At 72.1% G+C, this 56,783-nt stretch carries 50 protein-coding genes (1 of these 50 running past the window's edge); 23 read left to right on the top strand and 27 right to left on the bottom strand.

From position 1 onward, the window contains the following. Window positions 1–40: 40 nt before the first annotated feature. The 3 genes from ABT001_RS11840 to ABT001_RS11850 all read right to left on the bottom strand — a co-directional run bounded on the left by ABT001_RS11840 (window position 41) and on the right by ABT001_RS11850 (window position 4,917). Window positions 41–2,455, bottom strand: coding sequence for a GTPase-associated protein 1-related protein (locus tag ABT001_RS11840; RefSeq protein WP_351275630.1), 2,415 nt, complete (start codon window positions 2,453–2,455; stop codon window positions 41–43). Window positions 2,456–2,739: 284 nt separating this feature from the next. Beyond that, on the bottom strand, window positions 2,740–4,332 hold the full coding sequence (locus tag ABT001_RS11845) for an MFS transporter (RefSeq protein ID WP_351275632.1): 1,593 nt from the start codon (window positions 4,330–4,332) through the stop codon (window positions 2,740–2,742). Window positions 4,333–4,443: 111 nt separating this feature from the next. Then, complete coding sequence (locus ABT001_RS11850) at window positions 4,444–4,917, bottom strand: MarR family winged helix-turn-helix transcriptional regulator (RefSeq protein ID WP_351275634.1); 474 nt, start codon at window positions 4,915–4,917, stop codon at window positions 4,444–4,446. A 111-nt stretch (window positions 4,918–5,028) separates the two neighbouring features. On the opposite strand from ABT001_RS11850, the gene ABT001_RS11855 reads away from it, so the two are divergent. The 7 genes from ABT001_RS11855 (at window position 5,029) to ABT001_RS11885 (ending at window position 14,164) form a co-directional block, all read left to right on the top strand. Next, window positions 5,029–5,499 (top strand): MarR family winged helix-turn-helix transcriptional regulator, encoded by a 471-nt coding sequence (locus ABT001_RS11855; RefSeq protein ID WP_502967456.1) that lies wholly within the window; start codon window positions 5,029–5,031, stop codon window positions 5,497–5,499. Window positions 5,500–5,686: 187 nt separating this feature from the next. Then, window positions 5,687–6,436 (top strand): hypothetical protein, encoded by a 750-nt coding sequence (locus tag ABT001_RS11860; protein WP_351276012.1) that lies wholly within the window; start codon window positions 5,687–5,689, stop codon window positions 6,434–6,436. A 9-nt stretch (window positions 6,437–6,445) separates the two neighbouring features. Beyond that, window positions 6,446–8,566: a bifunctional serine/threonine-protein kinase/ABC transporter substrate-binding protein gene (locus ABT001_RS11865; RefSeq protein WP_351275636.1), complete on the top strand. Its 2,121-nt coding sequence runs from the start codon at window positions 6,446–6,448 to the stop codon at window positions 8,564–8,566. A gap of 1 nt (window position 8,567) precedes the next feature. Next, window positions 8,568–10,673, top strand: a complete 2,106-nt coding sequence (locus ABT001_RS11870) for a bifunctional serine/threonine-protein kinase/ABC transporter substrate-binding protein (protein ID WP_351275638.1) — start codon at window positions 8,568–8,570, stop codon at window positions 10,671–10,673. A gap of 218 nt (window positions 10,674–10,891) precedes the next feature. After that, window positions 10,892–11,920: an L-threonine 3-dehydrogenase gene (gene tdh, locus ABT001_RS11875; protein ID WP_351275640.1), complete on the top strand. Its 1,029-nt coding sequence runs from the start codon at window positions 10,892–10,894 to the stop codon at window positions 11,918–11,920. A gap of 56 nt (window positions 11,921–11,976) precedes the next feature. Continuing rightward, window positions 11,977–13,209 (top strand): glycine C-acetyltransferase, encoded by a 1,233-nt coding sequence (locus tag ABT001_RS11880; RefSeq protein WP_351275642.1) that lies wholly within the window; start codon window positions 11,977–11,979, stop codon window positions 13,207–13,209. 49 nt (window positions 13,210–13,258) lie between these two features. Next, a complete protein-coding gene (locus ABT001_RS11885; RefSeq protein ID WP_351275644.1) occupies window positions 13,259–14,164 on the top strand; it encodes a LysR family transcriptional regulator in 906 nt (301 codons plus the stop codon). A gap of 16 nt (window positions 14,165–14,180) precedes the next feature. On the opposite strand, the gene ABT001_RS11890 is transcribed toward ABT001_RS11885, so the two are convergent. Beyond that, window positions 14,181–14,567 carry a VOC family protein gene (locus tag ABT001_RS11890; RefSeq protein WP_351275646.1) on the bottom strand — a complete coding sequence of 129 codons (387 nt, stop codon included), beginning with the start codon at window positions 14,565–14,567 and terminating at the stop codon, window positions 14,181–14,183. An 86-nt stretch (window positions 14,568–14,653) separates the two neighbouring features. Between ABT001_RS11890 and ABT001_RS11895 the strand changes: the two genes are divergently transcribed. After that, window positions 14,654–15,280 (top strand): nucleoside/nucleotide kinase family protein, encoded by a 627-nt coding sequence (locus tag ABT001_RS11895; protein WP_351275648.1) that lies wholly within the window; start codon window positions 14,654–14,656, stop codon window positions 15,278–15,280. Between the two features lie 147 nt (window positions 15,281–15,427). Further along, on the top strand, window positions 15,428–16,504 hold the full coding sequence (locus ABT001_RS11900) for a M24 family metallopeptidase (protein WP_351276014.1): 1,077 nt from the start codon (window positions 15,428–15,430) through the stop codon (window positions 16,502–16,504). Between the two features lie 20 nt (window positions 16,505–16,524). Here the strand turns inward: ABT001_RS11900 and treZ are convergent, their stop codons facing one another. Then, window positions 16,525–18,285, bottom strand: a complete 1,761-nt coding sequence (gene treZ / locus ABT001_RS11905) for a malto-oligosyltrehalose trehalohydrolase (protein WP_351275650.1) — start codon at window positions 18,283–18,285, stop codon at window positions 16,525–16,527. A gap of 205 nt (window positions 18,286–18,490) precedes the next feature. Between treZ and ABT001_RS11910 the strand changes: the two genes are divergently transcribed. Then, window positions 18,491–19,888: a GH1 family beta-glucosidase gene (locus ABT001_RS11910; protein WP_351275651.1), complete on the top strand. Its 1,398-nt coding sequence runs from the start codon at window positions 18,491–18,493 to the stop codon at window positions 19,886–19,888. A 67-nt stretch (window positions 19,889–19,955) separates the two neighbouring features. Further along, window positions 19,956–20,522 (top strand): FHA domain-containing protein, encoded by a 567-nt coding sequence (locus ABT001_RS11915; protein WP_351275653.1) that lies wholly within the window; start codon window positions 19,956–19,958, stop codon window positions 20,520–20,522. Window positions 20,523–20,532: 10 nt separating this feature from the next. Here the strand turns inward: ABT001_RS11915 and treY are convergent, their stop codons facing one another. Further along, on the bottom strand, window positions 20,533–22,914 hold the full coding sequence (gene treY, locus ABT001_RS11920; RefSeq protein WP_351275655.1) for a malto-oligosyltrehalose synthase: 2,382 nt from the start codon (window positions 22,912–22,914) through the stop codon (window positions 20,533–20,535). A 97-nt stretch (window positions 22,915–23,011) separates the two neighbouring features. Then, window positions 23,012–25,165 carry a glycogen debranching protein GlgX gene (glgX, locus tag ABT001_RS11925; RefSeq protein WP_351275657.1) on the bottom strand — a complete coding sequence of 718 codons (2,154 nt, stop codon included), beginning with the start codon at window positions 25,163–25,165 and terminating at the stop codon, window positions 23,012–23,014. Between the two features lie 379 nt (window positions 25,166–25,544). Between glgX and ABT001_RS11930 the strand changes: the two genes are divergently transcribed. Together ABT001_RS11930 and ABT001_RS11935 are read left to right on the top strand one after the other, a co-directional pair. Continuing rightward, window positions 25,545–26,777, top strand: a complete 1,233-nt coding sequence (locus tag ABT001_RS11930) for a DUF5919 domain-containing protein (protein ID WP_351275659.1) — start codon at window positions 25,545–25,547, stop codon at window positions 26,775–26,777. Between the two features lie 78 nt (window positions 26,778–26,855). After that, the gene (locus tag ABT001_RS11935) at window positions 26,856–27,617 is read left to right on the top strand and encodes a 3'-5' exonuclease (RefSeq protein ID WP_351275661.1); all 762 of its coding nucleotides are present in this window, start codon (window positions 26,856–26,858) and stop codon (window positions 27,615–27,617) included. Window positions 27,618–27,701: 84 nt separating this feature from the next. Here ABT001_RS11935 and ABT001_RS11940 read toward each other — a convergent pair whose 3' ends face one another. Then, window positions 27,702–28,568, bottom strand: a complete 867-nt coding sequence (locus tag ABT001_RS11940; protein ID WP_351275663.1) for a phosphotransferase — start codon at window positions 28,566–28,568, stop codon at window positions 27,702–27,704. 143 nt (window positions 28,569–28,711) lie between these two features. Between ABT001_RS11940 and ABT001_RS11945 the strand changes: the two genes are divergently transcribed. The 8 genes from ABT001_RS11945 to ABT001_RS11980 all read left to right on the top strand — a co-directional run bounded on the left by ABT001_RS11945 (window position 28,712) and on the right by ABT001_RS11980 (window position 36,998). Further along, window positions 28,712–29,632, top strand: coding sequence for a carbohydrate ABC transporter permease (locus ABT001_RS11945; protein ID WP_502967462.1), 921 nt, complete (start codon window positions 28,712–28,714; stop codon window positions 29,630–29,632). Continuing rightward, window positions 29,629–30,468, top strand: a complete 840-nt coding sequence (locus ABT001_RS11950) for a carbohydrate ABC transporter permease (protein WP_351275667.1) — start codon at window positions 29,629–29,631, stop codon at window positions 30,466–30,468. The genes ABT001_RS11945 and ABT001_RS11950 overlap by 4 nt, the downstream gene beginning before the upstream one ends. Then, window positions 30,468–31,760, top strand: a complete 1,293-nt coding sequence (locus tag ABT001_RS11955; protein WP_351275669.1) for an ABC transporter substrate-binding protein — start codon at window positions 30,468–30,470, stop codon at window positions 31,758–31,760. The genes ABT001_RS11950 and ABT001_RS11955 overlap by 1 nt, the downstream gene beginning before the upstream one ends. A gap of 67 nt (window positions 31,761–31,827) precedes the next feature. Beyond that, window positions 31,828–33,021 (top strand): macrolide-inactivating glycosyltransferase, encoded by a 1,194-nt coding sequence (gene mgt / locus ABT001_RS11960; protein ID WP_351275671.1) that lies wholly within the window; start codon window positions 31,828–31,830, stop codon window positions 33,019–33,021. A 290-nt stretch (window positions 33,022–33,311) separates the two neighbouring features. Continuing rightward, entirely contained in the window at window positions 33,312–34,514 is a 1,203-nt protein-coding gene (locus ABT001_RS11965) for a S8 family peptidase (protein WP_351275673.1), read from the top strand. An 88-nt stretch (window positions 34,515–34,602) separates the two neighbouring features. Continuing rightward, window positions 34,603–35,151 (top strand): DUF1697 domain-containing protein, encoded by a 549-nt coding sequence (locus tag ABT001_RS11970; RefSeq protein ID WP_351275675.1) that lies wholly within the window; start codon window positions 34,603–34,605, stop codon window positions 35,149–35,151. Then, window positions 35,144–35,527, top strand: coding sequence for a nuclear transport factor 2 family protein (locus tag ABT001_RS11975; RefSeq protein WP_351275677.1), 384 nt, complete (start codon window positions 35,144–35,146; stop codon window positions 35,525–35,527). Before ABT001_RS11970 ends, ABT001_RS11975 begins: the two co-directional genes overlap by 8 nt. A 553-nt stretch (window positions 35,528–36,080) precedes the next feature. Then, complete coding sequence (locus tag ABT001_RS11980; protein WP_351275678.1) at window positions 36,081–36,998, top strand: S1 family peptidase; 918 nt, start codon at window positions 36,081–36,083, stop codon at window positions 36,996–36,998. A 77-nt stretch (window positions 36,999–37,075) separates the two neighbouring features. Here the strand turns inward: ABT001_RS11980 and ABT001_RS11985 are convergent, their stop codons facing one another. From ABT001_RS11985 to ABT001_RS12050, 14 genes are all read right to left on the bottom strand, one after another. Further along, window positions 37,076–37,831 carry a sirohydrochlorin chelatase gene (locus ABT001_RS11985; protein ID WP_351275680.1) on the bottom strand — a complete coding sequence of 252 codons (756 nt, stop codon included), beginning with the start codon at window positions 37,829–37,831 and terminating at the stop codon, window positions 37,076–37,078. A gap of 6 nt (window positions 37,832–37,837) precedes the next feature. Then, entirely contained in the window at window positions 37,838–38,716 is an 879-nt protein-coding gene (locus tag ABT001_RS11990; RefSeq protein ID WP_351275682.1) for an ABC transporter permease, read from the bottom strand. Next, window positions 38,703–39,494 (bottom strand): ABC transporter ATP-binding protein, encoded by a 792-nt coding sequence (locus ABT001_RS11995; protein ID WP_351275684.1) that lies wholly within the window; start codon window positions 39,492–39,494, stop codon window positions 38,703–38,705. Before ABT001_RS11995 ends, ABT001_RS11990 begins: the two co-directional genes overlap by 14 nt. Before the next feature lie 47 nt (window positions 39,495–39,541). Then, the gene (locus tag ABT001_RS12000) at window positions 39,542–40,654 is read right to left on the bottom strand and encodes an aliphatic sulfonate ABC transporter substrate-binding protein (RefSeq protein ID WP_351275686.1); all 1,113 of its coding nucleotides are present in this window, start codon (window positions 40,652–40,654) and stop codon (window positions 39,542–39,544) included. A gap of 233 nt (window positions 40,655–40,887) precedes the next feature. Next, a complete protein-coding gene (locus ABT001_RS12005) occupies window positions 40,888–42,234 on the bottom strand; it encodes a sulfate adenylyltransferase subunit 1 (RefSeq protein ID WP_351275688.1) in 1,347 nt (448 codons plus the stop codon). A 2-nt stretch (window positions 42,235–42,236) separates the two neighbouring features. After that, a complete protein-coding gene (gene cysD, locus ABT001_RS12010; RefSeq protein ID WP_351275690.1) occupies window positions 42,237–43,172 on the bottom strand; it encodes a sulfate adenylyltransferase subunit CysD in 936 nt (311 codons plus the stop codon). Then, window positions 43,169–43,738 carry an adenylyl-sulfate kinase gene (gene cysC, locus ABT001_RS12015; RefSeq protein WP_351275692.1) on the bottom strand — a complete coding sequence of 190 codons (570 nt, stop codon included), beginning with the start codon at window positions 43,736–43,738 and terminating at the stop codon, window positions 43,169–43,171. The genes cysD and cysC overlap by 4 nt, the downstream gene beginning before the upstream one ends. Beyond that, window positions 43,738–44,454 (bottom strand): phosphoadenylyl-sulfate reductase, encoded by a 717-nt coding sequence (locus ABT001_RS12020; RefSeq protein ID WP_351275694.1) that lies wholly within the window; start codon window positions 44,452–44,454, stop codon window positions 43,738–43,740. Before ABT001_RS12020 ends, cysC begins: the two co-directional genes overlap by 1 nt. Continuing rightward, the gene (locus ABT001_RS12025; RefSeq protein ID WP_351275696.1) at window positions 44,451–44,630 is read right to left on the bottom strand and encodes a hypothetical protein; all 180 of its coding nucleotides are present in this window, start codon (window positions 44,628–44,630) and stop codon (window positions 44,451–44,453) included. Before ABT001_RS12025 ends, ABT001_RS12020 begins: the two co-directional genes overlap by 4 nt. Then, on the bottom strand, window positions 44,627–46,324 hold the full coding sequence (locus ABT001_RS12030) for a nitrite/sulfite reductase (protein WP_351275698.1): 1,698 nt from the start codon (window positions 46,322–46,324) through the stop codon (window positions 44,627–44,629). Before ABT001_RS12030 ends, ABT001_RS12025 begins: the two co-directional genes overlap by 4 nt. Window positions 46,325–46,441: 117 nt before the next feature. Then, on the bottom strand, window positions 46,442–46,525 hold the full coding sequence (locus ABT001_RS12035; RefSeq protein WP_349817346.1) for a putative leader peptide: 84 nt from the start codon (window positions 46,523–46,525) through the stop codon (window positions 46,442–46,444). A 133-nt stretch (window positions 46,526–46,658) separates the two neighbouring features. Next, window positions 46,659–47,267 (bottom strand): GNAT family N-acetyltransferase, encoded by a 609-nt coding sequence (locus tag ABT001_RS12040; protein ID WP_351275700.1) that lies wholly within the window; start codon window positions 47,265–47,267, stop codon window positions 46,659–46,661. A gap of 43 nt (window positions 47,268–47,310) precedes the next feature. Beyond that, on the bottom strand, window positions 47,311–48,603 hold the full coding sequence (locus ABT001_RS12045) for a GAF domain-containing protein (RefSeq protein WP_351275702.1): 1,293 nt from the start codon (window positions 48,601–48,603) through the stop codon (window positions 47,311–47,313). A gap of 261 nt (window positions 48,604–48,864) precedes the next feature. Next, a complete protein-coding gene (locus ABT001_RS12050) occupies window positions 48,865–50,502 on the bottom strand; it encodes an acyl-CoA dehydrogenase family protein (protein WP_351275704.1) in 1,638 nt (545 codons plus the stop codon). A 17-nt stretch (window positions 50,503–50,519) separates the two neighbouring features. On the opposite strand from ABT001_RS12050, the gene ABT001_RS12055 reads away from it, so the two are divergent. Then, window positions 50,520–51,647, top strand: a complete 1,128-nt coding sequence (locus ABT001_RS12055; RefSeq protein ID WP_351275706.1) for a YihY/virulence factor BrkB family protein — start codon at window positions 50,520–50,522, stop codon at window positions 51,645–51,647. A 26-nt stretch (window positions 51,648–51,673) separates the two neighbouring features. Continuing rightward, window positions 51,674–52,435, top strand: coding sequence for a DUF6597 domain-containing transcriptional factor (locus ABT001_RS12060; RefSeq protein WP_351275708.1), 762 nt, complete (start codon window positions 51,674–51,676; stop codon window positions 52,433–52,435). Here the strand turns inward: ABT001_RS12060 and ABT001_RS12065 are convergent. The 5 genes in view from ABT001_RS12065 to ABT001_RS12085 are tightly spaced (at most 58 nt apart) and all read right to left on the bottom strand, a layout consistent with a single transcriptional unit that may run on beyond the window. Beyond that, on the bottom strand, window positions 52,354–52,767 hold the full coding sequence (locus ABT001_RS12065) for a VOC family protein (RefSeq protein ID WP_351275709.1): 414 nt from the start codon (window positions 52,765–52,767) through the stop codon (window positions 52,354–52,356). The genes ABT001_RS12060 and ABT001_RS12065 overlap by 82 nt on opposite strands. 58 nt (window positions 52,768–52,825) lie before the next feature. Next, complete coding sequence (locus ABT001_RS12070) at window positions 52,826–54,364, bottom strand: 3-hydroxyacyl-CoA dehydrogenase (RefSeq protein WP_351275711.1); 1,539 nt, start codon at window positions 54,362–54,364, stop codon at window positions 52,826–52,828. Window positions 54,365–54,397: 33 nt separating this feature from the next. After that, a complete protein-coding gene (locus tag ABT001_RS12075; RefSeq protein ID WP_351275713.1) occupies window positions 54,398–55,891 on the bottom strand; it encodes a sialate:H+ symport family MFS transporter in 1,494 nt (497 codons plus the stop codon). Between the two features lie 58 nt (window positions 55,892–55,949). Beyond that, complete coding sequence (locus ABT001_RS12080) at window positions 55,950–56,630, bottom strand: N-acetylmannosamine-6-phosphate 2-epimerase (protein WP_351275715.1); 681 nt, start codon at window positions 56,628–56,630, stop codon at window positions 55,950–55,952. Beyond that, window positions 56,627–56,783 carry the 3' portion of an ROK family protein gene (locus tag ABT001_RS12085; RefSeq protein WP_351275717.1) on the bottom strand. It continues 788 nt past the right edge of the window, so the window shows 157 of its 945 coding nt (coding positions 789–945); its start codon lies beyond the right edge, outside the window — the gene reads right to left on this strand; the stop codon is at window positions 56,627–56,629. The genes ABT001_RS12080 and ABT001_RS12085 overlap by 4 nt, the downstream gene beginning before the upstream one ends.

Below are 56,783 nucleotides of genomic sequence, written 5' to 3' on the forward strand. Positions count from 1 at the left end.
CGGCGGTCCCCGCCACGAGGCGGGGACCGCCGCGCCGCGCTCACCCCCGTCGCACCCGCCCCACGATCCGCTTGCCGAGGCGCCCGATCGAGCGCGTCGGCCGGTTCCAGGCGCGGAACGCGTCGAGGGTGCGGCTGCTGTCCCCCCGCTCCACGGCCCGCTCCGCCGCGGCCAGTTCCTCGGGCGACAGGGCGCGCACGGCGGGGCGCAGCACCTCCTCCAACAGGGCTGTCCGGGTCCGGGTCCAGTCGCTGCCCGCGTGCGGATGGGCGTTCCACACGGTGAAGCAGTCCGCCACGTACGCGGGATCCGCCCGCAGCAGGGCCAGGACCGCCTCGCGGCGTGCCGCCCTGCCGTACGCCGCGATCAGGTCCGCGTCCCCGCTCTGCACGAACGCGTACAGCTCGTCCCCGGGCCTGCCGGGCGCGAGCAGCCGTTCGGCCAGGGCGCCGAAGGCGTGTTCCAGCGCCGGGGGTTCAGCCGGTTCGGCGCGGCTGCGCAGGGTCCGGGCGCGGTCCGCCCACCCGGCTTCCGCCGTGCCCGCACGCAGGTCACGCGCGAAGTCCAGCAGCATCAGGCACGCACGGACCCGGGCGCCGAGTTCCTGAGGGAAGCCGCGCAGCAGGTCGTGGGCGAGTTCGGGAGCGTCCTCGTCCCCGGCGGGGGCGGCGAGCGCGGCGTCGACGAGGCGCGACCAGGTGCCGGCCGTGCGGTGGGCGTCGGACGTGGTCTCGCCCAGCAGGGACCGGGCCTCGCCCGCCGTCGGGGTGTCCGCGCCCCACACCAGGCCGACAGCGGTCCGCAGCACCAGGGGCTCGGTGAACGGTGACATGCCCGCCGCGCGCAGCACCGTGTGGAGGGTCTCCACCCGGTCCGCGCCCCGCGCCTTCGCAGCGGGCGCCTCGGCGCACATCCGCAGGTGCGGCAGGGTCTGCGTACCGGTGAACGGCAGGGCGACCCGGAGCAGCAGCTGTTCGGTGCCGGCGGGGTGGTCCGGGGCGAGCCGGTCCAGCTCGCCCAGGAGCGCCGTACGCACGTCGAACTGCTCGTCCAGCAGCTCGGACAGCGCGCGGCACGCGCCCGCCTCCGGGTCGTCGAGCAGTGCGCGGGCCAGGCGTACCACGACGCCGGGAAGCAGGTCCGCGCAGTCGACGCCGAGCAGCCGCGTGATCCGCAGCAGTTGCACGGTCCGCGCGACACCCCGGGGTGCCTCGGCGCCGAGCTCGGACAGCAGCTCGTCGCCCAACTCCTCGACCAGGGCGGCCAGGGCGCGCTCCCCGGCGGGCTCCTCGAACGCCGACCGCGCGGGCGGTTCCAGGGTCACGTCGCCGCCCCGGACCCCCTCCGTCACCAGCAGGGCGGCGAGCGGCGCGGTGACGGCGGCGGGGCAGCGGCCGTCGAGCGCCGTCAGCAGCCGGAGCGCGGCGGCACACTCCGCGGCCGTACGGTCGTCGGCGGGCGCGGTCAGCGCGTCGGTCAGCTGCCTGATGCCCTTCTCGTCCAGCGCGTAGGGCCGCACGGCCGCCCAGTCGGCCGCCGCGGCACGTTCGCCGGACCCGAGCGCGATGCCGGCGCCGAGCGCCGTGACGGCGAGCGGGCCGGCCGCGAAGGGCTCGCCCGGCAGTTCCGCCGCCACCGGGAAGAGCTCCGGCGACCTGCTGCGCCAGATCCGGGCCGCGGTCCCCGCCCAGACGTCGTCCACGGTCCCGGTGGGGCGCGGACCGGAGGCGGTGTGCACGCGGAAGCGGGGATCGCGGACATCGGGGGCGTCCTCGGGAAGCACCCCGACGACCTGGTGCGAGGTGCGCCCGGGGTGCCGGGTGTACGTCGTGAAGGTGAGCCGCTCGGCATGCTCCCGGGGCAGCACGGCGGTGGCCAGCGCGACCCAGCGTGCCACGTCCGCGCTCTGCCGCTCGACGAGCACGACGGCCGGCGCGGACGGGTCCTCGCTCACCCGGCGCAGATCGCTGAGCACGGCGGCGAGCCACGGGCCGCGGGACACCGCGAAGTCGCCGAGGCCCTCCCGCGTCAGCCCTCGCGAGGGGTCGTGCGTGCCGGACATCGAGGTCAGGGGATCGGGCAGCATGCGGTCAGGTGTCGTGGAGAGCCAGCCGGATGCCCCCCACGCGGCGATCGGGAACACCCCGCCGGGTATCGGTGAACCGGGCAGGAGGTGCACGGCGTGCGCGTGGAATCCGCCCGCGCCGGTGGCCACCGTACGGCTCAGCAGATGGCTGCCGTCGGAGAGCGTGACGTGACCGAACGCCGTCGGCAGCGCCCGGAGCCGGGCATCCGTGAGCCGCTCGGGGGTGTCCGCGGGGGCGTCGTACGCCAGGAGCGGCGCCGCCTCCGCGCGCACCGGCCCGGGTATCGCGGGGTCCACGGCGGTGAACCGGCCGACGGGGCCCCCGTCCCCGGACCCCACGGAGGTGTAGTGCAACTGCGGGAGGCTCATGCGTAGGCCCTCATCGTCCCTGCCACGTGCGTCCCCGACCCACGCACCGGCCGCCGCTCGCCGCCCTGTCGGTGCGGCCCGGCCCGGCGGAGCGACGACCCCGGCGGGGAGCTTTCCGCAGTCGTGCGGGCGACGCTATCAAGCCCTGACGCCCCGTTGGACCGCACGCGGCCCTCGAAGCCCCGCGCCGGCGGCAGGACCGCTGTCCTGAACGCGGGACGGCCGGGTGGCGGAGGCGCGGGCACCCCGCCTTCCGCACCCGGCCGTCCCGGTCAGGAGGGTCCTCAGCTCTTCACGGCCTCCGGCCGTGGGCGGCCGCGCATGCCGAAGCCGGCCAGCAGCGCGCCGACGGCGCACAGGACCGCGGTGACGACCACGGCGGAGTGCACACCGTTCATGAACGCGTTTCCGCTGCCTTCGATCACCGCCGCCCTCAGCTGCGCCGGCATGTCGGACGACACGGGTGAGACACCCATGGCCACCGCGTCCTTGGCCTCCTCGAAGCCGGCCGCCGCGTTCGCCGGGACACCGGCGGCGGTCAGCTCACCGGTGAGAGTGGAGCCCACCTTGCCGCTGATCAGGGAGACCAGCACGGACGTGCCGAGCGCACCGCCGATCTGCAGCGAGGTGGCCTGGAGCCCGCCCGCGACGCCGCCGTCCTTCCTCGGCGCGTTGCCGACGATGGCGTCGGAGGACGCCGACATCACCATGCCCACGCCCAGACCGATGGCGAGGAACGGCGGCCACATCGCGGAGAACGCGGAATCGGCGTCCCAGGTCAGCATCCACAGGGAAGCGGCCGCCTGGAGGACCATGCCGAACGGCATGGTGACCCGCGGGCCGAACCGCTGGGTCAGGGCCGCGCCGAGCGGCGCCGCCACCACGGTGGCGAGACTGAACGGCAGGGTACGGACACCGGCCTCGACCGGGGTGAAGCCACGCACGTTCTGCAGGTACAGCATCACGAAGAAGATGACACCGAGCATCACGAAGAAGTTGATGGCGGTGACGATCGCGCCGATGGTCAGCGAGCGGTTACGGAAGAGGCGCATCGGCAGCAGCGGGTGTTCCTGACGCGTCTCGTACCAGCAGAAGACGGCCAGCACGGCCAGGCCCGCGGCGATCGACCCCAGCGTTCCGCCGGAGGTCCAGCCCCAGGTCTCCCCCTTGACCACACCGAAGATCAGGGCGACCAGGCCGACGGAGAGCAGGAGCACGCCGGGTACGTCGAAACGGTGGTTCCCCGTGGAGTCCTTGCTCTTCGGGAGGACGAACAGGCTGAAGAGCAGGGCGAACACGCCGATGGGGGCGTTGATGTAGAAGACCGACTCCCAGTTGACGTGCTCGATGAGCAGACCGCCGACGATCGGGCCGAGGGCGGTGGAGCAGGACGCCACCATGGCCCACAGACCCACGGCCATGCCGAACTTCTGGGGTGGAAAGACCGCGCGCAGGAGGCCGAGGGTGTTGGGTATCAGGAGTGCGCCGAAGAGACCCTGGACAGCACGGAAGGCGATGACACCTTCGATGGAACCGGAGAGGGCGATCGCGACGGAGGCCAGGGTGAAGCCGACGGTGCCGACCATGTAGACCGTGTGCCGCCCGAAGCGGTCACCGAGCTTGCCGCCGAGGATCAGCAGGGCGGCCATCGCGATCAGATAGGCGTTGGTGACCCACTGCAGGTCGGCGGTGGACGCGTCGAGGTCCCGGCCGATCTCCGGGTTGGCGATCGCGACGACCGAACCGTCGAGGTTGACCATGAACAGGCCGATCGCCACGGCGATCAGCGTCAGCCAGGGGTTGGTACGCCTGCTCCTGCGCGCGTCGGGTGGACTGCTCTCGGGCAAGGAGGGGGTGTCCACGGTGGTGGAGGACATGCGGAAGCCTTGTCTGTGAAACGTGGGTGAAGACGTGCCCCGGCCACGACGGCGGCGGCGCGGGCGTGGGCACATGGCGGCATCGGGCCGTCGCCGTGCTCGGCGGCGGAGTCAGCCGATGGGGGAGTGCAGGTGCCGGTTCAACGAGGTCAGTGCCCCCACGGCGGCACCGAGGGCGTCGAGCTCTCCCTCGGTGAGGTGGTGCAGGGAGCCTGTCAGGTGGGCTTCCTTGAGGGCGCGCGCGGCGGCGAGCCGCTCCCGGGCGGTGGCCGTCGGGTACAGATGGGCGATCCGCTTGTCGGCCGCGTCCTGCCTGCGCTCCAGCAGCCCACGGTCGGTGAGCTGGGAGACGAGGGCGCTGACGTTGTTCGGCTTCATCAGCAGTGCTTCGGCCGTCTCCCGGACAGTGATCCCCTCGTGTTCCTCGACGAGGAACAGCAGGGCCAACTGGCCGTCGGGGAGCCGGGGGTGCGGGAACTCCTTCGCGACCTTCCGCTCCAGACCCCGCTGCAGGGCAGGCAGGACCGCCACGAGCGCGGAGGCCACGCGGTCGATGTCCTGGTCGGGGGCGGTGGGGTCGGGCATGACACCACCATAGGTACCACGTAATAGCTATGTCAACATACCTAAAGATGGTGTGAGCTCGACAGTGCGGCCGGGTGGTATATCTGCCGTCAAGAGCCCCGAGATGCCGCGATGGCGGTCGAGAGAAGGACCGTGGACAAGCCGACGCACCAGATCGAGTTCGAGGCGATGCTGCTCGGGCGGCACCTCCACCTGAACGTGCCCCGGAGGGGCGGCGGGCACCTCGATCGCAGCGCGTACACCCTGCTGAGCCGTATCCGCATGGAGGGGCCGATGTCCATCGGCCGCCTCAGCGAGGCCTTCGGCCTCGACGCCTCCACTCTGAACCGGCAGACCGCCGCCATGCTGCGCGCCGGTCTCGTCGAGCGGATCCCCGATCCTGACGGGGGCATCGCGCGCAAGTTCCGCATCACCGATGCGGGTGAACGCAGCCTCGACGCGGAACGCACGGACAACATCAACGGACTGGAGAGGGTCATGGCCGCGTGGTCGCCCGAGGAGGTCGCCGTCTTCGCCGCCTGCCTCAGGCGCTTCAACACCGACATCGAAGCCCTCGACGGACGGCCCTGGCCCCGGCCCTGAACGTGCGGGCACCCGTTCCGTCACACGCGTGTCCCGCTTGTCGCACGGGTGCAACAGTCCGCCGTATACCCGTGCGGGAGGGCCCGCTGCTCCTATCATCGAGCAGCGTCCGGAGACTGGGGGGAACAGACTCGTGAGACACCTGCGGCCGTCGCACAGGTACGGCTTACCGCTGCTCGCCCCGCTGATGCTCCTGGCGGCGTGTTCGGGCGGGGGCGGCGGTGCACCGTCCGCCAGGAACCCGGACGCCTCGGCGGCGGCAGGCCCGAGCGCGGACACCGCGTCCACCGCCCCGGTCCTCGACGCCGACCCCGCCCGGCTCCCCAAGGACCGGAAGGCCGCGCTCGCCCTCATCGGCCGGGTCATCGCCGATCCCGGGAGCTTCGGTCCCGGGGTGGTGAGACGCAGCCCGTACGAGAGCGATCCGGCCACCTGGCCGGTGCTCGGCGCCGACTGCGCCTGGCACCAGGAGAAGCCCGCGAGCAGTGTCCTCGCGACCCTCACCCGCTCCTTCGAGGTCCCCGCCGTGCGGGGGAAGGGCCCCGTGCGGCTCTCCGCCGTCGTCACCGTCCACCGCACCCGTGAGGACGCGCGGTGGGAGATGGCCGAGTCGGTCGAGGAGACGATGCGCTGTCCCACCCAGCAGTTGCGGGAGGGCGAGCGGATCGGCGCGTTGGTCTCGTCCGCGCTGCTGGGCGGGGAGAGCGGGCAGACCACGTCGGAGGACGCACTGAGCGAGTCCGGGGAGTACACCAGCACCGCACTCGGCGGGCCGCACGCGTACGCCTGGCAGCAGGCGCAGACCCTGCAGTTCACCGTGGCCGTCACGGGCAAGGGGGCCGAGGGGCGTACCGAGGGCGAGATCTCCGACCTTCTGGTCCAGGCGGTGGCCACCATGCTGGTGCGGATCGAGTCCGCGGTCGAGAAGCAGAGCTGAGGACACCCGATGGACGAACTCAGGCCCACCGACCCGGCACGCATCGGAGCGCACCGGCTCCTCGGACGCCTCGGCGCCGGCGGCATGGGGGTGGTCTACCTCGGCCGGACGGACGCGGGGGCGACCGCCGCCATCAAGGTGATCCTCCCGGAGTACGCCGGGGACGAGGAGTTCCGTACCCGCTTCCGCCGCGAGGTCGAGGCCGCCCGCACGGTGCGCAGTCCCTGGGCCGTCGCGGTCGTCGGGGCCGAGACCGAGGGCGAACGCCCCTGGCTGGCCACCGCGTTCGTCCCGGGCCCCTCGCTCGCCGAGGCGGTCGCACGTTGCGGCCCGCTGCCCGCCCGCAGCGTGCGGGTGCTCGGGCGGCTGATGTCCCGGGCCCTGACCGCCGTGCACACGGCCGGACTCGTCCACCGGGACGTCAAGCCCGGCAACGTCCTGCTCACCGTCGACGGGCCCCGGCTCATCGACTTCGGCATCGCGCGGGCCGGCGACGCCACCGCGCTCACCGCCACCGGCCTCGTCGTCGGCACCCCGGGCTTCCTGCCGCCCGAGCAGGCGTCCGGGGACGGCACGCCACCGGGCCCCGCGAGCGACGTGTTCTCCCTCGGCTGCCTCCTGGCCTACGCCGCGACCGGCCGGCCGCCCTTCGGGAGCGGGGCCGTGGACGCCCTGCTGTACCGCACCGTGCACGACGAACCCGACCTCGCCGGGATCCACGACACCGAGCTGCGGGCCCTGGTCGCCCGCTGCCTGGCCAAGGACCCCGCGGACCGGCCGACGGCCCGACAGCTCGACGAGGGCATCGTCGAGGACGTCCCGCGCGGCTCGATCGACTGGCTGCCCGAGGACGTCGTACAGCTGATCGCGGACCGTTCCGCCGCGATGCTCGCCCTGCCCGGCATCGAACCCACGATCACCGAAGAGGCCGCTCCGCGGGGCCGGCGCCGGTTCCTCGCGCTGGCGGCCGGTGGCGCGGTCGTCGCGGGCGGCGGTGCCTCCGCCGCGTGGCGGGTGCTGCGCGACGACCCGGCCGGCGGCACCGCGGGGAAGTCCGGCGAACGGGCCTGGACCATCGGGGTGCAGGCCGATCTCTCCGGGCCGCGGAAGGCGGCGGGACGGGCCCAGGAACGCGGGGTGCGCGTCGCGGTGGAGCGCCTCAACTCCCGTGCGGACCGGCCCTTCACGCTTCAGGTCAAGGCGCTCGACGACGGAGGAGACCCCCGGCGGGCGGCGCGGGTGGCCGAGGAGTTCACCCGCGACCGTGACGTGCTCGCCGTCATCGGCCCGACCGGCGACGCGGAGGCCAACGCGGTCCTGAGCGCCTACGACGAGGCGATGCTGCCCCTGATCACCGTGTCGTCCCTGGCGTTCGCCTACGCCCCCCGGTCCAGGAAGTCCTTCTTCCAGGCGGCCCCGTCCTACGCCGTCCTGACCCAGCCGATCATCACCAGGCTCGTGCTCCGGCCCGACGTGGAACGCCTCGGCGTGCTGCTCGACCGCGCCGGGGGCCAGGCCGCCTACATGAGCGGCTACGCGACCAACCTGATGACCCCGTCCCTCACCACCGGGACGACCATTCCCAGGGTCGTACCGGCCGGCGCACGGGACCTGGGCCCGGTCATCGCGGACATGCTCGCGCGGAAGTGCGACGCCCTCTACTACGCAGGCGACGCGGCCGGAGCCGCGCGTGCCGCACGGGCACTCGCGGCCACCCCGTTCACGGGGCCCCGGATGGCCATGCACACGGTCATGGGCCCGGAGTTCATCGAGGCCGCGGGCGACGCCGCCACGGGGTGGGAGTTCACCGCCCCGTTCACCGACGCCTCCGCCCCCGCCGCCGAGGAGTTCACCGCCGCGCACCGCAGGCGCTTCGGATCCGCGCCCGCGCACTGGGCGGCCGAGGGCCACGACGCGGCCGGGCTCGTCATCGCCGCCCTCACCGCCTTCCCGAAGCGCCCCGCGCGTGCCGCGCTCGTGGCACGGATCGCCGGGTCGACGTACAAGGGGATCTCCCGGACGTACGCCTTCGACGAGAAGCAGATCCTGGTCGGCGACGACGCCTGTCTGTACCGGGTCGAGAACGGCCGCTACCGCTTCGTCGGCCCGGCTCCGAAGGCCGGCACCTGAGGTGCGGCCGCTCACTTCCGAGGATCCACGGACCATCGGCGAGCACCGCACGCTGGTACGGCTCGGGGCGGGCGGCATGGGCGTCGTGTACCTGGCGCGTTCGCCCGGCGGCGCCCTGGCCGCGGTGAAGGTGATCCGCGCCGAACACGCCGCCGACCCGCGTTTCCGCGCCCGCTTCCGCCGCGAGGCCCAGGCGGCCCGGCGGGTCACCGGACCGTGGGTGGCCCCCGTGACCGGCGCGGACACCGAGGCCCGCGAACCCTGGCTGGCGACGGCGTTCGTGCCGGGCCCCTCGCTCGCCGAAGCGGTCGGCGAGCGGGGGCCGTTGCCGGCCGGCACCGTGCGGGCACTCGGCGCCCGGCTCGCCGGGGCCCTCGCGGCGGTGCACGACGCCGGGCTCGTCCACCGCGACGTCAAGCCCGGCAACGTGCTCCTGGCGCTCGACGGGCCCCGCCTCATCGACTTCGGCATCGCACGCCACGACGGCGCCACCGCCCTCACCGCGACCGGCGCGGTCATCGGCACCCCCGGCTACCTGGCGCCCGAGCAGGCGTCGGCGGGGGAGTCGAGGCCGCCCGGGGACGTCTTCTCGCTCGGCTGCGTCCTCGTGTACGCGGCGACCGGGCACCGTCCCTTCGGCCAGGGGGCGCCGGCCGGCGTCCTCTTCCGGACCGTTCACGAGGACCCGGACCTCCACGGCCTGCCGGCCGAACTGCTGGACACGGTCACCGCCTGCCTGGCGAAGGACCCGGCCACCCGCCCCACCGCCCGGCAGGCCGCGCAGCGGCTGGCGGCCCCGGGGGACCGGTGGTCGGTGCCCGGACTGTCCGCACTGATCGCCGAACGCTCGTCCGCGGCGCTCACCCTGCCCGACCCCGAACCCCCGCCCACCGTGCTCGGCCCGGCACCCGCCGGTCGGCCCACCCGCCGCCGTGTGCTCGTCGCCGGGGCGGCCGGGGCGGTCCTCCTGACCGGTGGCGGCACCGCCGCGTGGCTGACGGACCGGCGTGAGGACGGCTCCGGAGGCGGACCGTCCGGCCCCCGTCCCACCTACACCATCGGTCTGCACGCCGACATGAGCGGACCCGGCAGAGCCACCGGACTGGCCCATCAGCGGGGCGCGCAACTCGCCGTCGCCGCCCACAACGCCCGTACCGGCGCGGCCTTTCGGCTGGCCCTGCGCACCGAGGACGACACGGGAACCGCCGACGGCGCGCTCAGGGTCGCCGGCCGGCTGTCCGGGAGGCCGGAGGTGCTGGCCGTCATCGGCCCGACCACGGACAGGACGCCCGAGGAGGTCGTCGTCCGCTACGGGGAGAGCCGTCTCGCCGCGGTCGTCGTCGCGGGCCGCTCCTCCGCGGGCGTCGCCACCTCCGCGTCCCTGTGCGTGATCCGGCCGTCCGACGGCGTGCTGCCCGCCGGTCTGATCCACTACCTGGTCCACACCAGACCCGCCGAGCTGATCCATGTCATCGAGGACGGGGCCGATCCGGCGAGCAGTTGGCCGATCACCAACACCTTCCGTGACGCCGCCCCGACCGGGGCCGCACTCACCGTGCACACCGTCGAGGCGGGCGACGGCTTCGGCCCGGCCGCCCGGTCGGCCGTCTCCGCCGGGGCGGACGCCGTCGTCTACGCGGGCGGGTCACCCACCCGGGGCGCCCGCTGTGCCAGGGCGCTGGCCGACGCCGGATTCACCGGGGCGCGGCTGTCCACCGGGCCCGTCCTGGCCCCGGCGTTCCTGCGGGACGCCGGGGGAGCAGCGGAAGGGTGGGTCTTCTCGGAGGCATGGACCGACCCCACCGCAGCCCCCGCCGCCAAGGCGTTCACGGCCGCCCACCGTGCCCGGTTCGACGCCCCGCCCGGCCGCTGGTCCGCCGAGGCGTACGACGCGGTCGGTCTGATCGCCCGGGCCGTCGGAACGACGAGCGCGACGGACGCGGAGCGGGGCGGGGTGACCCAGCGGCTGTTCCTGCTGGACCACCAGGGCATCAGCCGGCGCGTCTCGTTCCACGGCACCCGCCAGGTGCGGAGCGGGACGGGGATGTTCCTGTACCGGATCGAGGGCGGCAGGGCCCGCTGGCTGGGGCCCTACGAGAAGGTCTGAGGCGCAGGTGTGAAGCGGAGCTGCGGCGGCGCTTAAGAAATCCTCGATGGACCTGGGGTCCGGCGTGCGGCAAGGTCTCTGTGACGGCAGCGCGCGGCGAATGACCCGTTCGTCCCGCTCCGCCCGCCGTCACCCCCACGCACCCCGGGCCGCAGGCCGACCTCGGCATGCCCGGGCCCGGGACATCCGCACGTACCAGGTAACAGGGAGCCGCAGCCGTGAAGGCACTCGTGAAGCACAAGGCCGAGCCGGGACTGTGGTTGATGGACGTGCCGGAGCCGGAGACGGGCCCCGGGGACGTACTGATCAAGGTGCTGCGCACCGGGATCTGCGGTACCGACCTGCACATCCGCGACTACGACGGCTGGGCGCGGCAGGCCGTGCGGACCCCGCTCGTCCTGGGCCACGAGTTCGTCGGTGAGGTCGCCGGGATCGGCGCGGACGTCGTCGACATCAAGATCGGCGACCTGGTCAGCGGCGAGGGCCACCTGGTCTGCGGGAAGTGCCGCAACTGCCTGGCCGGACGCCGGCACCTGTGCCGCTCCACCCTGGGGCTCGGGGTCGGCCGGGACGGGGCGTTCGCCGAGTACCTCGCGCTGCCTGCGTCGAACGTCTGGGTGCACCGTGACAAGGTCGACCTCGACATCGCCGCGATCTTCGACCCGTTCGGCAACGCCGTGCACACCGCGCTGTCGTTCCCCCTGGTCGGCGAGGACGTGCTGATCACCGGCGCGGGCCCGATCGGCATCATGGCAGCCGCCGTCGCCCGCCACGCCGGCGCCCGCAACGTCGTCATCACCGACGTCAGCGAGGCCCGGCTCGAACTGGCCAGGAAGGTCGGGGTGAACCTCGCCCTGAACGTCGGCGAAGCGACCATCGCCGACGGCCAGCGCCTGCTCGGACTGCGCGAGGGCTTCGACATCGGCCTGGAGATGTCCGGACGCCCCGAGGCCATGCGGGACATGATCGCGAACATGACCCACGGCGGCCGGATCGCGATGCTGGGGCTGCCGTCCGCCGAATTCCCCGTCGACTGGTCCCGGATCGTCACCTCGATGCTCACCGTCAAGGGCATCTACGGCCGTGAGATGTACGAGACCTGGTACGCCATGTCCGTACTCCTGGAGGGCGGGCTCGACCTCGCCCCGGTCATCACCGGCCGGTACGACTACCGCGACTTCGAAGCCGCCTTCGACGACGCCGCGAGCGGTCTCGGCGGCAAGGTCCTGCTCGACTGGGCCGCCTGAGACCGGCCGGTCCGAAGCTCCTCGCACGCACCCGTACCCCCTGGGAGAGACCCGACATGTTCGATTCCGTACGCGACGACCTGCGCACCACACTCGACGAGATCCGTGACGCCGGCCTCCAGAAGCCCGAGCGGGTCATCGGCACCCCGCAGTCCGCCACCGTCGCCGTCACCTCGATGGGGTCTCCCCTGCTCGAGCGAAGCCGAGAGCTTGGGGAAGGCCGCGCGGGCGAGGTGCTCAACTTCTGCGCCAACAACTACCTGGGCCTCGCCGACCACCCCGAGGTCGTCACCGCCGCCCACGAGGCGCTGGACCGCTGGGGCTACGGGCTCGCGTCCGTCCGCTTCATCTGCGGCACCCAGGAGGTCCACAAGGAGCTGGAGCAGCGGCTCTCCTCCTTCCTCGGCCAGGAGGACACGATCCTCTACTCCTCCTGCTTCGACGCCAACGGCGGAGTCTTCGAGACCCTCCTCGGCCCCGAGGACGCGGTGATCTCCGACGCCCTCAACCATGCCTCCATCATCGACGGCATCCGCCTCTCCAAGGCCAAGCGGTACCGCTACGCCAACCGCGACATGGCCGACCTGGAGCAGCAGCTCAAGGAGGCCTCCGGCGCGCGCCGCCGCCTCGTCGTCACCGACGGCGTCTTCTCGATGGACGGCTACGTCGCCCCGCTGGCCGAGATCTGCGACCTCGCCGACCGGTACGACGCCATGGTCATGGTCGACGACTCGCACGCCGTCGGCTTCGTCGGCCCCGGCGGCCGGGGTACCCCCGAGCTGCACGGTGTCATGGACCGGGTCGACATCATCACCGGCACGCTGGGAAAGGCCCTGGGCGGCGCGTCCGGCGGCTACGTCGCCGCGCGCGCCGAGATCGTCGCGCTGCTGCGCCAGCGCTCACGTCCGTACCTCTTCTCCAACTCGCTCGCCCCGGTCATCGCCGCCGCCTCCCTCAAGGTCATCGACCTGCTGGAGTCCGCCGGAGACCTGCGGGAGCGGCTCCACGCCAACACCGCGCTCTTCCGTTCCCGGATGACCGAGGAGGGCTTCGACATCCTGCCCGGCGACCACGCCATCGCCCCCGTCATGATCGGGGACGCGGCGAAGGCGGGCCGGATGGCGGAGCTCCTCCTCGAACGCGGTGTGTACGTGATCGGGTTCTCGTACCCCGTCGTCCCGCAGGGCGCCGCGCGCATCCGCGTCCAGCTCTCCGCCGCGCACTCCACCGACGACGTCAACCGCGCTGTGGACGCTTTCATCGGCGCACGGGCCGCGCTGGAGGCGTAGGGCCGCGCCGGGGGCGTGGGAACCCGCCGCGACCTGGGACAATGAGCGCATGATCGATGCACGGCGGCTGCGTATCCTCCGTGCGGTGGCCGACCACCGCACGGTGACCGCAGCCGCCGCCGCGCTGTATCTGACCCCCTCGGCGGTCTCCCAGCAACTCGCCGCCCTGGAGCAGGAGACCGGCCACCGGCTGGTCGAGCGCGGGGCGCGGGGTGCCCGGATGACCGCCGCGGGGGAGATCCTGCTGACCCATGCCAACGCGGTCCTCGCGCAGCTGGAGCGGGCGGAGGCGGAGCTCGCCGACTACGGGGCGGGCATCGCGGGGACGGTCACCGTCGCCGCGTTCGCCACGGGCATCGGGCTCGTCCTCGCCCCCGCGATCGCCGAGCTCACCCGCACCGCACCGGGCATCCGGGTCCGTGTGCAGGACGCCGAGGGTGACGCGAGCGTGCCGATGGTGCTGGACCGTCAGGTCGATGTGGCGGTCGCCGTCGAGTACCGGGGCGCGCCCGGTGACGACGACCGGCGCCTGACGCGGGTGCCGCTGTACTCGGAACCCTTCGACGCGGTGCTGCCGGTCGGCCACCGGCTCGCGGACCAGGACCAGGTGGCCGTCGCCGATCTCGCGAAGGACCCGTGGATCGGCCCGTACCCGGGCAACCCCTGCCACGACGTGGTGGTCCTGGCCTGCGAGCACGCCGGCTTCGAGCCCCTGCTGGAGCACTCGTCGGACGACTTCCACGCCGTGGTCGCCCTGGCCGGGGCGGGCGCCGGGGTGGCGCTGGTGCCCCGCTCGGCGCTGCGCGGCACGGAGCTCGGCCGGGTCGTCGTACGGCCCGTGGAGGGCGTCGCCCCGACCCGGCGGGTCTTCGCCGCCGTACGGCGGGGCGCCGAGGGGCACCCGCTGATCAAGCCGGTGCTGGAAGCGCTGTTGGCGGCGGCCGGCCCCGCGTGACGCCCCGGGCCGGCGGTCACGCGGGCTGCAGCAGGTCCCACCGGTTGCCGTAGAGGTCCTCGAAGACCGCGACGGAGCCGTACGTCTCGTGCCTCGGCTCCTCCAGGAAGCGGACCCCGGCGGCCAGCATCCGCTCGTGATCGCCCGCGAAGTCCTCCGTGTGCAGGAAGAAGCCGACCCGGCCGCCCGTCTGCGCCCCCACCGCCGCGCGCTGGGCGTCGTCCCTGGCGCGCGCCAGCAGCAGGCCCGTGCCCGTGGTGCCGCGCGGCCGCACGACGACCCAGCGGGAGCCGTCACCCCGGTCCGTGTCCTCGACCAGCTCGAACCCGAGGGCGTCGGTGTAGAAGGAGAGGGCCTCGTCGTAGTCGCGGACGACCAGCGTGACCAGGGCGATATGGGACATGGGACCGATCCTCGTCCGGAGTGGGTGAACCGTGCGTTATACGTAACACTAACGTCTGCCGGGCCCGTCCGGGCACAATGCCCGCCATGGAGACGAGCGACCTCGCCGCACTGGCCGACCGCGCCCGCCGCCTCACCGGGACCGGCGGCCGGCGCGTCCTCGGTATCGCGGGAGCGCCCGGCGCCGGGAAGTCCACGCTGGCCGCACGGCTCGTCGAGGCACTGGAGGGACGGGCCGTCCTCGTCCCCATGGACGGCTTCCACCTCGCCGGGGCGGAGCTCGAACGCCTCGGCCGGGCCGGCCGCAAGGGCGCCCCCGACACCTTCGACGCCGCCGGGTACGCGGCCCTGCTCCGCAGGCTGCGTGACCCCGGGGAGACCGGCCCGGTGTACGCGCCCGCCTTCGACCGGGCGCTGGAGGAGCCTGTGGCCGGATCCGTACGCGTTCCGCCGGACATCCCGCTCGTGGTGACCGAGGGCAACTACCTGCTGCTGGACGAGGGGCCCTGGGCGCCGGTGCGCGGGCTGCTGGACGAGGTGTGGTTCCTGGACGCCGATCCGGCGGCCCGGGTCAGCGGGCTCGTGGAGCGGCACGTCCGCTTCGGGAAGACCCGCGGAGACGCCGAGCGCTGGGTCGCCGGGTCCGACGAGCGGAACGCACGGCTGGTCGAGCGGCACCGTGACCGTGCCGACCTCGTCGTACGGCGCGGCTGAACCCGCCAGGTGAACACCCCCTGTCCCGCTCGCATCCACCGGGGCGGACGGGCAGGATGCTGTGTGCCGCGTCGCCCGCCCAGGAGGTCCTTCGTGTCCAGCACCGACCAGCCCGTGCCCTTCACCGCCGACGACTACCGGGCCAGGATGACCCGGGCCGCCGAGTCCGCCGACGTAGCCGGCCTGGCCGGTGTCCTCGTGGCGCCCGGTCCCGACATGGTCCACCTCACCGGCTACCGGCCCACCGCGGACACCGAACGCCTGACGCTGCTCGTCCTGCGCGCGGGCCATGATCCCGTCCTCGTCGTCCCGGCCCTGGAGGCGGCGGACGCCGAACGCGCGGCGGGTTCCCCCGCGCTCACCCTGCGGGACTGGACCGACGCCGCGAACCCCTACACCCTGACCGCCGGACTCCTCGACGCCAAGGGCCGGTTCGGGATCAGCGACAACGCCTGGGCCCTGCACCTGCTGGCCCTGCACAAGCTCCTCCCCGACACCTCCTACGCCTCGCTCACCGACGCCCTGCCGATGCTGCGCGCCGTCAAGGACGCGGCCGAGCTGGAACGGCTCGCCGCCGCGGGGGCGGCCGCCGACGCGACGTACGAGGAGATCCTGAAGGTCCGCTTCGCCGGCCGGCGGGAGAGCGACGTGGCCGCCGACCTGGCCGCGCTCCTCACCGGACACGGGCACTCCCAGGTCGACTTCACCGTCGTCGGCTCCGGACCGAACGGCGCCAACCCGCACCACGAGGCGGGTGACCGCACCATCGAGCGGGGCGACATGGTCGTCCTGGACTTCGGCGGGCTGAAGCACGGCTACGGCTCCGACACCTCCCGCACGGTCCACGTCGGCGAACCCACCGCCGAGGAACAGCGGGTCCACGACGTCGTACGGGAGGCCCAGGAAGCGGGCTGCCGGGCCGTGCGGCCCGGGGTGGCCTGCCAGGAGATCGACCGGGCGGCCCGCGCGGTCATCACCGAATTCGGCTACGGCGAACGCTTCATCCACCGCACCGGCCACGGCATCGGCGTCACCACCCATGAACCGCCCTACATGATCGAGGGCGAGGAGCAGCCGCTGGTCCCCGGGATGTGCTTCTCCGTGGAGCCGGGCATCTATCTCCCGGGCCGCTTCGGCGTCCGCATCGAGGACATCGTCACGGTCACGGAGGACGGGGGCAGGCGGCTGAACACCACCGCGCGCGAACTGGCGATCGTCGAGTAGGGCGGGCGGGCACGAGTCGTTCAGCCGTCCGCCAGCACCACACACGACTCCGGCGGCAGGTGCAGCACCCCGTCGGCGCCCGGTGCCCCGACCGGCTGCCAGGCGGCCAGCACCCGGCCCCCGCCCGTCCGGTGCCGGCCGCCGCCCAGCGGTACGGCGGCCGGCTTCCCGGAGAGATTGACCGCGATCCGCAGGTCGCCCCTGCGGCAGACGATCCAGCCGGAGCCCTGGTCGTACGCCGTCCTCACCGAGGCCAGGTCGGGGTCGGTGAGGTCCGGCAGGGCGCGGCGCAGGGTGATCAGCTCGCGGTACCAGGACCGGAGCCGGGCGTGCGGCTCGCGCTCCGGCTCGCTCCAGTCGAGGCAGGAGCGGGCCCGGGTGGCCGGGTCCTGCGGATCGGGGATGTCCTCCTCCGTCCAGCCGTGCGCCCCGAACTCCCGCCGCCTGCCGTCCCGTACGGCGCGGGCGAGTTCCGGGTCGGTGTGGTCGGTGAAGAACTGCCACGGGGTGCGGGCACCCCACTCCTCGCCCATGAACAGCATCGGGGTGAAGGGCCCGGTGAGCACGAGTGCCGCGGCGCACGCCTGCAGCCCGGGGCTCAGCGAGGCGGACAGCCGGTCCCCGAGGGCGCGGTTGCCGATCTGGTCGTGCGTCTGCGCGTAGCCGACGAAGCGGTGCGCGGGGGTCCGGGTGACGTCCACGGGGCGGCCGTGGGTGCGGCCCCGGAAGCTGGAGTAGGTGCCGTCGTGGAAGAACGCTCCGGTCACCGTCTTGGCGAGGGCGGCCAGCGGGGCCGCCGCGAAGTCGGCGTAGTAGCCCTGGGACTCGCCGGTGAGGGCGGTGTGCAGGGCGTGGTGGAAGTCGTCGTTCCACTGGGCGTGCAGGCCGATGCCGCCCTCCGTGCGCGGCGTGGTCGTACGAGGATCACAGAGGTCGGACTCGGCGATCAGGGAGAGCGGCCGGCCGAGCTCCGAGGCGAGCGCGTCGACGGCCGTGGAGAGCTCCTCCAGGAAGGTGAGCGCCCGGCCGTCGGCCAGCGCGTGGACGGCGTCCAGGCGCAGCCCGTCCAGGCGGTAGTCCCGCAGCCAGGCCAGCGCGCTGCCCAGGAGATAGGCGCGCACCTCGTCCGAACCGGGGGCGTCGAGGTTGACGGCCGAACCCCAGGGGGTGTGGTGCGTGTCCGTGAAGTACGGGCCGAAGGCCGGAAGATGGTTGCCCGACGGACCCAGGTGGTTGTGGACGACGTCCAGGACGACCGCGAGCCCCAGGCCGTGCGCCGTGTCGACAAAATGCTTCAGGCCGGCCGGACCGCCGTACGGCTCGTGCACCGCCCAGAGCGACACCCCTTCGTACCCCCACCCGTGGGTTCCGGGGAACGGGCAGACGGGCATCAGCTCCACATGGGTGATCCCGAGGTCCACGAGGTGGCCGAGTCGTTCGGCGGCGGCGCCGAAGGTGCCGGCCTCCGTGAACGTACCGACGTGCAGCTCGTACAGCACGGCGCCCCGCAGCCCGCGCCCGGCCCAGGCGGAACGCCACGGGTAGGCGGCCTGGTCGACGACCGCGCTCTCGCCGTCCGGCCCCTCCGGCTGGCGGCGGGATCGGGGATCGGGCAGCACGGGGCCGTCGTCGAGCGAGAAGCCGTAACGGTCGCCGTCCGCCGCCTCCGACTCGGCCGTCCACCAGCCCGTACGCAGCGGATCGCGCTCCATCGGCAGGCGCCCGCCCGCCGCGCACAGCACGGCCGACCCGGCCTCGGGGGCCCACACCTCGAACTGCATTCACCACTCCTCGTCCATGAACCGGAAGCCTCGCCCGGAGGCCCCGTGATCGGCGGAAGTCGCGCACACGGCCCCGGGACACTGGAGCGAGTCCGTGACCGGCGATTAGGGTCTGGTCCTGATCATTGCCCTACCGGGTTCCGCTCATACACGGCGGACCCGAGCAGTACGCCCCAGGTCCCTCCCACGGCTGCAGGAGGCCGAGATGACCGTGCCGCCCTTCCCACCCGGCTTCCTGTGGGGAGCCTCCGCCTCCGCCTTCCAGACGGAAGGGGCCTTCGACGCGGACGGCAAGGGGCTCTCCGGCTGGGACGCCTTCGCCGCGCAGCCGGGCCGCATCAAGGACGGCACCGACACCACCCGCGGCACCGGCTTCCACGAGCACTACCGTGAGGACGTCGCCCTGCTCGCCGGACTCGGCGCGGACGCCTTCCGCTTCTCCATCAGCTGGCCCCGCGTCGTCCCCGGCGGCAGCGGCTCGCTCAACCCCGCGGGACTGGACTTCTACGACCGCCTCGTCGACGAGCTCTGCGCCCACGGCATCACCCCCGCCCCCACGCTCTACCACTGGGACACCCCGCTCCCGCTGGACGAGGCGGGCGGCTGGCTCAACCGGGACACCGCCTACCGCTTCGCGGAGTACGCGGGCATCGTCGCGGAACGCCTCGCCGACCGGGTGCCCATGTGGATCACCATCAACGAACCGGCCGAGGTGACCATGCTCGGCTACGCCCTCGGTGAGCACGCCCCCGGCCGCACGCTCCTCTTCGACGCCCTCCCGGCCGCCCACCACCAGCTGCTCGCCCATGGACTGGCCGTACGGGCGCTGCGCGCCGCGGGCGCCGGCAACATCGGGATCGCGCTCTCTCACACCCCCGTCTGGACGGCGGGGGACACCGAGGAGGACCGTGCGGGTGCCGAGCTCTACGACACCCTGACCAACTGGCTGTTCGCCGACCCGGTCCTCACCGGCCGCTACCCCGACGACGGATTCGCCGCCCTGATGCCGGGACCGGTCGAGGACGACCTCAGGACCATCTCCACGCGCCTCGACTGGTACGGCGTCAACTACTACAACCCGACCCTCGTCGGCGCCCCCAGGCCGGAAGCGCCCGACTCCTTCTCCGGTTACGCGATGCCCGCCGGACTCCCCTTCGGCATCAGGGAGATCGAGGGGTACGACACGACCGACTTCGGCTGGCCCGTCGTCCCCCAGGGGCTCGCGGAGACCCTCGGTCAGCTCAGGGACCGCTTCGGCGACCGGCTGCCGCCCGTCTACATCACCGAGAACGGCTGCGCGGTCGACGAGCCCGTCGCCGACGGCCGCCGCATCACCTTCCTGGAAGGACACCTGGAGGCACTGCGCACGGCCATCGACGCGGGTGTCGACGTACGGGGCTACTTCACCTGGTCACTGACCGACAACGTCGAGTGGACCGAGGGCGCGAGCAAGAGGTTCGGCCTGGTCCACATCGACTACGACACCCTGCGGCGCACCCCCAAGGACTCCTACACCTGGTACCGCGACGTGATCCGCGCGCAGCGCACGGGCGCCGGTGCGCCCGGCCCGGAGCTCACACGAGGTGAACACGCTCCTGGGTGATGCGGTGCCCGCCCGGAATCGGGCATCGTCTGGACACCTCGGGCGTCCCGGACCGACAATCGGTTCTGTGACGTCCTCCTTCGAGTCCCACACGTATCCCGCGCGGCTGTCGGACGCCGAGCGCGACCGTGTCCTCGGTGTGCTCAGAGACGGCGCGGCGCAGGGGAAGCTCTCCCACGACACCTTCCTGCGGCGCATGGAAGTGGCCCTGACCGCCCGGCGTTCCGAGGAGCTGAAGGCGCTCACCTCGGACCTGGAGTCGGGCGGGCGGTGGTCCCAGGGCCTGTTCCGCGCGGTGGGCGGAGTGTCGGCCTTTCCGGCCAGGCTGCGCCGGGCCTGGCAGTCCGAGCGGCTGCCCAGGCTCCTCCTGCCGATGCCGGGCCCGCACCCGCTGCGGATAGGCCGTGACCCGGGGAACGGACTCCGGCTCAGCCACGAGACGGTGTCGCGGCTGCACGCCGAACTGACCGCGCACGGCAGCCGATGGATCCTGCGCGATCTGGGCTCGACGAACGGCACGTGCGTCAACGGGCAACGGGTCGTCGGCTCCGTGGTGGTGCGCGACGGCGACCAGGTGAGCTTCGGCCGGATGGCCTTCCGGCTCGCCGCGTCCCTCCCCGCCCCGCCGGCCTGAGCCGGGGGCCTCAGCTTCCCGCCCGCACCAGCAGTGCCACCGGACGGTCCGCGAACAGCTCCGCCACCGTCACCTCCGGCCCCGTGAACTCCCTTCCGGGTGACAGGAGATCCGTCCACGGACCCTCGTCGGGCAGCGTCAGGGACGTGTCACGCCAGCTGCCCTCCTCGTCGAGCCGCAGGGCCAGCCGGGTCACCGCCGTGATCGCCTCGCCGGACCGGCAGAACGCCACGCAGTGCGCCGCCGCCGGGCCCCGGGCGGTCAGCGGGGCGTAGGTGCCCGACTCGCCGAAGAGCTCGGGGCGCCTGCGGCGCAGGCGCAGCGCGGCGACGGTCAGCGCGGTCTTCTCGTCGCCACCGTCGGGCCGGGTGAACGGACGCCGGTTGTCCGGGTCCACCAGTGCGATGTACTCCCGCTCGGTGCCCTGGTACAGATCGGGGACGCCGGGCATCGTCAGATGCACCAACGCGGCTCCCAGCACATTGGCGCGTACGAACGGGGCGAGGGTCTCCGCGAACCGGGTCATCACCTCCCGTGCCTCACCCGCGTCACTGCCCGGGCCCGCCGCGACGAAATCGGTCACCGCCCGTTCGTACGCCGGATCCGGTTCGGTCCAGCTGGTGAACAGGCCCGCCTCGCGCACGGACTTCAGCAGCGCCGGTTCCAGCCTGCCCGCCATCTCCCCTGCGGGCAGGCCCGCGCAGCCGTACGCCGACTGCCAGGCCTGCCAGGCCAGCTGGGGATCAGGGGCCGCCACGGGCGTCGTCCCGGACAGCTGAGCCACCAGCGAGGACCATCTCTCCGGGCACTCGGACAGGACCGCGATCCGGGCCCGGACGTCCCCGCTGCGCTTGGTGTCGTGCGTGGTCAGCACCGTGCCGGTGGCCGGCCAGTCCCGTGCGATCCGGGCGCAGAACGCGTGGAACTCCTCCGGGCCCACTGCCGGCCGGCCTGGGTCGCCGCCCACCTCGGTCGCCGAGATCAGCGGGACGTAGCGGTAGAACGCCGTGTCCTCCACCGACTTGGCGTGCAGTGCGGACGCGGTCTGCGCGAACCGCGCGCAGAACGCGGCGTGTTCCGGACCGTCGCCGAGGCGGCCCAGCGCCAGATCCCGTACGACGTCGACGGACTCCGCTTCCTGGGGGACGGAGAACACCGCCTTGGCGTCCCGCACCGCCTCGGCCGGCAGCGTGGACTCGGCGATCTCCGTGAGCGGGCCGCCCGCCGTCACGTACGGCCGGTAAACGGGCACCCGCACGAGCAGTTCGCGCACCGCCGTGTGGAGTGCCCACGGCGCGTGGTCGTGCAGGGCCGCGTCCCCCGCGCACGCCGCGACGGCGAGCCGGGTCAGCCACTCCGTCTCGGCGGCCAGCTCATGGGTGACCACGCGGTACGCCGCACGCCGCACGGTCGCCGTCCAGTAACCGCCGCGGTCCCCGGGCGGCCCCGCGAAGTCCCGGTAGCGGCCGAGCAGGTCCGCCGCGCCCATCGGGTCGGTGAAGAGCCCGTCGATCCGGTGCAGCGCGTCGTAGCCCGTGGTCCCCGCGACCGCCCAGCCCGCCGGGAGGGACTCGGAACCGGTGAGGATCTTCTCCACCACCGTCCATCGCCCGCCGGCCGCGTCACCGAGCCGCCCCAGATAGGCGGCCGGGTCGGCCAGGCCGTCCGGGTGGTCGATGCGCAGCCCGTCGACCACGCCGTCGCGGACCAGTTCGAGGATCTTGCCGTGCGTGGCGGCGAAGACCTCGGGATGCTCCACCCGGACCCCGATCAGATCGGAGATGGTGAAGAACCGCCGGTAGTTCAGCTCCGTCCTGGCCAGCCGCCACCAGGCGAGTCGATAGTGCTGAGCGGCCAGCAGCTCGGGCAGCGGGAGGCCGGCGGTGCCCTCGCGCAGGGGGAACTCCAGATCGGCGTAGCGGAGCACGGGTGTGCCGTCGGCCCTCGTGCCCGGCTCGAAGCTGCCGCTCTCCTCCCCGGCCCGGCCCGCCAGCACGGGCAGCAGCACCTTCCCGCCGCCCGCCGCCCAGTCGATGTCGAACCAGCGGGCGTAAGGGGAGCCGGGGCCCTCGCGCAGTACCTCCCACAGCGGCAGGTTGTGCCGGGGTGCGGCGGCCATGTGGTTCGGAACGATGTCCAGGACGATCCCGAGGCCATGGGCGCGCGCCGTGCCGGCCAGTGCCCGCAGGCCCTCCTCGCCCCCGAACTCGGCCCGCACCGTGTGGTGGTCGACGACGTCGTAGCCGTGTTCCGAACCTGGCACCGCCTCCAGGACGGGCGACAGGTGCAGATGGGACACGCCGAGTTCGGCGAGATAGGGCACGGCGTCCGCGGCCGCGGCGAACGGGAAGTCCGGCTGGAGCTGGAGCCGGTACGTGGCGGTGGGCGTCATGGACTCGTACGTACCCAGCCGGGCGGCTCTCTCCCACCTTCTCCGCCACCGGGCACCGGGCGGACGGCGCCCGCCCGGTGCCCGTCACCCCAACGGCCTACGCCGGACGCCTGAGCACCGTCAGGCTCCGTCCGATCAGGGTCACCCGCTCGCCCGCCGACACCTTCGGCCCCGCACCGGGGGGTACCCCGTCCGGGATCGCCGTGTCCACGACGACCTGCCACTGCTTGCCGTGGTTCATGGGGACGGCGAAGTCCAGGCTCTCGGCGCCGGCGTTGAACATCAGCAGGAACGAGTCGTCGGAGATCCGTTCCCCGCGAGGACCCGGCTCGGAGATGGCGTGGCCGTTGAGGAAGACCGTCATGGCCTTGGCGTGCGCCGCCTGCCAGTCCCGCTGGGTCATCTCCGCACCCCGCGGGGTGAACCACGCGATGTCGGACAGCTCGTCGTGCGTGCCCTCGACCGGGCGCCCGTGGAAGAAGCGGCGGCGCCGGAAGACCGGGTGGTCGCGGCGCAGCCAGACCATCGCCCGGGTGAACTCCAGCAGACCGGTGTCCGTGCCGCCCTCCTCCTCGCCGTCCCCGGCGCGCCGGGCGGCGGCCGGGTCGGGCCAGTGGACCCAGGAGAGCTCGTTGTCCTGGCAGTAGCCGTTGTTGTTGCCCCGCTGGGTCCGTGCGAACTCGTCGCCGTGACTCAGCATGGGCACGCCCTGGGAGAGCATCAGTGTCGCGATGAAGTTGCGCATCTGACGGCCGCGCAGCTCCAGGACCTCCTTGTCCTCGGTGTCGCCCTCCGCCCCGCAGTTCCAGGAGCGGTTGTGGCTCTCGCCGTCCCGGTTGCCCTCGCCGTTGGCCTCGTTGCGCTTGTCGTTGTACGAGACCAGGTCGTGCAGGGTGAAGCCGTCGTGGCAGGTGGTGAAGTTGATCGAGGCCAGCGGGCGCCTGCCGTCGTCCTGGTAGAGGTCCGAGGAGCCGGTGAGCCGCCCGGCGAACTCCGCGAGGGTCCGGGGCTCGCCCCGCCACAGGTCCCGCACCGTGTCGCGGTACTTGCCGTTCCACTCGGTCCACAGCGGTGGGAAGTTCCCCACCTGGTAGCCGCCCTCGCCCACGTCCCAGGGTTCCGCGATCAGCTTCACCTGGCTGACCACCGGGTCCTGCTGCACCAGGTCGAAGAACGACGACAGCCGGTCGACCTCGTGGAACTGGCGTGCGAGCGTCGCGGCGAGGTCGAAGCGGAAGCCGTCCACGTGCATCTCGGTCACCCAGTACCGCAGCGAGTCCATGATCAGCTGCAGGACGTGCGGGGACCGCATCAGCAGCGAGTTCCCGGTGCCCGTGGTGTCCATGTAGTACTTCTGGTCCTCGGCCAGACGGTAGTAGGAGGCGTTGTCCAGGCCCCGGAACGAGAGCGTCGGACCGAGGTGGTTCCCCTCCGCCGTGTGGTTGTAGACCACGTCGAGGATCACCTCGATGCCCGCCTGGTGCAGCGCCTTCACGGCCTGCTTGAACTCCAGCACCTGTTCGCCGCGGTCGCCCCAGGAGGCGTACGCGTTGTGCGGGGCGAAGAATCCGATGGTGTTGTAGCCCCAGTAGTTGGCCAGCCCCGCGTCGGCGAGTCGGTGGTCCTGGACGAACTGGTGCACCGGCATCAGCTCGATCGCAGTGACGCCCAGCTCCGTCAGATGGGCGATGATCGCGGGATGCGCGAGTCCCGCGTAGGTGCCGCGCAGCTCCTCGGGCAGGTCGGGGTGGAGCATCGTCAGGCCCTTCACATGGGCCTCGTAGATCACCGTGCGGTGGTAGTCGGTCCGCGGGCGGCGGTCGTCGCCCCAGTCGAAGTACGGATTGACCACGACCGAGCTCATGGTGTGCGGCGCCGAGTCGAGGTCGTTGCGCTCGTCCGGCCTGCCGAACGGATAGCCGTACACCGCCTCGCCCCACTGGATCTTCCCCGAGATCGCACGTGCGTACGGATCGAGGAGCAGTTTCGCCGAATTGCAGCGCTGCCCGTGCTGCGGTTCGTAGGGCCCGTGCACCCGGAAGCCGTAGCGCTGCCCCGGCATCACCCCGGGCAGATAGGCGTGACGGACGAAGGCGTCGGTCTCGCGGAGCTCCACCGCCGTTTCTGAACCGTCGTCGTGCAGCAGGCACAACTCGATTCGGTCGGCGGCCTCCGAGAAGACCGCGAAGTTGGTTCCGGCGCCGTCGTACGTGGCGCCCAGGGGATACGCGTGTCCCGGCCAGACCTGCATAGATAGGACTCTTCCACTTCTGATCCGGGTGCTGGGGGTTTTCGCCCCGATACTCCCCGAAAGGCGGTCCTGTACCTAGTACGTCGACCGGTGCGGCCGGGTCCCGTCGTGTGAACCCGCCGGGCCGGTCAACCCGGTACACGTCGGTGTCGCCCGGACAGGGGGTCCGAGCCGCCGGGCGGCTCCTCCGTCCGGTATCCGGCGTGCGAGGGGGTGCGCAATCGCTATGAACCATCTCACTCCGTCCGATCTCACCGCAAGGAACGGGCGGACAGTACAGGGGAGTTGAGTAAGGAGCCTGTGCATCCTGCTGCACCGGCTCCCGGTACCGGAGTACCCTTCCTTGATCGTTGGTGGGGGAGTGGAAGGCGGTACACGGGTGAGCTCGGGAGGGTTCGAGCTGCCCCCAGGTGACACGGGTCACGAGGGGGAATCGACCGATGCCCCGCCAGGCGCTGTCTCCCTCGCACAGCCCATGGAGATCGGTGCCGATCTGAACTGGGGAGCGGATGCCTGGAACGAGGTGCGCACACGCGCCCAGCGCGCCGGGCGGGCGTACATCTGGCTGAATCTGGTGGAGCAGCGGCTGCGCGCCGTGGTCTCCGCCGTGATCCGGCCGATCTACGAGCCGGTGCACGGCGAGGACTGGGTGGTGGCCGCGGCGGGGCCCGCGGGGCAGGAGTGGGTGCAGCGTGCCGTCGCGGTCCGGGAGGTCTCGCGCCGCAAGGGCTATCTGCTCGACCCGGCCGACGACAACGTCCTGAGCTTCCTCACGCTGCCGCAGCTGCGTGAGCTGATGGTCCAGCACTGGCCCTGCTTCGAGCCGTACTTCGACGACCGCCGCGAGGTGGAGCTCGCCCTGGACGAGCTGGAGGTGGCGCGCAACGTGGTCTCCCGCAACCGCGCGCTGAACGAGGCGGTCCTGGCGCAGGCCGAACGCGCCTCCGCGCGGCTCCTGGAGATCCTCGGCAGCGGGCAGGCGGTCCCGTCGGCGGACCGGCTGCCGGTGGACGCCGTGGAGGAACTGGTCGGCGACCGCTACGCCGATGTGGTCTCCGTCCATCCGGACCGGGTGAGGCTGCAGCGTCAGCTGCCCGCCGAGAACCTGTTCGGCAACGCACGCCGGCTGGACGCGATCGGCATAGGGCTCAACCTCCTCACGCAGAACTTCTCGGGGCGCCGGCTGGTCCGTCTCGCCGAGTCGGGCTGCCGGGTCCGGCTGCTGTTCATCAACCCGGCGAGCAGCGCGGTGAAGCGCCGTGAGCGTGAACTCGGCCTCAAGAAGGGCGAGCTGAGCCGCTCCGTGGAGATGAACATCCTCCACATGCGCCGGGTCCGTTCCAAGCTCCGCGACCCGGGCGCCTTCCAGATCCACGTCTTCGACGAGACGCCCCGCTTCACCGCCTATCTGGTGGACGGCGACGGGCCCGACGCGGTCGGGGTCGTCCAGCCGTATCTGCGGCGCGCACGCGGCATGGAGGCCCCCGTGCTGGTGCTGCGCGGCGGCGGGCGTGCGGTGGTCAGGTCGGGGCAGGACAGTGAACACGGCCTCTTCGAGACGTACCGGGAGGAGTTCGAGTCGGTCTGGACGGACTCCAGGCCCGTCTCCTGACGCCCCCGCGGGCGTTGTCAGTGGTGCGTGCGAAGGTGGTCGGCACGTGGGGAAAAGCACCACAGAAGGAGGTATGGGATGAGCTGGATCAGTGGGCCGTTGCTGGCGTTCGACCTGGAGACGACGGGTACGGATGTCGAGACCGACCGCATCGTGACCGCGGCGGTCGTCCGGCTGGAAGCGGACGGGTCCGTGTCCCGGGAGCGGACCTGGCTGCTGGATCCCGGTGTGGCCATACCGGAGCAGGCGTCGGTGATCCACGGGATCTCCACGGAACGCGCCCGCGAGCACGGGGTGCCGGCCGCCTCCGCGGTCGAGGAGATCACCCGCACCGTCGCCGACGGGCTGCGTGCGGGGACGCCGCTGGTGGTGATGAACGCGCGCTACGACCTCTCGCTGCTCGACCGTGAGTGCCGGAGGTACGGGGTCGAGTCGGTCAGCGAGCGGCTCGGCGACGTGCCCTCGCCCGTCATCGACCCGCTGGTGATCGACAAGCACGTCGACAGGTACCGCAAGGGGAAGCGGGCCCTCCACGCGCTGTGCGCCCACTACGGGGTGACGCTCGACGACGCGCACGACGCGAGGGCGGACGCCCTGGCCGCCGCACGGGTGGTGCGGCGCATGGGGGAGAGGCACCAGCCCGTGGGTGTGATGCCGCTGGAGGATCTGCACGGTCTTCAGGTGCGCGCGGCGGCCGAGCAGTCGCTCTCCCTGCAGGCGTATCTGCGGCGCACCGCGGATCCGGCGGCGGTCGTCGATCCGGCGTGGCCGCTCATCCCCCGGAGGCGGGAGCCACGGCCGGAGGCGAGCGGTCCGGGAGTGCCGGCCCGTAGCCGGTGAAGCCATCCCGTCGGCCTTGAGGGCGCCGCCGGCGTCCGGGCCCATGCGTCGACGGCCCGTGCGGGCCGGATGGCCCCGCGGCGGTCAGAACGGGTACCAGCGCACCTCGGGGTCGTCCTCGCGCAGTGACGCCACTCTGCGCCGGAATTCCGTCAGTGCCCCGGGGTTCACCGGGGCGTGCTGGGAGACCCAGGCACAGCTCGCCGTCTCGCGGGCTCCCCGCAGCACCGCGCACCCGGCCCAGGCGCGCACGTCCCAGCCGTACGATTCCGTGAACTCGTCGTAGGCCTCGGCGGACAGGCCGTACCGGTCGCGGGAGAGGGCGAGGACCACCAGGTCGTGCTCACGAAGGTCGGAGGAGAAGGTCTCCAGATCGACCAGCACCGGCCCGTCCGGACCGACGTGGACATTGCGGGGGAGCGCGTCGCCGTGGAGGGGCCCCGGCGGCAGGTGCGGGGCGAGAGCGGCCGCGGCCTTCGCGAAGCCGTCGCGCCGGCCGCGCAGGTAGTCGGCGTCGGCCGGATCGATCGCGTCGCCCGCGAGCCGCAGCCAACGCTCGACGCCGCCGAGCAGCTCACGGCGCGGCAGGGTGAAGTCCTCCGGTGCGGGCAGCGCGTGGACCTGGGTGAGGAGCGGCGCCAGATCGTGCGGCTCGGGCGGGCGCACCGCCTCGGGCAGCCTGTGCCACAACGTCACCGGGTGGCCCTCCACCAGCCGGGCGCGCGGCTCGGCGGCCCGGACGGCGGGAACACCGGAGGCGGCGAGCCACCGGGCTACGGCGACCTCGCGCTCGGCCCGCTCCCGCAGTTCCGGGTGGTGCGTGGCGTCCCGGCCCACCTTGGCCACCAGGTCGCCGACGGCGAACACCGCGTTCTCGCCCAGTGCGAGGAGTTCCGCGCCGCCGGTCAGCCCGGCGGCAGTCAGTACCTCGCGCGCCCGCATGTCGTCCATGACCCGATTTTCTCATCTCCGCAGGCCACCTTGACGAACGGGCTGCCCGTCAGCACGATGACGGAGGCCGCCCGGGCGGCGATACATGGATGAAACCGATCCAAAGAAGCAAAGGGGTCGAATTCGTGACACTGGCGACCGCAATGGAGCGGTCCGGGCGTAAAGCCCCGCAGGGCGGACGGGGGGAGGGCCGCCGACGGGACGGTGCCACCTGGTTCCTGGTGCTGCCCGCACTGATCCCGATCCTGATCCTGAGCGTCGGCCCCCTGCTGTACGGCATCGTGCTGGCCTTCACCGACGCGCAGTCGGGCCGCACCCGCTCCACGCAGTGGATCGGCGTACTCAACTTCCAGGACCTGCTGCACGACACCCTCTTCTGGGACTCCTTCCGGATCGGTCTGCTGTGGGCGGTCGGAGTCACGGTCCCGCAGTTCGTGCTCGCCCTCGGACTTGCCCTGCTGCTCAACGCGAACCTGCGGATGCGCTGGCTGGCCAGGGCGCTGGCGATCATCCCCTGGGCCATGCCCGAGGTCGTCGTCGGCATCATGTGGCGCCTGGTCTACAACCCCGACGCCGGGATCCTCAACGAGACCATCCGTGATCTCGGGTTCGGCGACGGCCGGGACTGGCTGACCGGACTCGCCACCGCGCTGCCCGCGGTGATCATCGTCGGAATCTGGGCGGGCATGCCGCAGACCACGGTGGCGCTGCTGGCCGGGCTGCAGAACACCCCGCACGAACTCCACGAGGCGGCCGCCCTCGACGGGGCCGGGGCCTGGCGCCGCTTCCGTACCGTCACCTGGCCCGCCATCAGGCCCGTGGCGCTCGCCATCAGCGCGCTCAACTTCATCTGGAACTTCAACTCCTTCGCCCTGGTCTACGTCCTGACCAGCGGCGGCCCCGGGGGCCGCACCCGGCTCCCCATGCTCTTCGCCTACGAAGAGGCCTTCCGCTACGGACAGTTCGGCTACGCCGCCGCGATGGGGTGTGTGATGGTCGCCGTCATCTCGGTGCTCCTCGCCTTCTACCTCGTCGGCCGGCTCGGAGGAGGCGAGGACGCATGAGCCTCCGTACGGGCAGAACCGCGCGCGCCGGGCAGTACGCCGCGCTCCTGTGCTACCTCGTCTTCCTGGCGTTCCCCTTCCTCTGGCTGGTCTCCACCGCCTTCAAGCCGGCCCGCGAGCTCGGCTCGCTCCACCCCACCTGGATCCCCGAGGATCCGACGCTGGACAACTTCCGGCAGGCCTTCGACGAGCAGCCGCTGCTCAGGGCCGCGGCCAACTCGCTGACCGCCGCGGTGTGCGCCGCCCTGATCGCCGTCGTCATCGCCACACCCATGGCCTACGTGATGGCCCGACACCGCGGGCGGCTCTCCACGGCCGCCACCGGATGGGTCGTGGTCAGCCAGGCGTTCCCCTTCGTCCTGGTGATCATCCCGCTGTTCCTGGTCCTCAAACACCTGCACCTGATCAACTCGCTGTGGGGGCTGATCCTGGTGTACGTCGTCTGGTCGCTCCCCTTCGCGCTCTGGATGCTCGCCGGTTACGTACGGGCGGTGCCGCCCGAACTGGAGGAGGCCGCCGCCGTCGACGGGGCGGGCAAGGGGCGCATCCTCCTCTCGGTCACCGCGCCGCTGCTGGCACCCGGCATCGTCGCCACCGCACTCTTCGCGTTCATCACCGCATGGAACGAGTTCTTCTTCGCACTCGTCCTGCTCAAGACACCGGAGAAGCAGACCTTGCCGGTCGTACTCACGCACTTCCTCGGAGCGGAGGGCGTGGCCGATCTCGGGCCGCTCGCCGCCGCCGCGTTCCTCGCCACCCTTCCCTCGCTCGTGCTGTTCGCGGTCATCCAGAAACGCATCACGGGCGGGCTGACGGCCGGGGCGGTGAAGCACTGATGCGCCGCGGACTGCCCACACTCGCCGCGGTGACCACCGCACTCGCTCTCCTGCTGGCCGGCTGCTCGGCCGAGGGCGGTGCGGACGAGGACGGCACGATCCGGCTCAGCTTCCAGTCACTGGCCTGGCAGAAGGAGTCCGTCGACGCCAACAAGCAGCTCGTACGCGAGTGGAACGCCGCCCACCCGGACATCCAGGTGGACTACGTCCAGGGCAGCTGGGACAACGTCCACGACCAGCTGCTCACCTCCTTCGAGGGCGGTGAGGCGCCCGACATCATCCACGACGCCTCCGACGACCTCGCCGACTTCGCGTACGGCGGTTACCTCGCCGATCTGCGGCCCCTGCTGCCCGACCGGCTGACCGGGGGCATCCCCGAGTGGTCCTGGGCGACGACCACCTTCGGAGAGGGTGTCTACGGGGTCCCCTTCCTCCAGGAACCCAAGGTCCTGATCGCCAACACGAAGATCCTGGAGTCCTCGGGCGTCCGGATCCCGAGCCCCGGGAAGCCCTGGAGCTGGCCGGAATTCCGGCAGGTCACCGAGCGGCTGACGAAGGAGGGGAGGTACGGGGTCGCCTGGCCGCTCAAGGAGCCGGTCTCCGTCACCCTCAATCTGGCCCTCTCCACGGGAGGGCAGCTCTTCCACCGAGGCGCGGACGGCAAGGTGACCATCCGGTTCGACGAAGGTGACCGGGTCATGCCGAGCACGGTCCGGGACCAGGTCAACTCCGACCGCAGTGCGGCACGTTCTGCGCTGGGCATGGGGGGTTCCGACACGCTCCCCGGCTTCTTCGGCGGCAAGTACGCCATGGTCCCGCTGGGCTTCTCGTACCGCCAGCAGGTCGTCGAGCAGGCCCCCGAGGGCTTCGAATGGACCGTGCTCCCCACCCCGGCGGGCAGCGGAGGGCCGGCTCAGGGGGTCAGCCCGCAGACCCTCTCGGTCGCCGAGGAGAGCCCCCACAAGAAGGAGGCCGTGCGGTTCATCGACTTCCTGCTGCGCCCCGCGAACATGGTGCGGCTGGCCAGGGGGGACTGGATGCTGCCGACCGGAACCGAGGCGCTGGCGGACCCCGCGCTGCGCACCGAGGAGAACGGCTGGGCGGCGGGCACCGCCCTCGCGCGGGCGCTGCGACCCGCCCCCGCGCAGTCGGTGCGCGGCTACCCCGAGTGGAAGGACAAGGTCGCCACGCCCGCGCTCCAGGAGTACTACAGCGGGGCCATCGACACGGAGGAGCTGAGGAAACGCCTGGTCGACGACGGGAACCGGGTGCTGGCCCGGTACCAGCGCTGATCCAGGGCACAGGGGCGGGCGGTAAAAAAAACTGGACGAGACGTATCGTCTCGTTTACGGTGGCGGCATGACATCGACCCCGCGCGCCCATGTCGCCATGTTCTCCATCGCCGCCTACGGGCACGTGAACCCGAGCCTCGAAGTGATCCGGGAGCTCGTCGCCCGTGGGCACCGCGTCAGTTACGCCGTCCCCGCCTCCTTCGCCGAGAAGGTCGCCGCCACCGGTGCGGAGCCGGTGATCTACACCTCCACGCTGCCCACCGATCCGGAGGGCTGGGGCAGTGAACCCATCGACTACATCGAGCCGTTCCTCGATGACGCGGTCCAGGCGCTCCCCCAGCTCGCGGCCGCCTTCGAGGGGGACGCGCCGGACCTCGTCCTGCACGACATCACCGCCTATCCGGCGCGCGTCCTCGCGCACCGCTGGGGCGTGCCGGCCGTTCAGCTCTGGCCCAACCTGGTCCCCTGGGAGGGGTACGCCGAAGAGGTCGGAGAGCCCGCGAACGCCGAGCTGAAGCGGACCGAGCGGGGCCGGGCGTACTTCGATCGCTTCGAGGCATGGCTCGCGGAGAACGGCCTGGAGGGCCTCTCCCCCGACGACTTCGTCGCCAGGCCGCGCCGTGGCCTGGTGCTGATCCCCGAGGCGCTCCAGCCGAACGCCGACCGGGTGGACCACACCAGGTTCACCTTCGTCGGCGCCTGCCAGGGGGAGCGGGCCGACCAAGGGGAGTGGCAGCGGCCGGCCGGCGCGGAGAAGGTCCTGCTGGTCTCCCTCGGCTCCTCGTACACCGACGAGCCCGCGTTCTACCGCGAGTGCGTCAAGGCGTTCGGTGAACTGCCGGACTGGCACGTGGTGCTGCAGATCGGCACCCACGTCGACCCGGCGGAACTCGGCGACGTGCCGGACCGGGTCGAGGTGCACTCCTGGGTTCCGCAGCTCTCCGTGCTCAAGCAGGCGGACGCCTTCATCACCCACGCGGGCGCGGGCGGCAGTCAGGAAGGGCTCGCCACCGGCACCCCGATGGTCGCGGTCCCGCAGGCCGTCGACCAGTTCGGCAACGCGGACATGCTCCAGGCCCTCGGCGTCGCCCGGCACCTGCCGAAGGGCGAGGCCGATGCCGCGTCCCTGAGGGCCGCCGTTCTCGCGCTGGTCGACGATCCGGAAGTGGCTGTGAGGCTGGCGGCGGTCCGTGAGCGGATGGCGGGGGAGGGTGGCACGCGGAGGGCGGCCGACCTCATCGAGAGCGAACTGCGCACCTGACCGGGCCCGTTCGCGGAAACCTGACCGGGCCCGTTCGTGGCAACCGGCACGTGATGTGCGCAACCGAAACATGCCGTTCCGTTCTCCGGTGGACGGCGACGCTCCGACCGCTCGCCCGACATGGCGGGGACTGTGCCGGTTTTCTGTGACGGAACCTTGCCGAGTGCGTGACGGCTGCATGAAGGTCTTGATCTGGGCGCGTCAATCGAGCAGGGTTTCGAGGCAGCCCCCGGAGATTTTCCGGCCGAGGGCCAATCCCCCCACAAAGAATGACGAGGAGTCCCCTCTTCATGGCAATTCACAAGCGCGCACGTTCGGTCAAGCTCACCGCGGCGATCACGGCGGTGGCGGCTGCGGCCGGTGTCACCCTGCTCGCCACCCCGTTCGCAGGGGCCGCCCCGGCGCCCGCGATGGGTATCATCCACGGCGCGGACGCGGCGACAGCCGTCTCCGGCAGCTACATCGTGATGCTGGACCAGAAGGCCGACAAGGCCGGCCTGGCCGAGCAGTACGGCGGCACTCTCCGGCGGAACTACACCTCGGCCATCAACGGCTTCTCGGCCAACGGGCTTTCCGAGACCGAGGCCAAGCGGCTCGCCGCCGACCCGGCCGTCTCCAAGGTCGTCCAGAACAAGAAGTTCCACATCGACGCCACCCAGGACAACCCGCCGTCCTGGGGCCTGGACCGGATCGACCAGGCCGAGACCGCCGGTGACGACGCGTACACCTACCCGGACGCCGCGGGCGGTGACGTCACCGCGTACGTCATCGACACCGGTGTCCGCGTCACGCACAACGACTTCGAGGGCCGGGCCACTTCCGGCTTCGACGCCGTGGACAACGACGACGACGCCGACGACGGCAACGGACACGGCACCCACGTGGCCGGGACCATAGCGGGCGCGTCCCACGGCGTGGCCAAGAAGGCGAAGATCGTGGCCGTCCGCGTCCTGGACGACGCCGGTTCAGGCACCACCGAGCAGGTCGTCGCGGGGATCGACTGGGTCACCGCGAACCACGAGGGCCCGTCCGTCGCCAACATGAGCCTCGGCGGATCCGCGGACCCGGCCCTCGACGCGGCGGTGCAGAAGGCCGTCGCCTCCGGCGTCACCTTCGCGGTCGCCGCCGGCAACGAGTCGAGCGACGCCGGCGAGGGCTCCCCCTCCCGCGTCCCCGAGGCCATCACGGTCGCCTCGTCCACGGCGGACGACGAGCAGTCGTCGTTCTCCAACTTCGGCTCGGTCGTGGACATCTACGCCCCGGGGTCGGACATCACGTCGACGTGGAACGACAGCGACGACGGGACGAACACCATCTCGGGTACGTCCATGGCGACCCCGCACGTCGTCGGTGCCGCCGCCGTCTACCTCGGTGGGCACCCGGACGCCACGCCCGATGAGGTGGCCACCGCGCTCACCGACGGCGCCACCCCGGACGCGATCACCAACGCGACCGAGGGCACCGCGAACAAGCTCCTGAAGGTCGTGGAGTAGGCCCAGCGGGCCGGACAGCACAGACAGGAGGCCGCCGCGCCCTCCCCCACGGGGCGCGGCGGCCGTCGTCGATGGAAAGATGGGGACCATGGGCACGATGTACGCGGCGCTGCTGCGGGGGATCAACGTCAGCGGCCACCGGCGGGTTCCGATGGCGGAACTCCGTACGCTGCTCGGGGAGCTGGGGCACGAGGACGTCGCCACGTATCTGCAGAGCGGGAACGCCGTGTTCCGCAGTGCGGCGGGCGACGAGAGCGACCTGGCCGCCGGGCTGGAGCGGGCGATCGAGGAGCGGTTCGGCTTTCCGGTCGACTGTCTCGTCCGCTCGGGCGGTTATCTCGCGGCGGTGGCCGACGCCTGTCCGTTCCCGGCCGCCGAGCTGGAGGGCAGGCAGCTGCACGTCACGTACACCGACCGGGCCCTCGACGCCGCACGGTTCGCCGCACTGGACGCCGACGCCTTCCGCCCCGAGGAGTTCCGGCTGGGGGACCGCGCCGTCTATCTGTACGCGCCCGACGGGCTCGGGCGCTCCAAGCTCGCCGTGGAGCTGGGGCGGCCCGCCGTCACCAAGGGGCTCGTCACCACCAGTCGTAACTGGAACACCGTCGCCAAGCTGGTGGAGATGACGCGTGGCTGAGTCCTCACCCGCCGTGGCCGCGGCGATCGAGGGCGAGCTCCGCCTCCTCGACCCCGTGGTGCGGGCCTCCGCCGAGACGATGGCCGCCCTGCTGCACCCGGACTTCCGGGAGATCGGCACGAGCGGGCGGCTCTGGGAGCGGGACACGATCATCGCCATGCTCACGGCCCCGGACGCAGCCTGCCCGGGCCCGCTCACCGCGTCCCGGATGCGGGGCGACCAGCTGGCGGCGGACCTGGTGCATCTCACCTTCGACACGGAGACCAAAGGGCTGCGCTCCCACCGCAGTTCGCTGTGGCGGCTGACCGCGAACGGCTGGCTGCTCTATTTCCACCAGGCCACGCCCTTCATCGACGATCCCTTCGCCGAGGTCTGAACCGGCACTCGCGCACACCCTCCCGACATCGCCCGGCAGCACACACCGGGGCGGCGACGCAAGAGTGCTGCCCCGGTCCGATCCGCGTCGGCGGCCCGGCCGGTTCTCGCCGGAAGGATTGATTCCGGCCATTCGGTGAGCCCGGGCAAAACGCCGGTAAGCCGTCCGAACGGGCTGTGGCCCCGAAGCCTCCGGTCCGGGCCGCCGTCGTCCGCGTGCACGTGCCTCCCGGGCGGCGGAGGTGTGTGTGAACGCGATGCGGGTGGACGGCTGCCCACGTGTACGCCCTGTTCGGGGGTTTGCTGCAATTCGCCGCGCCCCTCCGTTCGGTGGGCGGACGTCGTTGTTCGGAGGCCACTCGCACGCATATCGGAGTTCATGGTCCGTTCTCCGCCGTGGTCCGGAAGGCGACCTTGCCACCGGTTGCCGTGGCGTCAAGGATTCGAGCGTGCGGTTGGCAGGTCCACGACCAGAACCCGCGGTCACGGACAGCCGCACGCTCTCGGTCCGCACCACCCGGCGGGCCGGACACCCCCCAACGACGGAGGATCCTGTGACCTTCAAGCGCTTCGCCCCCCTCGGCTCGCTCTCCAGACGTGCTCGCCTCATCGCCGCGACCTCAGGTCTGGTCACCGCCGTGGCGCTTGCGGCACCCACCGCTGTCGCCCAGGCGGCACCGGACACCACCGTGACGAAGGCCGAACTGACCCAGGCCAGTTCCGCTGTGCTCGGCGCCGACATCGCGGGCACGGCCTGGTACACCGAGGCGAGCACCGGCAAGGTCGTCGTGACCGTCGACAGCACGGTCAGCGCCGCCGAGATCGCCACGATCAAGAAGTCGGTCACCGACTCGGGCGCGAAGGCCGACATCAAGCACACCCCGGGCACGTTCAACAAGCTCATCGCGGGCGGACAGGCCATCTACGCCGGCGGCGGACGCTGCTCCCTCGGCTTCAACGTCCGCAGCGGCAGCACCTACTACGCGCTGACCGCCGGGCACTGCACCGAGATCGGCAGCACCTGGTACACCAACTCCGGCCAGAGCACGACCCTCGGCACGAGGACCGGCTCCAGCTTCCCCGTCAACGACTACGGGATCATCCGTCACGCCAGCTCCGCCGCCGCGGACGGCCGGGTCTCCCTCTACAACGGCAGCTACCAGGAGATCACCTCCGCCGCGAACGCCCGGGTCGGCCAGGCCGTCAAGCGCAGCGGTTCCACCACCGGCGTCCACAGCGGCACCGTCACCGGCCTCAACGCGACCGTGAACTACGGCAGCGGTGACGTCGTCTACGGCATGATCCAGACCAACGTCTGCGCCGAGCCCGGCGACAGCGGCGGTTCGCTCTTCGCCGGCACCACCGCGCTGGGCCTGACCTCGGGCGGCAGCGGTAACTGCAGCTCGGGCGGCACCACGTTCTTCCAGCCCGTGACCGAGGCGCTGAGCGCCTACGGAGTCAGCGTCTTCTAGGACCTGCCCTCCAGGACCTCACGCACCGACGGGCCGCGCTCACCGAGCGCGGCCCGTTGCCATGAGGTGGCGGAGCGTCAGGCGCTCAACGACGCCGCACCCACCGGAACGCACGCCTCGTCGTACCGGGTCAGCAGCAGCCGGGCGAGCGCGGCGGACGGCCCCAGGACGCCCGCCAGCACGTCCGCCCCGGCCTCTGCCGCCCCCGCGGCGATGCGGTCGGGGAGACGGCCGGGGGCGATGACGTACGGCGCGACCGCGACCCGCCGTACGCCTTCGGCCCGCAGGGCGCGTACGACGTCGGCGGTGCGCGGAAGGGAGGCGGAGGCGAACGCAGGCCGCACGGCGCACCAACCGGTGTGCCGCAGCTCCCGCGCGATTTCAGCGATCACTGCGATCGCCTCCGGGTCGGTGGAGCCCGCCGAGGCCAGGACCAGCCCGGTCGAGCTCCTGTCGCCGGGGGCCACCCCGGCCTCGTGGAGCCGCTGTTCCAGCGCCGCGTTCAGCAGCGGGGACGGGCCGAGGACGTCCGCCTGGCCGATCCGCAGCCGGGGGAGCCGGGCGCGGGCCTCGCGCAGCACCGACGGGATGTCCGACTTGGCGTGGAAGGCGCGGGTCAGCAGCAGGGGGAGCGCGACGACCTCGGCCGCCCCCTCCGCGGCCAGACGCTCCAGCACCCTGGGCACGGACGGGGCGTTGAACTCCAGGAATCCCGTCTCCACACGCAGCCCGGGCCGCAGCGACCGCACCCGCGCGGTGAGCGCGTGCACGGTCGCCGCGTGCCGCGGGTCGCGGCTGCCGTGGGCGATGACGAGCAGGACGGGGGAGGTCATGAGGACTCAGCTCTTCACGAGGAGACCACGGCTGCGCAGCACCCGCCGCTCCAGCGGACTGAAGATCAGCAGGTCGATCGCGATGCCGACGAACAGGATGAGCAGGATCGCCAGGAAGATCCCCGGCATGTCGAAGTTGTTCCGGCCGTTCTCCAGCAACTGTCCGAGCCCCAGGCCGAGATCGGGCGAGGACGCGATGATCTCGGCGGCCATGAGCGAGCGCCAGGAGAACGCCCAGCCCTGCTTGAGGCCCGCCAGGTAGCCGGGCAGCGCGGCCGGCAGGACGATGTGGATCGTCCCCCGCAGGCCGGTGGCGCCGATCGTGCGGCCCGCGCGCAGGAACAGCGGCGGCACCTGGTCGACACCGGAGACCAGACCGTTGGCGACGGACGGGACCGCGCCGAGCAGGATCACCGCGTACATCGTCTTGTCGTCGAGGCCGAGCCAGATGATGGCCGGTGCCACCCAGGCCACGGACGGCAGGGACTGCAGTCCGGACAGGATCGGCCCGATCGCCGCCCGGACCACCTTCACCCGCGCGACCAGCAGACCCAGCGGGGTGCCGATCGCGACGGCCATCACGAAGCCGAGCAGACCGCGCGACACGCTGGTCCAGATGACCTCCAGCAGGGTGCCCTGCAGCCACATGTCGGTCAGGCTGTCCCAGACCGCGAGGGGCGGCGGCAGCTTGTAGTCGTCGGTGACCTTCGCCCAGACCAGCAGCTGCCAGACGAGGACCACCAGGACCACCGCGACAACGGGCGGCAGGACCTTGTTGAGCAGGACCTCGCGGGCCGGAGTCCTGCGCACCTGTACGGCGTCGAGCGCGTCCAGACCCGCCTCCAGCCCCGCCAGGTCGTCGGCCTTCGTCTCAGTGCTGGCCATGTCGGCGGATCTCCCCACGCAGTTGTTCGGTGATCTCGACGGACAGCTCCGCCACGGCGGTGTCCTCGATGCGACGGGGCTGCTCGATGTCGACCGTCCACTCCCGGGCGATCCGGCCCGGACGCGAGGACAGCAGGATGACGCGCTGGGCGAGCCGCACCGCCTCGCGCACGTTGTGGGTGACGAAGAGGACGGAGGCGTTCGTCTCGCGCCAGATCCGGGTCAGTTCGTCGTGCAGCACATCGCGCGTGATGGCGTCGAGCGCGGCGAACGGCTCGTCCATCAGCAGGAGCCGGCTGTCCTGGGCGAGCGCGCGGGCCATCGCCACCCGCTGGCGCATCCCGCCCGAGAGTTCGTGCACCCGCTTGCCGTACGCCCCGCCGAGGCGCACGAGTTCGAGCAGCCGTTCCGCCTCCGGGCGGCGGTCCGACTTCGGTACCCCGCGCAGCCGCAGGGCCAGTTCGATGTTCTTGCCCGCGGTCAGCCACGGGAAGAGGGCGTGCTCCTGGAACATCAGGGCCGGCCGCCCGCCGGGGGTCTCGATGGAACCCGCGGACGGGCGGTCGAGTCCGGCCACCAGATTCAGCAGCGTCGACTTGCCGCACCCGGATGCTCCCAGGAGGGTGACGAACTCGCCCGGACCGACATCGAGCGTGATGTCGTCCAGGACGAGCTGCTGCCCCGTGGGTCCGGCGAAGGACTTGGAGACGTGCTGGATACGAGCGGCGTGCTCGACCGCTGCACGGTCCTCGGCCTTGGTGAGAGTGGTGGTCGCCATGGTCGTCACCTCCTGGGGATTCAGGGTTCCTGGTGCGGTCGGATGGGCTACTTGACGCCGAGACCGGCGTCGGCGACCTCGGGCTGTCCTGCGGCCTTGAGGATCTTGTTCAGCGGCTTCAGGTCGTAGATGCCGGTGAGGTCCGGCTTCTCCAGCAGACCGGCCTCGACCGCGTGGTCCGCCTGCGCCTGGAGGGTGGCGGCCAGCGGGTCGTCCGTGATCTGGATGGACTCCCACGCCGGGTCGAGGACCTCGGCGGGCAGCGCCTTGCCGCTCAACTCCTTGAGCGCGGCGTTGGCCGAGGCCTTCGCCTCGTCCGGGTTGGCGTTGATCCACTTGTTGGTGTTCACCGTGCCGCGCAGCACGGCGTCCACGACGTCCGGGTGCTCGGAGAGGAACTTCTGCGACACGATGATGTTCGTGATGACGAACTTGTCGTCCGGCCACAGCGACGACTCGTCGAGCAGGACCTTGCCGCCCTCGGCGACCAGCTTCGAAGCGGTCGGCTCCGGGACCCAGGCGCCGTCCAGGGAACCGGCCTTGAAGGCGTCAGGGGTCACCTTGTTGTCCGAACGGACCACGGACACGTCGCCCTTGCCGCTCTGGGCGTCGACCTTCCAGCCCTTCTCGGAGATCCAGTTGAGGAACGCCACGTCCTGGGTGTTGCCGAGCTGCGGGGTGGCGATCTTCTTGCCCTTGAGGTCGTCCAGGGTCTTGATCTTCTCCGGGTTCACGACGAGCTTCACGCCGCCGGAGGCCGAGCCGCCGAGGATCCGCAGGCTCTGACCCTGGGACTTGCTGTAGCCGTTGATCGAGGGGGAGGGGCCGATGAAGCCGATGTCGATCGAACCCGCGTTGAGCGCCTCGATCTCGGAGGGGCCGGCGTTGAAGGTGGAGGGCTTGACCGTGGTGCCGCCCAGCTCCTTGGCGATGAGGCCTTCCTGGATACCGACCAGGGCGGTGGCGTGGGTGAGGTTCGGGAAGTATCCGATCTTCACGGTGTCCGCCGAAAGCTTCTTCCCTCCGGCGGAGGCGTTCGACTTCTCTGAGTCGTCCTTCGCCTCGGAGCCGTAGCCGCAGGCGGTGAGCGCCACGGCGAGCAGCGGCAGGGCGGCGGCAGCGGCGAGGCTACGGCGGAGAGTCGTACGGGCGGCAGGCACGGGAGGTCGTCCTCTCGTCGGCCCGGTCTCACGTCCCCCTGGGATCAGGCGGGACGGCCGGGCGATGGGCAGGTCTTCGTACGAACGGGCGGTGCGGTTCTTGCGAGCGGGCGCGCAGGCAGTGCGCGTACGTCATCACGCACATCGCCCGACGCCGCCCTGGCCGCTGCCGAGGGCGCCGCTGCCGACCCGGCCGCCCTCCTTCGCGAAGGTCGAGAAGAAGTCGTCGAACATCAGAAGTCCCACTCCGCGTCCTCGGCGGCGGTGTCCGCGTCCGCCTCGCCGTCCTCGACGGCGGCGAACGAGGCGCCCGCCATGCCGGCCGACAGTGTCGTGCCGTCGGCAGGGTCGATCAGCAGGAACGAACCGGTGCGACGCGAGGCCGCGTAGGTGTCGAGCGCGAGCGGCTCGGCGGTACGGACGACGACCCGGCCGATGTCGTTGGCCACCAACTGCCCCGGTGCCGGGTGCTGGGAGAGGTCGTCGAGGGTGAGGCGCGACGGGATGTCCCTGACGATCGCCTTGACCGTGCGGGTGGTGTGCTTGAGCAGCACCCGCTGGCCCACGGTGAGCGGCTGGTCGGCCACATGGCAGACGGTCGCCTCGACGTCCTGTGTGACGGCGGGAGCGTCGTCCGCCGGGGCGATCAGGTCGCCGCGCGAGACGTCGATGTCGTCGGCCAGCCGGATCGTCACCGACTGAGGGGCCCAGGCGACGTCGACGCTCTCGCCGAGCGCGTCGATCCCCTCGATCGTCGTGGTGCGACCGGACGGCAGCACGGAGACGGTCTCGCCGACCCGGAAGACCCCGGCGGCGATCTGACCGGCGTACCCCCGGTAGTCGGGGTGTTCGGCGCTCTGCGGACGGATCACGTACTGCACGGGGAAGCGCGCGTGGCAGGCGGTGAGGTCATGGCTGACCGGGACCGTCTCCAGGTGCTCCAGGACCGTCGGGCCGCCGTACCAGTCCATGTGGGCGGACGGTTCCACGACGTTGTCGCCGGCCAGGGCCGAGATCGGGATGGCGGTGATCTCCGGTACGCCGAGGGAGGCGGCGTACGCGGTGAACTCCTCGGCTATCGCGGCGAAGACGGGCTCCGCGTAGTCCACCAGGTCCATCTTGTTGACGGCGAGGACGACGTGCGGGACGCGCAGAAGGGCGGCGACGGCGGCGTGGCGGCGGGTCTGTTCGACGACGCCGTTGCGGGCGTCGACGAGAACGACGGCCAGTTCGGCGGTGGAGGCGCCGGTGACCATGTTGCGGGTGTACTGCACATGGCCGGGGGTGTCGGCGAGGATGAACCGGCGGCGGGGCGTGGCGAAGTAGCGGTAGGCCACGTCGATGGTGATGCCCTGCTCGCGCTCGGCGCGCAGACCGTCGGTGAGGAGCGCTAGGTCGGGCGCCTCCTGCCCACGGTTGGTGGAGGCCAGCGCGACGGCCTCCAGCTGGTCGGTGAGGACGGACTTGGAGTCGTGCAGGAGGCGTCCGACGAGGGTCGACTTGCCGTCGTCGACGGACCCGGCCGTGGCGAACCGCAGCAGGGTGGTGGCCGAGAGCTGCTCGGTCGTGGTGATGCTCATGTCTAGAAGTACCCCTCGCGCTTGCGGTCTTCCATCGCGGCCTCGGACATCTTGTCGTCGGCGCGGGTCGCGCCCCGCTCGGTGAGGCGGGAGGCGGCGATCTCGGTGATCACGGCGTCCAGAGTGGTGGCGTCGGAGTCGACGGCGCCGGTGCAGGACATGTCGCCGACGGTGCGGTAGCGCACCTGGCGGATCTCGGTCCTCTCGTGTTCCTTGGGACCGCCCCAGTCGCCCGCGGTCAGCCACATGCCGGAACGGTTGAAGACCTCGCGCTCGTGGGCGAAGTAGATCTCGGGGAGCTCGATGCCCTCACGCTCGATGTACTGCCAGACGTCCAGCTCGGTCCAGTTGGAGATGGGGAAGACGCGGACGTGCTCGCCGGGGGCGTGGCGGCCGTTGTAGAGCTGCCACAGCTCGGGGCGCTGGCGGCGGGGGTCCCACTGGGAGAACTCGTCGCGCAGGGAGAAGACACGTTCCTTGGCGCGGGCCTTCTCCTCGTCGCGGCGTCCGCCGCCGAAGACGGCGTCGAAGCGGTGCTGCTGGATCGCCTCGGTGAGCGGGACCGTCTGGAGCGGGTTGCGGGTGCCGTCGGGGCGCTCGCGGAGCTTGCCGGCGTCGATGTACTCCTGGACGGACGCGACGTGCAGGCGCAGCCCGTGCTTCTCGACGGTGCGGTCGCGGTAGTCGAGGACCTCGGGGAAGTTGTGCCCGGTGTCCACGTGCAGCAGCGTGAAGGGGACCGGCGCGGGGGCGAACGCCTTCAGCGCGAGGTGCAGCATCAGGATCGAGTCCTTGCCACCGGAGAAGAGGATCACCGGCCGCTCGAACTCACCCGCCACCTCGCGGAAGATGTGTACCGCCTCCGACTCCAGGGAGTCCAGGTGGCTCAGCGCGTACGGGTTGACGGTGCCTTCCGGCACGGTGGCGACAGTGCTCACGCCAGGCCCCTCTCGATGAGCAGCGCGCGGAGCGCCGCTGCGGACTCCTGCACGGTCTGCTGGTGCGACTCGATGCGCAGATCCGGCGACTCGGGTGCCTCGTAGGGGTCGTCGACCCCGGTGAGACCACTGATCTCGCCCGCTGCCTGCTTGGCGTACAGCCCTTTCACATCGCGCTCGGAGCACACCTCGACCGGGGTCGCGACGTGCACCTCCAGATACGCGGTGCCCTCCTGCTGATGACGCTTGCGCACGGCGTCACGGCTGTCGGCGTACGGCGCGATGACCGGGACGAGGGCCTTCACGCCGTTGGCGGCCAGCAGTTCGGCGACGAAGCCGATCCGCTGGACGTTGGTGTGCCGGTCCTCGCGCGAGAAGCCGAGCCCCGCGGAGAGGAACTCCCGGATCTCGTCGCCGTCGAGCACCTCGACCCGGTGCCCGTCGGCGCGCAGCCGGCCCGCCAGTTCGTAGGCGATGGTGGTCTTGCCCGCGCTCGGCAGTCCGGTGAGCCAGACGGTGGCTCCCGTCTCCGTCACGCTCATCGATATCTCCTGATCAGTCGTCATCAGCCGTGCAGCCCGCATTCGGTCTTGCCACGCCCGGCCCAGCGGCCGGCCCGTGCGTCCTCGCCCTCCAGCACCCGCCGGGTGCAGGGCGCGCAGCCGACGGAGGCGTAGCCGTCCATGAGCAGCGGGTTGGTCAGTACGCCGTGTTCGGCGACGTAGGCGTCCACGTCGTCCTGGGTCCAGCGGGCGATGGGCGAGACCTTGACCTTGCGGCGCTTCTCGTCCCAGCCCACGACCGGGGTGTTCGCCCGGGTGGGGGACTCGTCGCGGCGCAGTCCGGTCGCCCAGGCGGCGTACCCGGTCAGTCCCTCCTCCAGGGGCTTGACCTTGCGCAGCGCGCAGCACAGGTCGGGGTCGCGGTCGTGCAGCTTCGGCCCGTACTCGGCGTCCTGCTCGGCCACGGACTGACGGGGCGTCAGCGTGATGAGGTTGACGTCCATCACGGCGTCCACCGCGTCCCGCGTGCCGATGGTCTCCTCGAAGTGGTAACCCGTATCCAGGAAGACGACGTCGACGCCGGGGAAGACGCGGGAGGCCAGGTGCGCGACGACCGCGTCCTCCATGGAGGAGGTGACGCAGAAGCGCTTGCCGAAGGTGTCGGCCGCCCATGTCAGGATGTCGCTCGCGGAGGCGTCCTCCAGGTCGCGCCCGGCCCGCACGGCCAGATCCCTCAGGGCCTCGTCGGTGAGCTGACCGGCTTGCAGAGTGTCCGTCATGTCCTGTCCCCTTCGACGTCGTCGCGCTGCAGCCCCTGGGTCAGCAGACCCAGGAACTTCAGCTGGAACGCGCGGTTGCAGGAAGCACATTCCCAGGCGCCGTGGCCGGCGTCGTGGGGGCGCAGGTCCTCGTCGCCGCAGTACGGGCAGTAGAACGGGGCGGCTCGCTCGCTCATGACAGCGACTCGGCACTGGCCCGGGCGGCCCAGGTCGCGAAGCGCTCGCCGTCCTCGCGCTCCTCCTGGAACCTGCCGAGCACCCGCTCGACGTAGTCCGGGAGTTCGGCCGACGTGACCTTCAGACCACGGACCTTGCGGCCGAATCCGGCCTCCAGTCCGAGCGCGCCGCCGAGGTGCACCTGGTACCCCTCGACCTGATTGCCGTCGCCGTCCAGCATGAGCTGGCCCTTGAGGCCGATGTCCGCGGTCTGGATGCGGGCGCAGGCGTTGGGGCAGCCGTTGATGTTGATGGAGAGCGGCTCCTCGAACTCCGGCATGCGGCGCTCCAGTTCGTCGATGAGCGCGGCGCCGCGCGCCTTCGTCTCGACGATCGCCAGCTTGCAGAACTCGATGCCGGTGCAGGCCATCGTGCCGCGCCGGAAGGGGGATGCCTTCACCTGGAAGTCGAGGGCCTCCAGTCCGGCGGTCAGGGACTCGATCCTGTCCTGCTCCACGTCCAGGATGATCATCTTCTGCTCGACGGTGGTGCGGACCCGGCCCGAACCGTGCGCCTCGGCCAGGTCGGCGATCTTGGCGAGGGTGGAGCCGTCGACCCGGCCCACGCGCGGGGCGAAGCCGACGTAGAAGCGGCCGTCCTGCTGTGCGTGCACACCGATGTGATCGCGCCAGCGGGAGGACGGCTGTGCGGGCGGCGGCCCGTCCAGCATCGGGCGCTTGAGGTACTCGTCCTCGAGGACCTGGCGGAACTTCTCCGGACCCCAGTCGGCCATCAGGAACTTCAGCCGGGCGCGGGTGCGCAGTCGGCGGTAGCCGTAGTCGCGGAAGATCCCCACGACACCGGCCCAGACGTCGGCGACCTCGCCCAACGGCACCCAGGCACCCAGGCGTTCGGCGAACCGCGGGTTGGTGGAGAGCCCGCCGCCGACCCACAGGTCGAAGCCGGGTCCGTGTTCGGGGTGGTCGACGCCGACGAAGGCGACGTCGTTGATCTCGTGCACCACGTCCTGGACCGGGGAGCCCGAGATCGCGGTCTTGAACTTGCGGGGCAGGTTGGAGAATTCCTTGCTGCCGATGTAGCGCTCGTGGATCTCGTCGACCGCGGACGTGCCGTCGATGATCTCGTCGGCGGCGATGCCGGCCACCGGTGAACCGATGATCACGCGGGGGCAGTCACCGCAGGCCTCGGTGGTCGAGAGTCCGACGGCCTCCAGCTTCTCCCAGATCGCCGGCACGTCCTCGATGCGGATCCAGTGCAGTTGGACGTTCTGCCGGTCGGTGATGTCGGCGGTGCCCCGCGCGTACTCCTGCGAGATCTCGCCGATGACGCGCAGCTGTGCGGTGGTCAGCTTCCCGCCGTCGATGCGCACGCGCAGCATGAAGTAGCGGTCGTCGAGCTCCTCCGGCTCCAGCACGGCGGTCTTCCCGCCGTCGATGCCGGGGCGGCGCTGGGTGTAGAGGCCCCACCAGCGCATACGCCCGCGCAGGTCGTTCGGGTCGATGGAGTCGAATCCGCGCTTGGAGTAGATCGTCTCGATGCGTGTCCGCACGTTGAGACTGTCGTCGTCCTTCTTGAACTGCTCGTTCCCGTTCAGCGGGGTGAAGTGACCCATGGCCCACTGACCTTCACCACGGTGACGTCCGGCCTTGCGGCGAGGCGTGGCGGTAGCAGGCTTCTCGGGGCTGGCGGCCATGGCGATACGTCCTTCGGGACTGCAGGAGGGCGGCTCTGAACTGCACACTCGCGCGAGGCGCGGCGGTGCGCAGGGGGGTGGAGCGGAACTTCGGGAATTCGCGGTGCTGGGAGACTCTCAGCGGACCGGACAGATGGCGCTGGACATGCGGCCGAGGTCGACGTGTCGCCGACTCACCAAGGCAATTCCAGTTCCGGACATGACGGAAGCGTGTCACGCGCCTCTCGGGCCAGTCCACCACGATCCATCATGTGGACGAGATGGTCCCGAAGTGTGAGATGTGTGGTCCCGGTCACGCTCCACCCGCCGACAGGGCGTCGCGGACGGCGGTTGATCAGGCGTGCGCACCGGGCCACGGGCCGGGCTGATCGACGAGGGGCTCCCGCTCGATCTCCGTGTCGTACAGCCGGAACCCCCGTCGCAGGTAGTTGTCCATCGCGTGCGGGCCGTCGTCGGAGCACGTGTGCACCCACACCCGCTCGGTGGGGGCCACCTCCGGATGACGCCCGGCGAGGTCCCAGGCGCGTGCCACGCCGTACGACAGCAGGTGGCCGCCGATCCGGCGGCCCCGGAAGGCGGGGATCAGGCCGAAGTAGACGATCTCGACCGCCCCGCCCTCCTGCGGGTCGAGCTCGATGAATCCCGCCGGGGTCCCGTTCTCGTACGCCACCCACGTCTCGAAGCCCGGCCGCTCCAGGAACTCCCGCCACTGCGCGTACGTGTGGCCCAGCCGGTCGGTCCACCGGACGTCCCCGCCCACCGCCGTGTACAGGAAGCGGCTGAACTCCGGGAGTGCCGTCTCCGACCGTACGACCGTGACCCTGCCCTCGGGCGCGGCGGCGGGGTTCAGGTCGGCGGGTGACGTCTGCTCCAGATACCAGACGGTCACCTCGGCGAGGGGGACGTCGGAGGGGTCGGAGGCGGGATGCGTGGCGTTGCTCATGGCGGTCAGAAAACCACGGGGCGGGCCCGCCGCCCAAAAGCGCTCAGGCCGCCCCCGCCCCCGTACGCGCCCTGAGCACCACCGGAGCAGTCGAGCGGGGCAGCAGATCGCCGGGCACGTCCGGGAGGACCACCTCCACCTCGACGCCCTCGCCGAAGCGGTACGGCCGGTGCGCCAGCACCTCCGCCAGATGGCGGCGCATCCGGGATATCTCGGCCCGCACGGTCACCGTCCTGGTCGCGTCGCCGAAGACGTCCCCGGCCAGCTCCGCCGCCGTACGCCCCTCCCGGTGCAGGGCCAGCGCGTACAGCAGCTCCGCGTGGCGGGGGGAGAGCCGGCGCGTCCACCTGCCCACCACACCCGTCACATGGACCGCGAGTCCTCGCTCCCGGCTCAGGTCCAGCACCACCCGGCGCGGCGCACGGTCGTGCGAACCCTCCGCGACCTGCACCAGCCAGCCGCCGGGCAGCGGCTCCACCCGGCACATCCCGAGCGGGGCCAGCCACACCGTGCCCGGCTCCAGAGACTTCGGCAGCGGCAGCCGGTCCACGGGCGGCATCCCGCTGACGGCGGCCAGCCAGCCGTGGGTGTCCACCACCAGGGCGCGGCCGCCGAGCCGGCACAGCAGCGGGGCGGCCACCGAGCGCAGCCGCTCGATCGCCACCAGGTGCCGGGCGCGCAGCTCGCTCTTTGCCAGCGCCGCCACCGAACCGACCAGCGCCAGCGTCGCAGGGTGGAAGGTGCGCGCGGGCCCGCTGATGTCGACGACGCCCAGCAGCCGGCCGTCCCGGGGGTCGCGCACCGGGGCAGCCGCACAGGTCCAGCCGTGCAGGGCGCGGATGAAGTGCTCGGCGGAGTGGACCTGGACGGGGGCGCGCACGGCCAGCGCGGTCCCGATGGCGTTCGTGCCCGTCGCCGACTCCGACCAGGCGGCACCCTCCTCCAGGCAGATGTCCTCGGCCCGGCGCATCACCGCCGTGTGGCCCTGGCGCCACAGGACCCGGCCCTCGGCGTCGGAGACGACCATGATCTGCCGGGCCGCGTCCGCCGTGGTCGCCAGCCCGTCCCGGAGCAGGGGCATGATCTCACCCAGCGCCGTGGACCTGCGCCGGTGCTCGATCTCGTCCGTCTCCAGCAGCCTGCTCCCCGGGGACTGTTCGGGATCGACACCGCTGCGCAGCACGCGGTCCCAGGACGCGTCGATCTCCGCGCGCGGGACCGTCCCGGTACGCTCGCCCGCCAGCCGGGCCTCCCGCGCGCGGTGCACCCGGCCCTCGGCCACCGCGGGGTACGAGGAACTTCCCGGCCGCGCCCGGGCGGCGGTGCCTGATTCCATGACGGGTCCCCCCAACAGAGCGTGGCCCGGTCCGGCACAGAGGATCCCGGCCCGAGGACCCATCCTGCCGTGCAGGCGTTCCGCCGGCCCGCGCTCCACGCAATGGTTGCAACCTCGTGCAACTCTGTCGACGGGCCGCGGACCGTACGAGAGTGGCGGTAACACCGCGCGGGGAGTCCCCGACCCGCCGGGCGGTGGTGCAGAAGCGCAGGAGGGTGGTGCCGTGTCGGCGCAGCACCACCCTCCGTCGTTCGTACCCCCTCAGCTCTCCCGGGCCCTCGCCCGCTCCACGACCGCGGCCAGATCCAGGCTGTGCGGCAGCGTGCCGAAGGCCGAACCCCAGTCACCGCCCAGCCGCGAGGCGCAGAACGCGTCCGCGACCTCCGGCGGCGCCCAGCGCAGCAGCAGTGAACCCTGCAGCACCAGGGCCATCCGCTCCACCAGCCGCCTGGCACGCGCCTCCACGGCGTCCAGGTCCGCCAGCTCCGTCAGCAGGTCCTTGACCGCCGCGTCGAACCGGTGGTCGGCGCCGCGCGCCTTCCCGACCTCGGTGAGGAAGGCGTCGAGCGCCCGCGGCTCACGCCGCAGCGCCCTCAGCACATCGAGCGCCTGTACGTTGCCCGAGCCCTCCCAGATCGAGTTGAGCGGGGCCTCGCGGAGCAGCCGGGGCATCCCGGACTCCTCGACGTAACCGTTGCCGCCCAGGCACTCCAGGGCCTCCCCGACCACCGCGGCGCAGCGCTTCGTCACCCAGTACTTGGCGGTCGGCACCGCGATCCGCAGGAATGCCCGCTCCGCCTCCGTGTCCGCGTCGTACGCGGCCGCCAGCCGCAGCCCGAGTGTCGTCGCCGCCTCCGACTCCAGGGCCAGATCGGCCAGTACGTTGCGCATCAGCGGCTTCTCGACCAGCAGCCCGCCGAACGCGCTGCGGTGTGCGCTGTGGTGGATCGCCTGGGCCACCGCCTGACGCATCAGTGCTGCCGAGCCGAGCACACAGTCCAGCCGGGTCGCCGCCACCATCTCGATGATGGTGCGCACCCCGCGCCCCTCCTCGCCGACCAGGCGGGCCCACGTCCCGTCGAACTCGACCTCGGCGGAGGCGTTGGACCTGTTGCCCAGCTTGTCCTTGAGACGCTGGATCGCGAACGCGTTGCGCGCGCCGTCCGGCAGGACCCGCGGCAGGAGGAAGCAGCTCAGCCCGCCCGGCGCCTGTGCCAGGACCAGGAAGCCGTCGGACATCGGCGCGGAACAGAACCACTTGTGGCCGGTGAGGAGGTACTCCCCTTCTCCGGCCAGCGGCTCGGCCCGGGTGGTGTTGGACCGTACGTCGGTGCCGCCCTGCTTCTCCGTCATGCCCATCCCGAGGAGCACACCGGCCTTCCGCGTGGCGGGCCGCAGCCCCTCCTCGTACACATGGGACGTCAGCAGCGGCTCCCACTCCGCGGCCAACGCCGGATCCGTCCGCAGCGCCGGGACCGCCGCGTGCGTCATCGACAGCGGACAGCCGTGGCCCGCTTCCGCCTGCGTCCAGACCAGGAACCCGGCCGCGCGCCGCACATGGCCGCCCTCTCTGCTCCAGGCGTCCGTCAGCCCGGCGGTCACCGCGTGTCCCAGCAGCCGGTGCCAGGCCGGGTGGAAGTCCACCTCGTCGATGCGGTGACCGTAGCGGTCGTGGGTGCGCAGCTCCGGGGGATTCTCGTTCGCCTGGGCACCCCACTCCTGGGCCTGGAGGGAGCCGGCGGACAGGCCCAGCGCGCTGAGTTCCTCCCGTACCTCGTCCCGGATTCCGGGCGCGAGATGTCTCTCGACGGCCTCCGTCAGGGCCCGGTCACCGGCGAAGACGTCATAGCCGACCAGCGGCGGAACCTGGTTGGTCACTGTGTGGGTGCTAGGTGCCATGCCGATACGGTAAGGAGGTGCAGGCAGCAAAAGAAACACCCGAGCGGCCACCGGGCCGGCTCCACCGGGCTCGCGTTCTCTACCGCAACGTGTCGAAGCGGCAGATGGCATGGCAGTTGCTCAAGGACACGGTCAACTCGTGCATCGAGTACCGCATCCTCGGCCTCGCGGCCGAGGCGGCGTTCTTCACCCTGCTGTCCCTGCCACCGCTGCTTCTCGGCCTGATCGGATTGCTCGGTTACGTCGACGACTGGACGGCCACCACCACGGTCGCCTCCATCGAACGCAACATCCTCGGCGCGGTGCAGACGGTGCTGTCCGAGCGGGGCGTCAACGACATCGCCAAACCGCTCATAGCCGACGTCACCACCGGTGCGCGTCCCGATGTCATCTCCCTCGGTTTCGCCATCGCCCTCTGGTCGGGCTCACGCGCGGTGAACGTCTTCATCGACACCATCACCGTGATGTACGGCCTCGACGGCCACCGGGGCATCGTCAAGACCCGGCTGCTCGCCTTCCTGCTGTACGTCATCGCCCTGCTGCTGGGGGCCGTGGTGCTGCCCCTGCTGGTGGTGGGTCCCGACCGGGTGGTGGAGTTCGTCCCGTGGGGCACCGAGGTGCTGGCCGTCCTCTACTGGCCGTTGGTCATCGTGCTCTCCATCGCCTTCCTGACGACGCTCTACCACGTGTCCGTTCCCGTCCGCTCACCGTGGATAGAGGACGTACCCGGGGCACTCGTGGCCCTCGCGATGTGGGTGCTGGGCAGCTTCCTGCTGCGGATCTACCTCACCAGCACGGTCGAAGGACCCACCATCTACGGCTCGTTGGCCGCGCCCATCGCCGTCCTGCTCTGGATAGGCATCTCGGCCTTCGCCGTGCTCGTCGGTGCCGCGGTGAACGCGGCGATCGACCACGTCTGGCCCTCGCTGGCCACCGCGGCGGCCCGCGAGGCCAGCGACCGGCTCAAGGCGGCGCAGGCCGCGGAGCTCGTGGCCCGTGCCCAGGCCGCCCACTGGGACGCGTACGCCGACGACGACGAGGACGTGTCCATGCCCTCCGAATTCCCCGAGCGCTGGTCGCGCTTCCTGCCCCCGGACGACGTGGTGTCCCGACTGCACGGGAACCGGGACAAGGACGCCCCCTGAACCCCGTCCCGGCCGGCCCGGTGACCATGGGCGCACGGTACGAGGAGCGGGCGTCGCGCTTCGGCGGCGCGGCCCTGTGGACATGGAGCGGGCCGCGTGAGCCCGGCCGGCCGGTTCTGCCCGACGGCTGCATGGACCTGCTCTGGGTGGGCGGCCGACTGCTGGTGGCCGGCCCCGACACCCGGGCCTTCGCCCCCACCGCCGCGCTCTCCGGCAGCTGCGCCGGCATCCGGTTCGCCCCCGGCACCGCCCCCGCGCTGCTGGGCGTCCCCGCGCACGAGCTGCGCGACCGGCGGATCGCGCTCGATGCGATCTGGCCGGGCCGGGAGGTCCGGGGCCTCACCGAGCGGATCGGAGCCGCCGACGACCCCACCGCCGCGCTGGAGGGCATCGCCCTGCGCAGGGCGGCAGGAGCCGAACCCGCGGACCCGCTCACCGCGGCCGTCGTCGCACGGCTGCGCCAGGGACACTCCGTCGCCGCGACCGCGCACGCCGTCGGGCTCGGAGCCCGCCAGCTGCACCGCCGCTCGCTGGCCGCCTTCGGGTACGGCCCCAAAACACTGGCCAGGGTCCTGCGACTGCAGCGCGCCCTGGCCCTCGTACGCGCGGGCACGCCCTACGCCGAGGCCGCGCACGCGGCGGGCTGTACCGACCAGGCCCATCTGGCCCGGGAGATGCGGGACCTGGCCGGCACGACGCTCGGCCGCTACTTCGCCGTGACGGACCCCGGCGGGTCGGCGGCGAACAGCGAGACCGCGCACCCGTCCGGGTCCAGGACGACCGCGTAACGCTGCCCCCAGACGGCGTCCCAGGGCTCGAGGTGGCCCCGGTGGCCGGCACCGGTCAGATCGGCGTACACCGCGTCGACCTCCGCCGGGCTGTCGCAGAGGAAGGCCAGCCCGAGGCGCTCTCCGCCGCCGGACCCCTTCCAGCCGGGGTCGAAGGAGCGGACGACGTCCTCGGTGTCCCACAGCAGGCGCTGCCCGCCGGGCAGGGCCACTTCGACATGCGGCGCCGATTCGGCGCCTTCGGGGATGTCGAGCCCGAGCCTGCGGTAGAAGGCCAGAGACGCACCCAGGTCGGCGGTGGTGACGGAGATCGCGTCGAGTCGTGGAGTCATGACACGACCGTATGCCGGGGCCGTGGACGGGTCTTGTACGGAACGGTCATGGCCGCCGCTACGCGCAGTCGGCCGGCGAGGTGCCCGGGTCCGTCAGCGGCAGTCCCAGCTGAGCGCGTTCGCTGAGCCAGCGGGTCGGCCGATGGCGCGGGTCGCCCGTCGTGGCGTGCAGCGACCGCTGCAGCTCCAGCATCCGCGCGGCGCCGATCCGGTCGCCCCAGGCCAGTGGACCCGTCGGGTATCCGAGGCCCGTCGTCACGGCGAGGTCGATGTCCGCCGGTGTGGCGAGGGCGCGCTCCGCGATCGACGTGGCGACGGACACCACCGAGGCGAGCAGCCGCTGCGCGACCGAACCCGCGGTGTCCCGCACCACCGACACGGCGTACGGCTCCCCGCCGTCCGCGGCGCGGGCCAGGACCGCGCGGGCGTCCCGCGCGGCGCCCGGGTCGGCGGCGGGCGTCACCGCGAGGACCCGTCGGCGGCCCGCCGGGGGCAGCGGGTCGATGCCGAAGGTGCGCGCGGCGGGCAGCCCCAGTGAGGCCACCGCCGCCGCGACGGTGGTGCCCCAGGTGGGGACGAGGACCAGGGCGGCACCGGTGGGCGCAGGGCCGGACTCGACCGTGGCTCCCGCGTCGGCCAGCATCGTCCGCAGCCCCGCCGAGTCCTCCGCGTACTCGCCCCCCGCGACGAACACCGCCCGGTCCGCGTCCCCCGTCACCGGGGGTTCCGCCACCGGCGCGGGTGCCCCGTCGCCGTACGCGAACCAGCCGCGCCCCGTCTTGCGGCCGTGCAGGCCCGCGGTCACCCGGTTCGGGGTGAGGTAGGAGGGGCGGAGCCGGTCCTCGTGGCGGAAGCCCACCCAGATCGAGTCGATCACGGCGGCCGTGACGTCCAGCCCGGTGAGGTCCATCAGTTCGAACGGCCCCATGCGCAGTCCCAGGGCGTCCCGGGCGATCCGGTCGATCCCGGCCGGATCGGCCACGGACTCCTCCAGCAGCGCCAGGGCTTCCGTCACCAGCCCCCGTCCGGCGTGGTTGACCAGGAAACCGGGGGTGTCGGCGACGGTGACCGCGCGGTGTCCGCAGCTCTCGACCAGCGCGGTGAGGGCCGGTGGGATCTCCGGACGGGTGGCGGCGCCCGGCACGACCTCGACGATCTTCATCAGCGGCACGGGGTTGAAGAAGTGCAGCCCCGCCATCCGCCCCGGATCCCGCAGCGAGGCGGCGATCCGGGTCACCGACAGGGAGGAGGTGTTGGTCGCGAAGACCGCCGACTCCGGCAGCGCCCGCTCCAGCTTCCCGAAGACCTCGGCCTTGGTGTCCAGGTCCTCCCGCACGGCCTCGATGACCAGCTCGACCTCCGGGCCCCGGGCCCACGGGTCGTCCAGCGGGATCAGCCGCTCCAGGGCCGCGGCCATGTCCTCGGCGGACATCCGGCCCTTCCCTGCCGCGCGTTCCAGCATGGAGCGTACGAAGTCCACGGCCGCCGTCACCGCCTCGGTACGGACGTCGCAGAGCTCGACGGTGTGTCCGGCGGACGCCGCCCACTGGGCGATGCCGCGGCCCATGGCTCCGGCTCCGACGATCCTGATGCGCATGGCGGTGGCGTCCTCTCGGGAGGTGGCTGGGTGTCAGCGAGGGTAGACGCGGCCGGGGCCGGCATCCTCGCTCGGGGTCGGAACACCGCCACGACACGGCGCGGCCAGGTGGTCGGCCTGCGCGTCGGGGTCCGTCAGCCGGTTCAGCCTGGCCGGTACGTCGAAGCCGACCAGCAGCACCACGATCGCCGTACCCGCGAAGGTCAGCACGGCGAGGGCCCGGCCCAGGTCCATCCCGGACGCCAGATGCGCCCCGAGCACCGGGGCCACGGCCCCGCCGAGTGCACCCACGTTGTAGGTGAAGCCCAGCGCGGCCCCACGGCTCGCGGTCGGGAAGTGGCCGCCGATGTACCGGGGCAGCAGTCCGGAGATGCCGAAGCTGGTGGCCTGCAGCAGGAACAGCAGACAGCCGAGCACCAGCAGGTCGTCCTTCACCGCGAAGACCGGGTAGACGAACGCCAGCGAGGCCACCAGCGTCAGCGCGTACGCCTTCTTCGCCCCGATCCGGTCGCCGAGGAAGCCGGCCGCCCAGCAGCCCACCATGGTGCCGAAGCCCGCGAAGTACAGGACGTCGGTGACCTGTTCGGCGCTGTAGCCCAGATCGGTCTTCAGATAGGTGGGCAGCAGCGCCTGGATCGGCCAGGAGTACAGGAACGCGAAGAACAGCGTCACGATCATCGAGACGTACAGCAGCCAGCCGCGCTTCCCGCCGAGCTGTACCGCGAACGCGACGAGTGCGAGCCCGGCGACCACCGACAGGACCGGCACCAGCCCCTCGCCGCCCGGGGTGAAGACCAGGAAGAGCGCCAGGGTGGCGGCCACGATCAGGACGGTGTTGGCCACGGCCAGCCGCGGGGTCCGGAACAGGGGCCTGAAGGGGTTGGGCTTCGCGCCCCGGTCCGCGACGTCCGACGCCCACTCCTCGGCCTCCGGCAGGGCGCGCCGCATCCACAGCGCGACCACGATCGGTACGAGGCCCAGGTAGAACATCCACCGCCAGCCGAGCGAGGGAACCACCCAGGTGTAGACCTGCGCCGCGAGGACCGAGCCGACGGAGAAGCCGGAGATCAGGAAGCCGCTGGCCCGGCCGCGCAGGCGGGCCGGCCAGCTCTCCATGACGTACGTGGCGCTGGCGCTGTACTCCCCGGCCATGCCCATGCCGATGGCCAGCCGGGCGGCGAAGAGGCTGTGGTAGTTCCAGGCGAACCCGCAGGCGAAGGTGCCCAGGGAGTAGAGCAGGATGCTCAGCACCATGGAGAGCTTGCGGCCGTACCGGTCGCCGATGGCGCCCAGTACCGCGCCGCCCAGCCACCGGGTGATGAAGGCGCCGGAGATCAGGCTGGCGGCCTGGACCGTGCTCAGTCCGAACTCGTCACTGATCTCGGTGAGGACGAGCGTGATGAGGACGAAGTCGAAGCCGTCGAGGACGTAGCCGATCCACGCGGCGAAGAAGGACTTCCACTGGGTGCCGCTCACCTCGCGGTACCAGGGGAGCGTGGGGGAGGTTTTCTGCACGGTGCGCTCCATGGTGCGGCGGGACGGCCCGTCCGGTCGCCCGGGCGGCCCTCCCGCGTGGTGAGGGCGCTCAGGGCCGGGCGAGGCCGGCGACGAAGCGGGAGGTCAGGGCGGTGGGTGCGGTGATGGCGGTTCCGACCACGACGCTGTGCGCGCCGCGGGCGAGGGCTTCGGCAGCCTCCTCGGGGGTATTGATACGGCCTTCGGCGACGACCGGTACAGAGATGGCGGCCGAGAGAGATGTCACAAGGTCCAGATCCGGTCCGGTCTGCTTCGGGGACCCCGGCACGTAGCCGGACAGGGTCGTGGAGACGAAGTCGGCCCCTTGCCCGGCGGCGGCGATGCCCTCGGCGAGTGTGGAGACATCGGCCATGACCAGGGCTCCCGCCCCGTGCACGGCGGTGACCAGCTCGGCGAAGGTGGAGCCGTCGGGGCGCGGCCGGTCGGTGGCGTCGGCGGCGACCACGGCCGCACCGGCCTCGACGAGCGCGAGGGCGTGCCGGACGGTCGGGGTGATGTAGACGCCGGTGTCGCCGTCCTTCCACAGACCGATGACCGGCAGGTTCACGGCCGCGGTGATCGCGGCCACGACCTCGGGCTCGTTGGCGCGGATCGCGGACCCGCCGCCGGCCCCGGCCGCGAGGGCCAGACGTACGAGGGTGGCGGTCTCCCGCATCGGGTCGCCCGGGGGCGCCTGGCAGGAGACGATCAGCCGCCCCCGGAGGGTGTCGGCCAGCTTGTGTGCGGTCATGAGGGTGCTCCCGGGTGGTGGAGGGGAAGGGCGGTGGTCAGGGCGGCGGCGCCCCGTACGGCGGCGTCGTGGCCGAAACGCGGGGGTGCGACGGAGAGTCCGCGCAGCGGTGGCATCAGTTCGCCGGCGAAGGCGGCGGCCAGCGCGTCGCCG

Source organism: Streptomyces sp. NPDC002793 (genome assembly GCF_040295485.1).
Classification (GTDB): Bacteria; Actinomycetota; Actinomycetes; order Streptomycetales; family Streptomycetaceae; genus Streptomyces.

Excerpts from the sequence above, each read along its gene's own strand:
- ABT001_RS11945 (WP_502967462.1), top strand. The coding sequence starts at position 28,712 with ATGGAGCGGTCCGGGCGTAAAGCCCCGCAGGGCGGACGGGGGGAGGGC.
- ABT001_RS12075 (WP_351275713.1), bottom strand. The coding sequence starts at position 55,891 with ATGGAGCGCACCGTGCAGAAAACCTCCCCCACGCTCCCCTGGTACCGC.
- ABT001_RS11880 (WP_351275642.1), top strand. The coding sequence starts at position 11,977 with ATGTTCGATTCCGTACGCGACGACCTGCGCACCACACTCGACGAGATC.
- treZ (WP_351275650.1), bottom strand. The coding sequence starts at position 18,285 with ATGCAGTTCGAGGTGTGGGCCCCCGAGGCCGGGTCGGCCGTGCTGTGC.
- mgt (WP_351275671.1), top strand. The coding sequence starts at position 31,828 with ATGACATCGACCCCGCGCGCCCATGTCGCCATGTTCTCCATCGCCGCC.
- ABT001_RS11985 (WP_351275680.1), bottom strand. The coding sequence starts at position 37,831 with ATGACCTCCCCCGTCCTGCTCGTCATCGCCCACGGCAGCCGCGACCCG.
- ABT001_RS12035 (WP_349817346.1), bottom strand. The coding sequence starts at position 46,525 with ATGTCCGGAACTGGAATTGCCTTGGTGAGTCGGCGACACGTCGACCTC.
- ABT001_RS12065 (WP_351275709.1), bottom strand. The coding sequence starts at position 52,767 with ATGACTCCACGACTCGACGCGATCTCCGTCACCACCGCCGACCTGGGT.
- ABT001_RS12040 (WP_351275700.1), bottom strand. The coding sequence starts at position 47,267 with ATGAGCAACGCCACGCATCCCGCCTCCGACCCCTCCGACGTCCCCCTC.
- ABT001_RS11910 (WP_351275651.1), top strand. The coding sequence starts at position 18,491 with ATGACCGTGCCGCCCTTCCCACCCGGCTTCCTGTGGGGAGCCTCCGCC.
- treY (WP_351275655.1), bottom strand. The coding sequence starts at position 22,914 with ATGACGCCCACCGCCACGTACCGGCTCCAGCTCCAGCCGGACTTCCCG.
- ABT001_RS11840 (WP_351275630.1), bottom strand. The coding sequence starts at position 2,455 with ATGAGCCTCCCGCAGTTGCACTACACCTCCGTGGGGTCCGGGGACGGG.
- ABT001_RS11940 (WP_351275663.1), bottom strand. The coding sequence starts at position 28,568 with ATGGACGACATGCGGGCGCGCGAGGTACTGACTGCCGCCGGGCTGACC.
- ABT001_RS11855 (WP_502967456.1), top strand. The coding sequence starts at position 5,029 with ATGGCGGTCGAGAGAAGGACCGTGGACAAGCCGACGCACCAGATCGAG.
- ABT001_RS11990 (WP_351275682.1), bottom strand. The coding sequence starts at position 38,716 with ATGGCCAGCACTGAGACGAAGGCCGACGACCTGGCGGGGCTGGAGGCG.
- ABT001_RS11850 (WP_351275634.1), bottom strand. The coding sequence starts at position 4,917 with ATGCCCGACCCCACCGCCCCCGACCAGGACATCGACCGCGTGGCCTCC.
- ABT001_RS12070 (WP_351275711.1), bottom strand. The coding sequence starts at position 54,364 with ATGCGCATCAGGATCGTCGGAGCCGGAGCCATGGGCCGCGGCATCGCC.
- ABT001_RS12025 (WP_351275696.1), bottom strand. The coding sequence starts at position 44,630 with ATGAGCGAGCGAGCCGCCCCGTTCTACTGCCCGTACTGCGGCGACGAG.
- ABT001_RS11845 (WP_351275632.1), bottom strand. The coding sequence starts at position 4,332 with ATGTCCTCCACCACCGTGGACACCCCCTCCTTGCCCGAGAGCAGTCCA.
- ABT001_RS11895 (WP_351275648.1), top strand. The coding sequence starts at position 14,654 with ATGGAGACGAGCGACCTCGCCGCACTGGCCGACCGCGCCCGCCGCCTC.
- ABT001_RS11965 (WP_351275673.1), top strand. The coding sequence starts at position 33,312 with ATGGCAATTCACAAGCGCGCACGTTCGGTCAAGCTCACCGCGGCGATC.
- ABT001_RS11885 (WP_351275644.1), top strand. The coding sequence starts at position 13,259 with ATGATCGATGCACGGCGGCTGCGTATCCTCCGTGCGGTGGCCGACCAC.
- ABT001_RS11955 (WP_351275669.1), top strand. The coding sequence starts at position 30,468 with ATGCGCCGCGGACTGCCCACACTCGCCGCGGTGACCACCGCACTCGCT.
- ABT001_RS12020 (WP_351275694.1), bottom strand. The coding sequence starts at position 44,454 with ATGACGGACACTCTGCAAGCCGGTCAGCTCACCGACGAGGCCCTGAGG.
- ABT001_RS12060 (WP_351275708.1), top strand. The coding sequence starts at position 51,674 with ATGGGCGCACGGTACGAGGAGCGGGCGTCGCGCTTCGGCGGCGCGGCC.
- ABT001_RS11995 (WP_351275684.1), bottom strand. The coding sequence starts at position 39,494 with ATGGCGACCACCACTCTCACCAAGGCCGAGGACCGTGCAGCGGTCGAG.
- ABT001_RS11860 (WP_351276012.1), top strand. The coding sequence starts at position 5,687 with ATGCTCCTGGCGGCGTGTTCGGGCGGGGGCGGCGGTGCACCGTCCGCC.
- ABT001_RS11865 (WP_351275636.1), top strand. The coding sequence starts at position 6,446 with ATGGACGAACTCAGGCCCACCGACCCGGCACGCATCGGAGCGCACCGG.
- ABT001_RS12045 (WP_351275702.1), bottom strand. The coding sequence starts at position 48,603 with ATGGAATCAGGCACCGCCGCCCGGGCGCGGCCGGGAAGTTCCTCGTAC.
- ABT001_RS11900 (WP_351276014.1), top strand. The coding sequence starts at position 15,428 with ATGACCCGGGCCGCCGAGTCCGCCGACGTAGCCGGCCTGGCCGGTGTC.
- ABT001_RS11970 (WP_351275675.1), top strand. The coding sequence starts at position 34,603 with ATGGGCACGATGTACGCGGCGCTGCTGCGGGGGATCAACGTCAGCGGC.
- ABT001_RS11935 (WP_351275661.1), top strand. The coding sequence starts at position 26,856 with ATGAGCTGGATCAGTGGGCCGTTGCTGGCGTTCGACCTGGAGACGACG.
- ABT001_RS11890 (WP_351275646.1), bottom strand. The coding sequence starts at position 14,567 with ATGTCCCATATCGCCCTGGTCACGCTGGTCGTCCGCGACTACGACGAG.
- ABT001_RS12050 (WP_351275704.1), bottom strand. The coding sequence starts at position 50,502 with ATGGCACCTAGCACCCACACAGTGACCAACCAGGTTCCGCCGCTGGTC.
- cysC (WP_351275692.1), bottom strand. The coding sequence starts at position 43,738 with ATGACGACTGATCAGGAGATATCGATGAGCGTGACGGAGACGGGAGCC.
- ABT001_RS12030 (WP_351275698.1), bottom strand. The coding sequence starts at position 46,324 with ATGGCCGCCAGCCCCGAGAAGCCTGCTACCGCCACGCCTCGCCGCAAG.
- ABT001_RS11950 (WP_351275667.1), top strand. The coding sequence starts at position 29,629 with ATGAGCCTCCGTACGGGCAGAACCGCGCGCGCCGGGCAGTACGCCGCG.
- glgX (WP_351275657.1), bottom strand. The coding sequence starts at position 25,165 with ATGCAGGTCTGGCCGGGACACGCGTATCCCCTGGGCGCCACGTACGAC.
- ABT001_RS12005 (WP_351275688.1), bottom strand. The coding sequence starts at position 42,234 with ATGAGCATCACCACGACCGAGCAGCTCTCGGCCACCACCCTGCTGCGG.
- ABT001_RS12080 (WP_351275715.1), bottom strand. The coding sequence starts at position 56,630 with ATGACCGCACACAAGCTGGCCGACACCCTCCGGGGGCGGCTGATCGTC.